Here is a 57,671-nt window from a genome sequence, read left to right as displayed (position 1 = left end):
CTGGAGCGCGCCCGCGTGCAGGAGGAGGCGCAGATCGAGATCGCCGAGTCGCTGGAGGCCTTCCCCTCGACGCTGCCGACCCGCCGCGAGTCCGCGTACGCCGCCTGGGTCTCGATCTCGGTCGGCTGCAACAACACCTGCACCTTCTGCATCGTGCCCGCCCTGCGCGGCAAAGAGGAGGACCGCCGCCCCGGCGACATCCTCGCCGAGATCGAGGCTCTGGTCGCCGAGGGCGTCTCCGAGATCACCCTGCTCGGCCAGAACGTGAACGCCTACGGCTCCGACCTCGGCGACCGCGAGGCCTTCTCCAAGCTGCTGCGCGCCTGCGGACAGATCGAGGGCCTGGAGCGGGTCCGCTTCACCTCGCCGCACCCGCGCGACTTCACCGACGACGTCATCGCCGCGATGGCCGAGACGCCGAACGTCATGCCGCAGCTGCACATGCCGATGCAGTCCGGCTCGGACGCGATCCTCCGGGCGATGCGCCGCTCGTACCGGCAGGAGCGTTTCCTCGGAATCATCGAGAAGGTCCGCGCGGCGATCCCGCACGCCGCCATCTCCACCGACATCATCGTGGGCTTCCCCGGCGAGACCGAGGAGGACTTCGAGCAGACGATGCACGCCGTCCGCGAGGCCCGCTTCGCGAACGCCTTCACCTTCCAGTACTCCAAGCGCCCCGGGACCCCGGCCGCCGACATGGAGGGCCAGATCCCCAAGGAGGTCGTGCAGGAGCGCTACATGCGGCTCGTCGCCCTCCAGGAGGAGATCTCCTGGGAGGAGAACAAGAAGCAGGTCGGCCGCACCCTGGAGGTCATGGTCGCCGAGGGCGAGGGCCGCAAGGACGGCGCCACGGACCGCCTCTCGGGCCGCGCCCCCGACAACCGGCTCGTCCACTTCACCAAGCCCGACGAGGACGTCCGCCCCGGTGACGTCGTGACCGTCGAGATCACCTACGCCGCCCCGCACCACCTGCTCGCCGAGGGACCCGTCACGGCGGTGCGCCGCACCCGCGCCGGCGACGCCTGGGAGAAGCGCAGCACCGCGGCGGCCGCGAAGCCGGCGGGCGTCCTGCTGGGCCTCCCGAAGATCGGCGTCCCGGCCCCCCTCCCGGCAGCCGAGGCCCCGGCCTGCGGGAGCCACTGACACGACGAGACGCGGCCGGGGCCCCTCCGCGGCACGGGCCCGAGCACCCGCCGGCCCGTCTGCTGGGGCGCGGCAGGGCGTCCGGCGTAGGCCTGCGGCCGGACATCCGCCGTGTAGGGGTCCGGGAGTGCGGCGTGCAGCGGTTCGGGTGTCCGGCGTGCGGGCGGCCGGGCGTGCGCCGTGTAGCGGTTCGGGCGTCCGGCGTGCGGGCGGCCCGGGCCCCCGCCGTGAGCCCGCCGCCGGGCGTCCGCCGCGGGCCGCCCGCGTGAGCGCTCTACGGCCACCGGGCCGGACCTCCGACTCCGGCCCGGCCCGGTCCGGTGCCGGCCCGGTCCGGCGGCTCCACGGGGCCTGCCCGGCAAGCAGCCCATGTCCCGCTCCCTGTCCGCCCCCGTCGGTCGTCTGCGGAGCGCCAGACCGTCCGGGGCCCGCGGCCGGGCGTGCGCGGTGGGCCCGTCCGCGTGAGCGGTCCACGGAGTCGGGTCGGGCCTCCGACTCGGGCCTCGGTCCAGTGCCGGCCCGGGCCGCGGGCTCGGCTCTTCGGCGTCTGGCCCGGCCTCTGCCCGGCAAGCCGCCCGGTGTCCCGCCCCCGGTCCTGCCCGTCCGTCGTGGGCGGCGCGTCAGGCCGTGCGGGGGCCCGGCCTCGCCGGGCGGGCGCAGTAGGCTGCCGATCATGCTTGTCGCCGCCGCCGTCTGCCCCTGCCCGCCGCTCCTCGTCCCCGAGGTCGCGACCGGCGCCGCCCCCGAGCTGGACGCCGCACGGGCGGCCTGTACGGACGCGGTCGGGCTGCTCGCCGCGGCGCGCCCCGACCGGCTGTACGTGATCGGACCGGCAGAGGAGGGCGCCCACGGCGTCTTCCCGGCGGGCTCGACCGGCTCCTTCGCGGGCTTCGGCGTCGACCTCTCCGTACGGCTCGGCGACGCCCCGCCGGCCGGGGGAGCCGCCGACGGCGCCGACCGGCCCCTGCCCGGCTCCCTCGCCGTCGGCGCCTGGCTCCTCGGCCGGACCGCCTGGGCCGACGCGCCGGTCGAGGGCCTGGGCGTCGAGCCGGGGGCGACCCCGGACGTCTGCGCCGGCATCGGCCGCGGCCTCGCCGACTCGGCCGACCGGGTCGCCCTCCTGGTGCTCGGCGACGGGAGCGCCTGCCGGACCGTGAAGGCCCCCGGCTATCTCGACGAGCGTGCCGAGGGCTTCGACGCGGAGGCCGCCCGCGCCCTGGGCGCCGCCGACGCCGCCGCGCTGCTGGCGCTGGAGCCGGAGCTCGCGTACGAGCTGAAGGCGGCCGGCCGCGCTCCCTGGCAGGTCCTCGCGGGAGCCGCCGAGAACGCGGGCCTGGACGGCCGACTGCTCTTCGAGGACGCGCCGTACGGCGTGGGGTACTTCGTCGCCGCCTGGTCCTGAGGTCCCGCCACCGGGGCGCACGGAAACGGCGGACGGCCGCGGAGCGAGGTGCTCCGCGGCCGTCCGCCGTGGGGGAGGGGCCGTCAGGCGGCCGGCGGGGGCGTCGGGCCGCCGCTGCCGGGCGGGGGCGTCGGGCCGCCGCTGCCGGGCGCGGGCGGCGTCGTGCCGTCGCCGGGGGCGCCGCCGTCCTTGTGACCGATCCGGTCCAGCGCGTCCTTGGCCTTGTCCGTACCGGAATGGATCTTGTCGCTGTACTTGCCCTTGGTCTTCTCGTCCACCAGCTTCGCGGCCTTGTCGATGCCGTGGTCGATCTTGCCGCCGTGCTGCTGCGCGAGATCGGCGACCTTGTCCTTGGCCGGGCCGAGCTTTGCCTTCAGCGAATCCAGGAGACCCATGGGGCACCTTCCCTCCGTGGACCCCCGAGGAGTCCTCGTTCCGATTCCTGCCTGCGTGTCCTGCCTACGCGCGGGCGCCTTCGCCGGCCCCGTTGTCCGCGGCGGCCTCGACCGACTGCTGCTTCGGGATCTCCACGACGTCCGCGGCGGTCGCGCCGTCCTCCACGCCGCCGTCCGCATCGGCGGTCCCGTCCGCCGGGACGGCGTCCAGCTCCGCCTTCGCGGTGGCCTCCGCCGCCGCGACCCCGGACTCCGCCCCGGAGGCGGCCTCCGTGCCGTCGCCGTCGCCGTCCGCGGTCGGAGCGACGACCCCGGTCTCCGTCTCCTCCGACGGGACCGCGGCCGGATCCTTCTTCTTGCGGCGAAACATCGAAAAAACGCCCATATTCACTCCATAGCGTACTCGGATGGGAGGGATTCCGTGATGATCGACAGCCGGAACCTCGCAACAGGCAACGAAGGCGACCGGGGGCCGTCACGTAGCTCGTTCGGGGACGGGCCGTGAGGTTTGCGAGACTGGTGCGGTGAGAAGCGCAGCTCCCGCCCCGCGGGTCATCGCCGTCGTCGGCCCCACGGCAGCCGGAAAGTCCGATCTGGGTGTATTCCTGGCCCAGGAGCTCGGGGGCGAGGTCGTCAACGCGGACTCCATGCAGCTCTACCGCGGGATGGACATCGGGACCGCCAAGCTGACGCCGGAGGAGCGCGGCGGCGTCCCCCACCACCTCCTCGACATCTGGGACGTGACCGAGGCCGCCAGCGTCGCCGAGTACCAGCGGCTCGCCCGTGCCGAGATCGACCGCCTGCTCGCCGCCGGCCGCACCCCCGTCCTCGTCGGCGGCTCGGGCCTGTACGTACGGGGCGCCGTCGACGCCCTCGAGTTCCCCGGCACCGACCCCGCCGTCCGGGCCCGGCTGGAGGCCGAACTGGAGGAGCGCGGCTCCGGCGTCCTGCACGCCCGGCTCGCCGAGGCCGACCCCGAGGCGGCCCGCGCGATCCTGCCCAGCAACGGCCGCCGGATCGTCCGCGCCCTCGAGGTGATCGAGATCACCGGCAAGCCCTTCACCGCCAACCTGCCGGGACCCGACTCCGTCTACGACACCGTCCAGATCGGCGTCGACGTGGGCCGCCCCGAACTCGACGAGCGGATCACCACCCGGGTGGACCGGATGTGGGAGGCCGGCCTGGTCGACGAGGTGCGCGGCCTGGAGGCCGTCGGCCTGCGCGAGGGGCGCACCGCGGCCCGCGCCCTGGGCTACCAGCAGGTGCTCGCCGCGCTCGCGGGGGAGTGCACCGAGGACGAGGCGCGCACCGAGACCGTGCGCGCCACCAAGCGCTTCGCCCGCCGCCAGGACTCGTGGTTCCGCCGGGACCCCCGGGTCCACTGGCTCAGCGGAGCCGCCGAGCACCGGGGGGAACTCCCGGGGCAGGCGCTCTCGTTGGTCGAACGAGCGGTTACAGCCTGATCACGTGATGGCATCGGGACGCCCTGCCCGTCATTCCGGCGGTCAGGAGCGTGCCATCATCGAGCATCGATCGACCAAGTGAAGTCCGAGTGGGGAGGGCGCGTGGCGATGGAGGCCGGCCCTCGCGACAGAGAACAGCACGAATCGGCGCTCGGCGACCCGACGGGTGACATCCCGGGCCGTCCGACCGGCGACCTGCCCGTCGGTGCCCCCGGGCTGACCCCGGACGGCCCCGACGACGCCGTCGGCACCTCCGTCGAGGTGGACGCCGACGAGGTCGAGGTCGAGCTGCGGCCGCAGCGCCGGCTGCGCATCTGGCAGCTCGCCCCGATCGTGGGCCTGGCCGCCGTCGGCTCCCTGATGTTCGCGTTCCCGCTCGCCTTCGGCTCGGGCGACGGCGGCGCCGTCCTCGCCATGCTCGGTCTCCTCATCAGCTTCTGCGCGGCCGGCTGGGGCATGATGGCCGCCCGCAAGGTCGGCTACACCTGGCCGGGCCTGCCGCCGCGCGGCTCGGGCGAGCGGCCCGACTGGCGATACCTCGCGCTCTACGTGACAACGATCGCAGCCCTGATCGCCCTCGCGGTCTGGCGCGTCGCCCGCCTGCGCTGACCGCCGGGCGACCAGGCGGTCCGTCAGAGCGACCCCGTACAGTTGATCTCGTGACCAGCACGCAGACCGCACCGCGCCCGCCCCTCCGGTTCCTCAAGGGCCACGGCACCGAGAACGACTTCGTGATCGTCCCCGACGCGGAGAACGCCGTGGACCTTCCCCCGGCCCTCGTCGCGCGCCTCTGCGACCGTCGGGCCGGCATCGGCGCCGACGGAGTGCTGCACGTCGTGCGGAGCGCCGCCCACCCCGAGGCGCGGCACATGGCCGACGAGGCCGAGTGGTTCATGGACTACCGGAACGCCGACGGCTCGGTCGCCGAGATGTGCGGCAACGGAGTCCGGGTCTTCGCCCGCTACCTGGAGCACGCCGGGCACGTCACCGCCGGCGAGGTCGCCGTCGCCACCCGCGGCGGGGTCAAGCGCGTCCACCTCGACAAGGACGGATCCGTGACCGTCGCCATGGGGCGCGCGCTGCTCCCCAAGGCCGGCGTCACCGTGACCGTCGACGGCCGCAGCTGGCCCGCGCGCAACGTGAACATGGGCAACCCGCACGCGGTCGCCTTCGTCGACGACCTCGACCACGCGGGCACCCTCTACACGGAGCCGCCCTACGCGCCGGCCGCCGTCTACCCGGACGGCGTGAACATCGAGTTCGTCGCCGACCGCGGCCCCCGGCACGTCGCGATGCGGGTCCACGAGCGCGGCGCCTCGGAGACCCGCTCCTGCGGCACGGGCGCCTGCGCCGTCGCCGTCGCCACCGCCCGCCGCGACGGCGCGGACCCGGCGGTCAGCGGCACCCCCGTCACGTACACCGTCGACGTGCTCGGCGGCACGCTCCTCATCACCGAGCACCCCGACGGGCAGATCGACATGACGGGCCCCGCCGTGATCGTCGCCGAGGGCACCGTCGACCCCGCCTGGCTCGGCTGAGCCCGCGCGCCCCGGCGCGGGAATCGAAGGAAGCGGCGAAATCGAAACAGTCAACGACTGATCTGTCGCTCGAATGGGTGATCCGATTCACGCTGAGCGAGAGGGCGACTGCGCCACGTGGTGGGCTCGGTAGCATCAAGCACCGGCCCCCCGGGCACGCCTGGCCCGCCCACCGCCGGTCGACGTTGCCGGAGGTGCCCCATGAGCGCAGAGGCCACCAACCCTGTGAGCGCGGCGGACGCCGCCGTCACCGATGCGACCGCCCGCAGACGCGGACGCTCCCGAATCGACCTGCGCCGGATCGGCCGCGCCGCCCTGCTCGGCGCCACGGCCGGACCGGCCCCCCGCGACCGGCTGCCCGACGCGATCAGTCACGTCGCCGAGGCGCACCGGGCCCACCACCCCGAGGCCGACCTCACGGTGCTGCGCCGGGCGTACGTCCTCGCGGAGTCCTCGCACCGCGGCCAGTTCCGCAAGAGCGGCGAGCCGTACATCACCCATCCGCTCGCGGTCACCCTGATCCTCGCCGAGCTCGGCGCCGAGACCACCACCCTGACCGCCTCGCTCCTCCACGACACCGTGGAGGACACCGATGTGACGCTCGATCAGGTGCGCCGGGAGTTCGGCGAGGAGGTCGCGTACCTCGTCGACGGCGTCACCAAGGTGGAGAAGATCGACTACGGGGCCGCCGCCGAACCCGAGACCTTCCGCAAGATGCTCGTCGCCACCGGCAACGACGTACGGGTCATGTCGATCAAGCTCGCCGACCGGCTCCACAACATGCGCACGCTCGGGGTGATGCGGCCCGAGAAACAGGCCAGGATCGCCAAGGTCACCCGGGACGTCCTCATCCCGCTGGCCGAACGGCTCGGGGTCCAGGCCCTCAAGACCGAGCTGGAGGACCTGGTCTTCGCGATCCTCCACCCCGAGGAGTACGAGGCCACCCGCGCGCTCATCGCCGACAACCCGCACGCCGGCGACGCCCTCGACGCCGTCGCCGCGCAGGTCTCGGCGGTCCTGCGCGAGGCGGACATCGGCGCCGAAGTCCTCGTCCGGCCGCGGCACTTCGTCTCCGTCCACCGCGTCCGCCTCAAGCGCGGCGAGCTCCGCGGCTGCGACTTCGGCCGGCTCCTCGTCCTGGTCGCCGAGGACGCCGACTGCTACGCGGTCCTCGGCGAGCTCCACACCTGCTTCACGCCGGTGATCTCCGAGTTCAAGGACTTCATCGCGGCCCCGAAGTTCAACCTGTACCAGTCCCTCCACACCGCCGTCGCGGCCCCGGACGGCGCCGTCGCCGAGGTCCTGATCCGCACCCACCGGATGCACACGGTCGCGGAGGCGGGCGTCGTCGCCCTCGGCAACCCGCACGTGGGCCAGGAGACCGCCGGACAGCCGGACGCCGCCCCGGACGGCGAGCCCTCCGCCGCCCCCACGGCGACCACCGGACGACCGGGCACCCCCACCGCGCGGGGCGCCGCCCCGCGGGACACGCGTACGCGGGACGCCGACGCCCAGGGCCCCGAGCCTCGGTCCGGAGCCGCCCCCGCGGGAGCATCCGCGGCCGCCTCGCCGGCCTCGCCCTCCGCTTCCACCTCCTCCGTCGCGCCCGAAGCTGCCGACGCGACGGCCGCCGAGGACGGCGAGCGCGTCGACCCCACCCGGCCCGGCTGGCTCTCCCGGCTCCTCGACTGGCAGCAGGCCGCCCCGGACCCCGACACCTTCTGGACCTCGCTCCGCGCCGACCTCGCCGAGGACGACGAGATCACCGTCTTCCGCGCCGACGGCAGCGGCCCCGGCACCATCAGCCTCCCCGCCGGCGCCAGCTGCGTCGACGCCGCGTACGCGCAGCACGGCGAAGCCGCCCACGCCTGTCACGGCGCGCGCGTCAACGGACGCCTCGCACCCCTCGGCACCGTCCTGCGCGACGGGGACACCGTCCAGCTGCTGCTCGCCCAGGACACCGTCTCCGGGCCGTCCCCCGAGTGGCTGGACCACGCCCGCACCCCCGCGGCCCGCATCGCGATCACCGGCTGGCTCCGCGCCCACCCGGAGACCACCGCACCGCCCGTCGCCGCGACCGGCCCCCGCCCGCCGTCCGGGGTCACCGCCGACCACCGCTCCGGCGCGGAGCTCCACGCCGACCTGGAGGGCGAGCCCCGCGCCTCCGCCCGCCCGGCCGGCTGCTGCACCCCCGTACCCCCGGACAAGATCACCGGATTCCGGGTCCGCGGCGGATCCGTCACCGTCCACCGGAGCGGCTGCGCCGCCGTCGACACCATGCGCCGGCTCGGCCGCGAACCCGTCGCCGTCCGCTGGGGCGACACCGCCCAGGGCCGGGTCACCCTCGTCGCGGAGTCCTTCGGACGGCCGGGTCTCCTCGCCGACCTCACCGAGGCCATCGCCGTCGCCGGGGCCGCCGTCGTCTCCGCGACCGTCGAACCGCCCAGCGAGCAGCGGGTCCGCCACACGTACACCCTCCACCTGCCCGACGTCGCCCGGCTCGCCGCCCTCATGCGGGCCATGCGGGACGTGCCCGGCGTCTACGACGTGAGCCGCGCCCGACACCGCTCCCCGGAACCGCGCCGGGCCTGACCGGGCGGGCGAGACGGCGGATCGGGGCCTGACCGGGACCGGGACCGGGCGCTGTCGCCGGACGGCTGGACGGCCGGTTGGAGAGTCGGTCGGCCGGTCAGAGGGTTGGGCGGCCACACGGTCGGAGGGCCTGACGGACGGAGGGCCTGACGGACGGAGGGTCGGCCGTCCGACGGCCGGCGGAAGAGGGCCCTCGGCGCCCCGCGGCCCGCACACTGTCCGGTCGATCGGCGGACGAGCGCCCCGACGGCCCGCACGCCGTACCCCTGCCGGGCCTCGTCGGCACGCCCCGCCCCGGGCGGGCGTCCGCCGGGGCCCGGCTCGCCGCAGGACGACGGCCTCCGGCCCGGTCCGCCACAGGACGACGGCGTCCGCCCCGGCCCGGCCCGCCACAGGCCGACGGCGTCCGCCCCGGTCCGGCCAGCAACATGACGGCGGTGTCCGCCAAGGTGCGTCCCGCCCTGACCCCGACGGCGTCCGCCCTCGCCCGGCCCGCCACATGACGGCGGCGTCCGCGCCCGGCCCGCCACAGGCCGACGGCGTCCGCCGGGGGACGCCCGTGCCCCCTTCGAGTGGCGGGCGAGCGCGTCGCCCCGGGGAGCGGGCGCGGCCCTGGTAGCCGTAGGGCAGTCCTCCGGAAAGGCCTGGCCCATGCCGCTCGTCCGAACGCCCCTGCCCCGCGCGCGATGGCTCCGCTCCGCCGTCCTGGTCGCCGCCTCGGCCGGTCTCGTCGCCGCCGCGCTGCCCGCCCCGGAGCCGCTCGGCATCGGGGACCCGCTCTTCCCCCACCTCGGCAATCCCGGCTACGACGTCCTCGCGTACACCGTCGACCTCACCTACCCCGGGGTCAACACCGCGCCGCTGGCCGCCGTGACCCGGATCGACGCCCTCGCCACCGACGACCTGGACCGGCTCAACCTCGACTTCACCCACGGCACCGTCTCCGCCGTCACCGTCGACGGACTCGCCGCCACCTACGCCGCCGCCGGCGAGGACCTCGTCGTCACCCCCGCCGTCCCGATCGACGAGGGCGAGTCGGTCACGATCACCGTGACGCACACCAGCGACCCCGGCGGCCCCGCCGACACCGGCGGCTGGGTCCGGACGAGCGACGGCCTCGCCATGGCCAACCAGGCCGACGCCGCCCACCGGGTCTTCCCGTCCAACGACCACCCCTCGGACAAGGCGTACTTCACCTTCCGCGTCACCGCCCCCAGCGGCCTCACCGCCGTCGCCAACGGCCTGCCCGCCGGCCGCGTCACCCGCGGGGACACCACGACCTGGACGTACCGCACCGCCCACCCGATGGCCACCGAGCTCGCCCAGGTGTCCATCGGCCGCTCCACGGTCGTGCACCGGGCGGGCCCGCACGGCCTGCCCGTCCGGGACGTGGTGCGCACCGCCGACCGGGAGCTCCTGGAGCCCTGGCTCCGCAGGACCCCCGGCCACCTGGAGTGGATGGAGCGGCAGGTCGGCCCGTACCCCTTCGAGACGTACGGGGTGCTCGTCGCCGACGCCACCACGGGCTTCGAGCTGGAGACCCAGACCCTGTCGCTCTTCGAGCGCCGCCTCTTCACCGAGCCCGGTTACCCCGAGTGGTACGTCGACTCCGTGATGGTGCACGAGCTGGCCCACCAGTGGTTCGGCGACAGCGTCTCGCCGCGCACCTGGTCCGACCTCTGGCTCAACGAGGGGCACGCCAGCTGGTACGAGGCGCTGTACGCGGAGGAGACCGCGGGCAGGTCCCTGGAGCGGCGCATGAAGGCCGCCTACGCCGCCTCCGACGGCTGGCGGGCCGCCAGCGGGCCCCCGGCCGCCCCCGAACCCCCCTCGCCCGGCCACAAGATCAGCCTCTTCCGGCCCGTCGTCTACGACGGCAGCGCCCTCGTCCTCTACGCGCTCCGCCAGGAGATCGGCACCGAGGCCTTCCGGCGCGTGGAGCGGCGCTGGGTCGCCGACCACCGCGACGGCACCGCCACCACGGCCGACTTCGTCGCCCTGGCCGGCGAGATCGCCGGACGCGACCTCACCGCCTTCTTCCGGGGCTGGCTGTACGAGGCGAAGACCCCGGCCATGCCCGGCCACCCGGACTGGCGCAGCCGCCCCGCCGGGACCGCGCGGACCGCCCCGAAACCCGGATGACGGGCCGCGCCGGGGCGTGTCACCATCGTCAGGTCGGCGACGCGGCCGACGGCCCGGGAATCATCCCGTGCCCTCACGCGTTGTGACGGCATAAGACTCATCGCTCCACGGCTCCGCCGACCCCGGCGCCGGCCGTGCGGGCACTCGACGTAAGGATCCAATGACCTCCTCTTCTTCCCCTTCCCAGGACGAGCAGAGCTTCGCGGAGACGAGCCGTACCGAGAGCCTTCGGGCCGATGCCCTGATGGAAGAGGACGTCGCCTGGAGCCACGAGATCGACGGAGAGCGGGACGGCGACCAGTTCGACCGCTCCGAGCGCGCGGCCCTGCGCCGTGTCGTGGGACTCTCCACCGAGCTCGAGGACGTCACCGAGGTCGAGTACCGCCAGCTGCGCCTCGAGCGCGTCGTGCTGGTCGGTGTCTGGACCTCCGGGACCGTCCAGGACGCGGAGAACTCCCTCGCGGAACTCGCGGCCCTCGCCGAGACGGCGGGCGCCCTCGTACTCGACGGCGTGATCCAGCGCCGCGACAAGCCCGACCCGGCCACCTTCATCGGCTCCGGCAAGGCGCGCGAACTGCGCGACATCGTGGTCGAGACCGGCGCCGACACCGTCGTCTGCGACGGCGAGCTCAGCCCCGGCCAGCTCATCGCCCTCGAAGACGTCGTCAAGGTCAAGGTGGTCGACCGGACCGCCCTGATCCTCGACATCTTCGCCCAGCACGCCAAGTCCCGAGAGGGCAAGGCGCAGGTCGCGCTCGCGCAGATGCAGTACATGCTGCCGCGCCTGCGCGGCTGGGGTCAGTCGCTCTCCCGTCAGATGGGCGGCGGCGGCGGTGGCGGCATGGCCACCCGCGGTCCCGGTGAGACCAAGATCGAGACCGACCGGCGCCGCATCCGCGAGAAGATGGCGAAGATGCGCCGGGAGATCGCGGAGATGAAGACCGGCCGCGACATCAAGCGGCAGGAGCGGCGCCGGAACAAGGTGCCGTCGGTCGCCATCGCCGGGTACACCAACGCCGGCAAGTCGTCCCTGCTCAACCGCCTCACCGGCGCGGGCGTGCTCGTGGAGAACGCACTGTTCGCCACCCTCGACCCGACGGTCCGCCGGGCCGAGACGCCCACCGGCCGGGTCTACACCCTGGCCGACACGGTCGGCTTCGTCCGGCACCTGCCGCACCACCTCGTCGAGGCGTTCCGCTCCACCATGGAGGAGGTCGGCGACTCCGACCTCATCCTGCACGTGGTGGACGGCTCGCACCCGGCGCCGGAGGAGCAGCTGGCCGCCGTGCGCGAGGTCTTCCGTGACGTCGGCGCGGTGAAGGTGCCGGAGATCGTCGTCATCAACAAGGCGGACGCCGCGGACCCGCTGGTGCTCCAGCGCCTGCTGCGGACGGAGAAGCACTCCATCGTGGTCTCGGCCCGCTCGGGTCAGGGCATGCAGGAGCTGCTCGCCCTGATCGACTCCGAGCTGCCCCGCCCGCAGGTCGAGCTCGAAGCCCTCGTGCCGTACACGCAGGGCGGTCTCGTCTCGCGGGTGCACGCCGAGGGCGAGGTCGAGTCCGAGGAGCACACCCCGGAGGGGACCCTGCTCAAGGCCCGGGTGCACGAGGAACTGGCGGCGATGCTCGCGCCGTACGTCCCGGCGGCGCACTGACCGAGTGACGCCGAAGGCGCCGGCCTCCTCCCGAGAGGGAGGGGACCGGCGCCTTCTGCTTTCGCCTTCTGTCTTCTCTGTTCAGCCTTCGGCCGTCCGGCCGTTCCGCCGCGCTGTCAGCGACCGGCGGGACGACGCGGGGCGCCGGTGGGACGGGTCAGCGGGCGTACTTCTTGCTGACCATGTCGTGCGCCGCCTTGGCGCCCCGGCCCAGCTGCGGGCCCGCGAGCCAGCCGTTGCGGCCGGCCGGGCCGATCGAGGTGTTCGACACGAGCGCGGTCTTGCCGTTCGGCATGACGCGGAACCAGCCGCCGCCCGACGACCCCGCGGTCATCGTGCAGCCGATCCGGTACATGACCGGGGTGGCGGGCGCCGTCGTCATGCGGGTCGCGCGGTCCACGCACTTGTGCATGATCACGCCGTTGTACGGGGCGGCCTGCGGGTAGCCCCAGGCGCCGATCGTGCCGGCCTGGGCGGGCGCGGGAGCGGAGAAGTCGACCGGCAGCGCGGCCCCGACGGTCTCCTCCAGGGACTTGCTGCCTCGCTGCGGCTTCACGTGCAGGACGGCGTAGTCGTACGGCCAGGCCTGGTTGGTCCCGCCGGAGTTGATCCACTCGCCCGAGGTGACCGCCCAGTCGGCCCAGTACTGGCCGTACGGGTAGACCTCGTGCGGCTGCGCGTTGTTGAGCGCGGTGGGGGACTTGCCCAGGTCGTTGAAGGCCGGGACGAAGGTGATGTTGCGGTACCAGCCGCCCTTCTTGCCCGCGTGGACGCAGTGGCCCGCCGTCCAGACCAGGTTGGACCTACCGGGCCGCCGCGGGTCCTTCACGATGGTGCCTGAGCAGACCATGTGGCCCTGCGGCGAGTCGAAGAAGATCTTCCCGACCGGGGCCGCGTTGCGGTGGTACGGGGTCTTCTCGCGCTGGGCCCGGACGGGCCGGGGCGTCGGGTCGGTGCCGCCGCCCGCGGCCTGCGCGGTGATCGTGGGGTCCGGGCTCTTCGCGGACTGCATCCGCGCCGGGTCCCAGAGCCCGTCGATGACCGGGTTGACGAAGTCCTCGGCCTCACGCAGCCAGGTGTTCGTGTCCCAGTTCTTCCATTCGCCGTCCTTCCACTTCTCCAGGTCGACGCCGCGCTTCTTCAGCTTGTCGGCGAGGTCCTTGGTGAGGCCGGCGTCACCGTCCCCGGTGCCCGCGTCGGTGGCCGGCGCGGAACTGCTCGCTCCGGCGGCGGGCTTGTCGGCCGCCGGTGTCTCGGTCGGGCCGCAGGCCGTGGCGGTCAGCGCGAGCGCGGTGACCAGGCCGAGGGCGGCGGGCAGGAGTCGTACGGAACGCATGTGGTGAATTCCCCCTGAGATGATTCCCGCGTCCGGGGAACGGCCTCGATGCGGGCGCGCTCCCGTCCTGGCATTGCCATGGACGCGTCACTTGCGGTGCACAGTATGCCGGTCGGGCCCACGGCCGGACGAAGGCCCGGCGAAGGGCCGGACCGAAGCCCGGCGAAGGGCAGGCCGGAGACTCGGCGGAGAGCCCGGCCGAAGCCCGGCAGCGGTTCCCGTGCGCGCGGCACGGAGACGGTTCCCGTACGCGGCAAGACGACCGGTCCGGTACGCGGTACGGCGACCGGGTCCGGTACGCGGTACGGCGACCGGGTCCGGTACGCGGTACGGCGACCGGTCCCGCGTTCAGTCGAGCGACGAGTAGTCCCCCTTGCTCGGACCGGCGACGGGTCTCCCGTGCTCACCCGGGTGCGGGCGATGTGGGCGGCGCGGGCGATGTGGGCGGTCATGGGGGAGGCGGAGCCCAGGCCCCGCCCCCTCCCGTCGGGCGCCTACTGCCCGGCGTACTTCTTACTGACGTCCTCGAAGATGCTCTTGGCCTCGGCGCCCAGACGCGGACCCGCGAGCCAACCGGCCGACGACGGGCCGATCGAGGTGTTCGACACCAGCGCCGGCTTGCCGTCGGCACCCTTGGCGACCCAGCCGCCACCGGACGAACCACCGGTCATCGAGCAGCCGATGCGGTACATCGTCGGCTGCTCCGCCTTCAGGGACAGCCGGCCCGGCTTGTCCGCGCACTGGAACATCCGCTGGCCGTCGTACGGCGCCGCCGCCGGGTAGCCGGTCGCCGTCATGCTCGCGATCTTCGGCACCGCGGGCGCGTTGAACTCGACCGGAAGCGCCGAACCGACGGTCTCCTCGAGCGACTTGCCCGTGCCGCCCTTCTCCGGGGTCACCTTGATGACCGCGAAGTCGTACGGAGCCCCCGCGCCACCGGTGGACGCGCCCTCGGCGATCCACTCGTCGGAGGTCTTGACCCAGTCCGCCCACCACACGCCGTACGGCGCGATCTGCTCCCGCGTCGCCTGCTCGAGAGCGGAGGTCGACAGCGCCGAGTCGTTGTACGAGGGGACGAAGGCGATGTTGCGGTACCAGCCGCCCTTCTTGCCCTTGTGCACGCAGTGGCCGGCCGTCCACACCATGTTGGACTTGCCGGGGTGCGCCGGGTCCTGCACGACCGTGGCCGAGCAGACCATCGAGCCCTCGGGGCCGTCGAAGAAGACCTTGCCGGACTCCGGCGCGTTGGCGTGGTACTTCGCGTCCACGGCCCTCGCCCGCACGACGGCCGGCGTCGGGTCCGTCACGCCCTCGTCGCCCGAGATGTCCTCCTCCTCGACCGGCTTGTCGGGGCGCTCGGCGTCCCGCATGCGGTCCGGGTCCCAGAGGCCCTCGATGATCGGGTTGACGAAGTCCTTGGCCTCACGCAGCCACTTGTCGCGGTCCCAGTTCTTCCACTCGCCGTCCCGCCACCTGTCGACGTCGATCCCGTGCTCCTTCAGGCGCTCCTTCAGGTCCGCCGGAATCTTGATCTTGTCGGCCGGGCTCTGGGCGGTCGCGGGCGCACTGGGCTTGTCTCCCGCGTTGTCCTCGCTCGGTCCGCAGGCCGTAACGGTGAGCGTCAGCGCCGCGACGGCGGATGCCGCCGTCAGCAGCGGACGAATCGATCGCATCTCGTGATCCCCCTGGGACTACGTCAACTGGTGCATGGACAGCGGCCCTGCCCGTACGGGCGACGGCCGACGGCCCCCACTATGCCGGTGCCGGAGGGGACGGTACGCGGCCGGTCGCCGGTTCCGGTCGTCGTTCCGTCGTTGTCGTCCCGTGATCCGGGACACGCCAAGTTCTTGCCTCGGGCCCGTGATCCCGGGCAGTTCCCGTCGTTGGTACGTACGGGGGACACAACGGTGGCGTTCGGGGCAGCCCTTGCGGCGGCTCCGCGACGTCCCGATGTGCAACGCAACTGTTACAGCGGGAGGACAGCGAGCCGTGGCCGTGACCGAATCAGCTCCGGCCGTCCCACCGGCCGGGGGGACGCAGAACCGGACGTCCGACGGGCCGGTCCCCGGCGCGCCCGACGAGGCCGCCCCGAGGACGTGCGTCCCGACGGGGCGCACCCCCCGGGCCCCGGGCCCGGCCGACCGGAAGCCCCCCGCCCGGGGCGCCTCGGAACCCGGCGGTGCCGGCTACGAGGGCATCCTGCGCCGCCAGTCCCTGCGGGAGTCGTCGGCCCGTACGTACGCGCGCTCCCTCCCCATCGTCCCCGTACGGGCCAGGGGACTGACCATCGAGGGCGCCGACGGCCGCCGCTACCTGGACTGCCTGTCGGGCGCCGGGACGCTCGCCCTCGGCCACAACCACCCCGTGGTCCTGGAGGCCGTCAAGAAGGTCCTCGACTCCGGGGCCCCGCTCCACGTCCTCGACCTCGCCACCCCCGTCAAGGACGCCTTCACCTCCGAACTGTTCGCCACCCTGCCGGGCGAACTCGCCGACAACGCCCGCATCCAGTTCTGCGGACCGGCCGGAACGGACGCCGTGGAGGCGGCCCTCAAACTGGTCCGCACCGCCACCGGCCGCAGCGGACTCCTCGCCTTCACCGGCGCCTACCACGGCATGACCTCCGGCGCCCTCGACGCCTCCGGCGGCGCGACCGACATCCGCGTCACGAGGCTGCCCTACCCGCACTCCTACCGCTGCCCCTACGGCGTCGGCGGCGCCCGAGGCGCCCAACTCGCCGCCCGCTGGACCGAGAACCTCCTCGACGACCCCAAGAGCGGAGTCACCACCCCCGCCGGAATGATCCTCGAAGCCGTCCAGGGCGAGGGCGGCGTCATCCCGGCGCCCGACGACTGGATGCGCCGCATGCGCCGCATCACCGCCGACCGGTCCATCCCCCTCGTCGTCGACGAGGTCCAGACCGGCGTGGGCCGCACCGGCGCCTTCTGGGCCGTCGAACACAGCGGCGTCGTGCCCGACGTGATGGTCCTCTCCAAGGCCATCGGCGGCTCCCTCCCCCTCGCCGTCATCGTCTACCGCTCCGAACTCGACGCCTGGGAGCCCGGCGCCCACGCGGGCACCTTCCGCGGCAACCAGCTCGCCATGGCCGCGGGCACCGCCACCCTGGCGTACGTCCGCGAGAACAAGCTCGCGGAGCGCGCCGGCGTCCTCGGCGCCCGGATCCTCGGGCAGCTCCGCGGCCTCGCCGCCGACCACCCCTGCATCGGCGACGTCCGCGGCCGGGGCCTCATGATCGGCGTCGAACTCGTCGACCCCGACGCCGCGGGACCCGAGGACACCGTCCCGCCCGCCGCCCCCGCCCTGGCCCTCGCCGTCCAGCAGGAGTGCCTCGCCCGGGGCCTCATCGTCGAACTCGGCGGCCGCCACTCCGCCGTGGTCCGGCTCCTGCCGCCGCTCACCCTCACCGACGAGCAGGCCACCGCCGTCCTGGACCGCTTCGCCGACGCCCTGGCCGCCGCCGAACGGGCCCACACCCCCCAGCCGCCCGCCGCTCGCCGGCCTCCGGCTCCCCGTACCGCCCCCGGGCCCTCCCACTGACCGGGCCGTCCCAGCCCCCGCCCCCCAAGGAAGCCCCGTGAACGCCACACCCCCCTCCCCAGCGCCCGAGACCGCTGTCCCCCTCGCCGTCGACCGCCTCACCTCCCAGATCCTCACCTCCACGGCACCCCACCCCCCGGCCCTACCCACGGAGTCCCCCACCGCCACGACGGAACCCGGTAGCGCGATCCCCGGCGCCGCTACGGACGCCGGCACGGCGGCCCCCAGCACCTCGGCCCCCGGCGCAGCGGCCCTCGGTGCCTCGGCCCCCGGCGCAGCGGCCCCCGTCACGGCGGGTCCGGGCGCCGCGGGTACGGGTGCAGCGGGCTCGGGTGCCGCGGGACCCGACGGCTTCCCCGGTACCGGGCTGCCGGTCACCGCGGCCCCCGGCACCAGCCCCGCAGCCGGCCTCCCGGGCACCGCGGATCTGAGTGCCGGTCTCCCCGGCACCGCGGGTTCGAGCAGCGGCCTCTCCCGCACGCCGACCTCTGGCATCGCGGGTTCGCGCGACGACCTCCCTGGCGCCGCAGGTCCGCGCGCCGGTGGCCTGCCCGGTACGCCGGCCCCCGGCACCGCGGCCCACGCCCATGGCCACCCGGGTGATGCCGCGTCCGCACCCGCCACTGTCCGCCCCGGCGACCCCACGGTCCCGCGCCAGCACGTCGGCCCGTACGACCCCCGTCCGCACCGAACCTCCGCGGGTCCCGATCCGCTGAACGCCGCGGACACCCAACCGCACCGCTCGGCCGTCGCCGTGGACCCGGAGCCCGCTCCGGCCCCGGGCCGCCACCACCCGGCCGGCGCCGACCTCCTGGACGACCCGGACCCGCAACGCGCCGCCGACGCGGCCGCCGTCGAGAACCTCCTCCGCTGCTGGGTCCGTGAGAAGAACCTCCCGGCCCCCGGATCCACCACCCTCCGCATCCCGCTCGACGCCAGCGGCACCGCCCTCCTCGTCCCCGTCCGCTACTGGTCGCCCACCGGCTGGCACCGCTTCGGCGCTCCCGCCCTCGAAGGCCTCCCCGCCACGGCACCCACCGTGGACGCCGTGACCGTGGCCGCCCTGCTCAGCCGCGAGACCGGCCGCCCCGAGGGCACCGAACTCGTCGGCAGGGTCGCCGACTCGGCCCGCCGCACCGCCGACTTCCTCGCCGAGCGCCGCCGCTCGCCGCAGCCGCACCCGGACGCCGACCTCTTCCTCGCCGCCGAACAGGCCCTGCTCCTCGGCCACCCCCTCCACCCCACGCCCAAGAGCCGCGAAGGCCTCTCCGACGCAGAGGCCCGGCTCTACTCACCCGAACTGCACGGCTCCTTCCCCCTCCACTGGCTCGCCGTCGACTCCTCCCTCCTCGCCTCCGACTCCGGCTGGACCGAGCAAGGCCGCCCCGTCACCGCCGAGCAGCTCGCCATCGGCCTCGCCGAAGGACTCCCGCTCCCCGCCGGGACCGCGCCCCTGCCCGTACACCCCTGGCAGGCCCGGGAACTCCTGCACCGCCCCGACATCCGCGCCCTCGTCGACGCCGGACTCCTCCACGACCTCGGTCTCCACGGCAGCCCGTGGCACCCCACCTCCTCCGTCCGCACCGTGCACCGCCCCGGCGCCCGCGCCATGCTCAAGCTCTCCCTCGGCCTCCGCATCACCAACTCGCGCCGCGAGAACCTCCGCAAGGAACTCCACCGCGGCGTCGAGGTCCACCGACTGCTCCGCACCGGCCTGGTCGACGAATGGCAGGCCGCCCATCCGGGCTTCGACATCGTCCGCGACCCCGCGTGGCTCGCCGTCGACACCCCGGACGGCGCCCCCGTCCCGGGCCTCGACCTGATGATCCGGCACAACCCCTTCGGCCCCGGCGACGACGCCGTCTGCATCGCCTCCCTCACCGCCCCCCGGCCCTGGCCGGGCACCGGCGCCATGCGCTCCCGGCTCGCCGACGTCATCAGCCGCCTCGTCACCCGCACCGGCCGCCCCACCACGGCCGTCGCCACCGAATGGTTCCTCCGCTACCTCGACCAGGTCATCCGCCCCGTCCTCTGGCTCGACGGCCACGCCGGCATCGCCCTGGAGGCCCACCAGCAGAACACCCTGGTGATCCTCGACCCCGAAGGCTGGCCGGTCGGCGGCCGCTACCGCGACAACCAGGGCTACTACTTCCGCGAGTCCCACCGCGGCGAGCTGGAGAGCCGCCTCCCCGGCATCGGAGCCGAGAGCGACACCTTCGTCTCCGACCAGGTCACCGACGAGCGCTTCGCCTACTACCTCGGCATCAACAACGTCCTGGGTCTGATCGGCGCTTTCGGCGCCCAGCACCTCGCCGACGAGCGCGTGCTCCTCGCCGCCTTCCGCAGCTTCCTCACCTCCGCGACCAGCCTCGGCTCCCCCCTGCCGCACCGCCTCCTTGAGGCTGCCACCCTCCGCAGCAAGGCCAACCTCCTCACCCGCCTCCACGGACTCGACGAACTCGTCGGACCCGTCGACACCCAGTCCGTCTACGTCACCGTCACCAACCCCCTCCGTCCCTAGCCCGTCGCCCTCCGTTCCCGCCGACCCGCGCCGCCCGACACCGCACCTCGCCGCGCCGTCGGGGCCACGAGTACCTCCCGTACCCGAGAGCCCCTCCGCCCCGCGACGCACGGCACCGGACGACGCGGGCCGTCACCGGCGGGCCCGGAAGGAGTCGCCCCGGCCCACCCACGGCCAGCACACGCCCGACCGCCCACCGCCGAGAGGAGCGCGACACCGTGTCACCCACCCGCCCACCGGCCGACCCACCAGGTGACGACACCCTCGACCTGAGGCTCGACGAACTCGTCACCCTCCTCGAAGGCGGCCACATGGACGCCGAGATCCTCGACGGCGACCTGCTGGACTCCGTCGCCTCATGGAACCCCGCCCCCACGTCCGCCGGCGTCTTCCAACTCGTCCCCGTACTGCTCGCACGCGACCTGCCGCTCATCACCCGGTGGATGAACGACCCGGCCGTCTCCGCCTTCTGGGAACTCGCCGGACCCGAGGGCGTGACCGCCGAGCACATTCGCGCCCAACTCGAAGGCGACGGCCGCAGCGTCCCCTGCCTCGGAGTGCTCGACGCCACGCCCATGAGCTACTTCGAGATCTACCGGGCGGACCTCGACCCGCTCGCAAGGCACTACCCGGCGCGTCCCCACGACACGGGTATCCATCTGCTGGTCGGAGGCGTCGGCGACCGCGGCCGCGGCGTCGGCAGCACCCTGCTGCGCGCCGTCGCCGATCTCGTCCTCGACCACCGTCCCCGCTGCACCCGCGTCGTCGCCGAACCCGACATCCGCAACACCCCCTCCGTCTCCGCGTTCCTCACCGGCGGCTTCCGCTTCGCGGCGGAAGTCGACCTCCCCGACAAACGAGCGGCGCTCATGATCCGTGACCGCGCCCTCCGTCACGTTCTGTGAACAACCCTCTGCCTTCTATACACCGCCCGACCCACAGCGGTTCCCACTCCGAGGAGTCCTCGTGTCGACGTCCCCTGCACCCCACGACTCCGCACAACCCCGCCCCTCCGCACCGCCCAACCCTTCCGGGGCCGTTCCCGCCCCTTCCGCACCGCCCAGCCCCTCCGAGGCCGTCCCCGGCACTTCCCGCGCCGTTCCCCACCCCTCCGCCCCACCCGCGCCGCCGACGGACCTGCGCGCACTTCCCGCGCCCCCGGACCTGCTCGCCCCGCCCGAGCTGACCGCCGCCGCCTGGACCCGGGCCTCCTCCCGGCTCCTCGCCAAGGCCCTCGCCGAGTTCGCCTACGAGGAGATCGTCGAACCCGTACCGGTGGCGGACGACCCGGGCCTGCACACCCTGCGGCTCGACGACGGCACCACCCTCGCCTTCCGCGCCCGCCGAGGCGCCTACGGCAGCTGGTACGTCGCCGCCGACTCGATCACCCACGACGGCCGGCCCATGACCGACGCCCTCGACTTCCTGGTGCGCGCCCGCCACCTCCTCCAGCTCGACGGCGCCACCCTCGGGCACCTCATCCGCGAACTCTCCGCGACCCTCGCCGCCGACGCCCGCCTCGACCACACCGCCCTGCCCGCCGCCCGGCTCGCCGACCTCTCGTACGCGGAGCTCGAAGGGCACCAGACCGGTCACCCCTGGCTCGTCCTCAACAAGGGCCGCATCGGCTTCTCCGCCACCGACGCCGCCCGCTGGACCCCCGAGGCCCGCAGTGCCACCCGGCTCCCGTGGATCGCCGTCAGCAACCGCCTCGCCGCCTACCGGGGCGTGGCCGGACTCGGCACCCCCGACCGCCTCTACGCCCAGGAACTCGACCCCGAGGTCCACGCCGCCTTCCGCGCCGAACTGACCGCCCGCGGACACGAACCCGACGGCTACCTCCTGCTCCCCGTCCACCCCTGGCAGTGGGACGAGATCCTGCTCCCCCTCTACGCCCCCGCCGTCGCCGCCGGAACCGTCGTCCCGCTGTCCGCGGACGCCGACCTCCGCCTGCCGCAGCAGTCGGTGCGCACCTTCCTCAACATCAGCCGTCCCGAGCGGCACACCGTCAAACTCCCGCTGTCCGTGCTCAACACCCTGGTCTGGCGGGGCCTGCCGACCGAGCGCACGCTCGCCGCCCCGGCCGTCACCGCCTGGGTCCACGGCCTCCGCGACGCCGATCCGTACCTCCGGGACGAGTGCGGGGTGGTCCTCCTCGGCGAGGTCGCCTCCGTCACCGTCGAGCACCCGCTGTACGACCGGCTGCCCGAAGTCCCGTACCAGTACAAGGAACTCCTCGGCGCGATCTGGCGCGAGCCGCTGCGCCTGCCGCCGGGCGAGCGGGCCCGCACCCTCGCCTCCCTGCTGCACACGGACCCCGACGGGCGGGCCTTCGCCGCCGAACTCGTCGAGCGCTCCGGACTCGCGCCGGCCGTCTGGCTCCAGCGCCTCCTCGCCGCGCTGCTCCCCCCGCTGCTGCACTTCCTCTACCGCTACGGCACCGTCTTCTCCCCACACGGCGAGAACGCCATCGTGGTCTACGACGGGGAGGACGTCCCGGTACGTCTGGCGATCAAGGACTTCGTCGACGACGTGAACATCAGCGCCCACCCGCTCCCCGAGCACGACACCCTGCCCGACGACGTGCGCGCCGTCCTCCTCACCGAGGAGCCCGACTTCCTCGTCCAGTTCATCCATTCGGGGCTCTTCGTCGGCGTCTTCCGCTACCTCGCGCCGCTCTGCGAGGAGCAACTCGACGTCCCGGAGGAGGAATTCTGGGCCCTGGTCCGCGCCGAGATCCTCCGCCACCAGGCGCGCTTCCCTGAGCTGAAGGAACGGTTCGAGCTCTTCGACCTCCTCACGCCCCGAATCGAGCGACTCTGCCTCAACCGCAACCGTCTGCACCTGGACGGCTACCGCGACCGCCCGGAGCGGCCCCACGCGGCCGTCCACGGGACCGTTCCCAACCCGCTCGCGTGACGCGCGCGCGTGCCCGGGCTGTCAGTGGTGCCCCGTAGGGTGGAGGGGCTATGACGAAGCCATCCCTCCCCGAGCTCCTCCACGCCGCCGTGACCGCCGTCGGCGGCACGGAGCGGCCCGGCCAGGTCACCATGGCCGAGGCCGTGGCCGAGGCCATCGACGACAATTCCCACCTCCTCGTCCAGGCCGGTACCGGCACCGGAAAGTCGCTCGGCTACCTGGTGCCGGCACTGGCCCAGGGCGAGCGGGTGGTGGTGGCCACGGCCACCCTGGCGCTCCAGCGCCAGCTCGTCGAGCGCGACCTTCCGCGCACGGTCGACGCGCTCCATCCGCAGCTGCGCCGCCGCCCCCAGTTCGCCATGCTCAAGGGCCGGTCGAACTACCTCTGCCTGCACCGGCTCCACGAAGGAGTCCCGCAGGACGAGGAGGACGGGCTCTTCGACCCGTTCGAGGCGGCCGCGCCCACCAGCAAGCTGGGCCAGGACCTGATGCGCCTCCGGGACTGGTCGGACGAGACGGAGACCGGCGACCGGGACGACCTGACGCCCGGCGTCTCCGACAAGGCCTGGGCGCAGGTCTCGGTCTCCTCCCGGGAATGCCTCGGGGCCACCAAGTGCGCGTACGGCCCGGAGTGCTTCGCCGAGTCGGCCCGCGAGCGGGCCAAGCTCGCCGACGTGGTCGTCACCAACCACGCCCTCCTCGCGATCGACGCCATCGAGGGCGCCCCGGTGCTCCCGCAGCACGAGGTGCTGATCGTCGACGAGGCCCACGAGCTCGTCTCCCGGGTCACCGGGGTCGCCACCGGCGAGCTCACCCCGGGGCAGGTCAACCGTGCGGTGCGCCGGTCCGCGAAGCTGGTCGACGAGAAGATCGCCGACCAGCTGCAGACCGCCGCCGAGGGCTTCGAGCGGGTCATGGAGCTGGCCCTGCCGGGGCGCCTGGAGGAGATCCCGGAGGACCTCGCGTACGCCCTGATGGCGCTCCGGGACGCAGCCCGCGCGGTGATCACCGCCCTGGGTTCCACCCGGGACCGGTCGGTCCAGGACGAGGACGCCGTGCGCCGGCAGGCCATGGCCTCGGTGGAGACCGTCCACGGTGTGGCGGAGCGCATCACGCACGGCTCGGAGTACGACGTCGTCTGGTACGAGCGCCACGACCGCTTCGGCGCGTCGGTGCGGGTCGCGCCGCTCACCGTGTCGGGCCTTCTGAGGGAGAAGCTGTTCACGGAGCGGTCGGTGGTCCTGGCCTCTGCGACGCTCAAACTGGGTGGCGACTTCAACGGCGTGGGCGCGTCCCTGGGTCTCGCCCCGGAGGGCACCACGGGCGACGACCTGCCCGTCTGGAAGGGCATCGACGTCGGCTCCCCGTTCGACTATCCCCGGCAGGGCATCCTCTACGTCGCCAAGCACCTGTCCCGCCCCGCGCGGGATGGCGACCGGGGCGACATGCTGGACGAGCTGACCGAGCTGATGCAGTCGGCCGGCGGGCGCACCCTCGGCCTGTTCTCCTCGATGCGGGCGGCCCAGCAGGCGGCGGAGGAGCTGCGGGTCCGCGTCCCCGAGCTGCCGATCCTGCTCCAGGGAGAGGACACCCTGGGCGAGTTGATCAAGAACTTCGCCGCCGATCCGAAGACCTGTCTGTTCGGCACGCTGTCGCTCTGGCAGGGCGTGGACGTCCCGGGGGCCAGCTGTCAGCTGGTCGTCATGGACAAGATCCCGTTCCCGCGCCCGGACGACCCGCTGATGAGCGCCCGGCAGAAGGCCGTGGAGGAGGCCGGGGGCAACGGTTTCATGGCGGTCGCGGCGACCCACGCCGCCCTGCTCATGGCGCAGGGCGCCGGCCGTCTCGTCCGGGCGACGGGGGACCGGGGTGTCGTGGCGGTTCTCGATCCGCGGCTGGCCACGGCCCGGTACGGCAGCTATCTGAAGGCCTCGCTGCCCGACTTCTGGTACACGACCGACCGCAACCAGGTGCGGAAGTCGCTGGCGGCCATCGACGCCGCGTCGAAGGCGGCGGAGGCCTGAGGCCCACCCTGTCCGAGCCCCGGCGCACCGGGGCTCGGACAGGACACGGCAGGGCCCCGGGACCGGCGCAGTGGGTCCCGGGGCCCGGTCAGAGCCGGCGAGGTCGTCAGACCCGCCGGAGCACCGCCACCACCTTGCCGAGGATGGTCGCCTCGTCGCCGGGGATCGGCTGGTACGCCGCGTTGTGCGGGAGCAGCCAGACGTGGCCGTCCTCGCGCTTGAATCGCTTGACCGTGGCCTCGCCGTCCAGCATGGCCGCGACGATGTCGCCGTTCTCCGCGACCGGCTGGCGGCGGACGGTGACCCAGTCCCCGTCACAGATGGCGGCCTCGATCATGGAGTCGCCGACGACCTTGAGGACGAAGAGCTCGCCGTCACCGACGAGCTGCCGGGGGAGGGGGAAGACGTCCTCGACCGACTCCTCGGCCAGGATCGGGCCACCGGCCGCGATCCGGCCGACCAGCGGCACGTAGGACGCGGCGGGCTTGCCCGTGGTGTCCGTCGGCTGGGTGCTCGGCTGGTCGGAGCCGCGTACCTCGTACGCGCGGGGACGGTGCGGGTCCCGGCGGAGGAAGCCCTTGCGCTCGAGCGCCATGAGCTGGTGCGCCACGGAGGACGTGCTGGACAGGCCGACGGCCTGGCCGATCTCGCGCATCGACGGCGGGTAGCCGCGCCGCTGGACCGAGTCGCGGATGACTTCGATGACCCTGCGCTGCCGGTCCGTGAGGCCGGAGCTGTCGGCCCGGATGCCTGGAGGTCGCCCGGGGAGGGCGCGGGCGGGGCGCCCGGGGTCCTCGCCGTTCATGCTTGCGTCGTTCATGGCGTGCACCGGCTCGAGTCGGCCCTGGGAGCGGTCCTGGGCGGTGATGGTGGCACTGTCTGCGGTGGTGGTCACGTCGTCGGCCCCTCTCGAATGGTCTCCCTGGCTGGCACAACGGTAGTGGCTTTCGAAAGGTTGCGCCAAACACACGTTCGAGTGAAAATTCGCAGATTGCCTTACGCGTGTACGCATGCGGGTGTATGGGCACTCATGCGCGACCGTCCCGGAGCGGCGTTGCGGTAGCGTTCGCGGCTGTCGCCGCGCGCGGTGCGCCCTTTCAGTGTCGCACCCGGAGGGGCCGAATCGCGGGAGCGGGCGCCCCGCGACACGCGGAAGGCCCCGAATCGCCTACAACCCAAGATCTAGTGGTTGGATGGCACCGGCCACCCAGGGGTAGTGGTCCCCCGTCTGCCGGGGGTGCCCGCATCGCCTATGCTGGTGGTCGCTTCGAACGGCCTTGACAGCCGTGCGGGGTTCACCAGTCGTGCCGTGAGGGAGGGTCGGAACCATGCACTGCCCCTTCTGCAGGCACCCCGACAGCCGAGTCGTCGACAGTCGCACCACCGACGACGGGACGTCGATCCGGCGTCGTCGCCAGTGCCCCGACTGCTCCCGTCGTTTCACGACGGTGGAGACGTGCTCGCTCATGGTGGTGAAGCGGTCCGGTGTCACCGAGCCCTTCAGTCGTACCAAGGTCATCTCCGGCGTGCGCAAGGCGTGCCAGGGGCGACCGGTCACCGAGGACGCCCTCGCCAAGCTCGGCCAGCGGGTCGAGGAGGCGGTGCGCGCCACCGGGAGCGCCGAGCTGACCACCCACGACGTGGGTCTGGCCATCCTCGGCCCGTTGCAGGAGCTCGACCTCGTCGCCTACCTGCGCTTCGCGTCCGTGTACAAGGCTTTCGACAGCCTCGAAGACTTCGAGGCCGCCATCGCGGAACTCCGCGTGCGGCCCTCCGTCGAGAACAGCGGGACCGGTGCGACCCCCGAGGTCCCCGTTCCCGCCACCGCCGCCGACTGACCGGCGGTCCGGGCCCCGTGCCCGGCGACCGGCCGCGTCGAGCGGCCCCGCAGACGTGCCCCGAGCGACCCCGTGACGCTCGTGGCAGCAGTACAGAACGACGTACAGAAGACGGTGCCCTGGGATTATCTGGGCGCCAAAGTGTGTTTTGCCCGTATATGGGAGGCGGCATGACAGAGACGGCGAGCGGTCCGGCACGTGGTTCTCGTTCCAAGGGGACGAAGGCCACGAGCAAGGGACTGCGCATCGAGCGCATCCACACCACCCCCGGCGTGCACCCGTACGACGAGGTGGCGTGGGAGCGTCGTGACGTCGTCATGACCAACTGGCGCGACGGCTCGATCAACTTCGAGCAGCGTGGCGTCGAGTTCCCCGACTTCTGGTCGGTGAACGCGGTCAACATCGTCACCAGCAAGTACTTCCGCGGGGCCGTCGGCACCCCGCAGCGCGAGACCGGTCTCAAGCAGCTCATCGACCGGATCGTGAAGACGTACACGAAGGCCGGCGAGGACTACGGCTACTTCTCCTCGCCCGCCGACGCCGAGATCTTCGAGCACGAGCTGGCCTACGCCCTCCTGCACCAGATCTTCAGCTTCAACTCGCCGGTCTGGTTCAACGTCGGCACGCCCCAGCCCCAGCAGGTCTCCGCCTGCTTCATCCTCGCCGTCGACGACTCCATGGAGTCCATCCTCGACTGGTACAAGGAAGAGGGCATGATCTTCAAGGGCGGCTCCGGCGCCGGCCTGAACCTCTCCCGCATCCGCTCCTCCAAGGAGCTGCTCTCCTCCGGCGGCAACGCCTCCGGCCCGGTCTCGTTCATGCGCGGCGCCGACGCCTCCGCCGGAACGATCAAGTCGGGCGGCGCGACCCGCCGCGCGGCCAAGATGGTCATCCTCGACGTCGACCACCCCGACATCGAGGACTTCATCGAGACCAAGGTCAAGGAGGAGGAGAAGATCCGCGCGCTGCGCGACGCGGGCTTCGACATGGACCTGGGCGGCGACGACATCACGTCCGTCCAGTACCAGAACGCCAACAACTCCGTCCGCGTGAACGACACGTTCATGAAGGCCGTCGAGTCCGGCGGGAAGTTCGGCCTCACCTCCCGGATGACCGGCGAGGTCATCGAGGAGGTCGACGCCAAGTCGCTCTTCCGCAAGATGGCCGAGGCCGCGTGGGCCTGCGCCGACCCGGGCATCCAGTACGACGACACGATCAACCACTGGCACACCTGCCCCGAGTCCGGCCGCATCAACGGCTCGAACCCGTGCAGCGAGTACATGCACCTGGACAACACGTCCTGCAACCTCGCCTCGCTGAACCTGATGAAGTTCCTCAAGGACGACGACAAGGGCAACCAGTCCTTCGAGGTCGAGCGCTTCGCCAAGGTCGTCGAGCTCGTCATCACCGCGATGGACATCTCCATCTGCTTCGCCGACTTCCCCACCGAGAAGATCGGCGAGAACACCCGCGCCTACCGCCAGCTCGGCATCGGCTACGCCAACCTCGGCGCCCTGCTGATGGCGACCGGTCACGCCTACGACTCCGACGGCGGCCGCGCCCTCGCCGGTGCCATCACCTCCCTGATGACCGGCACCTCGTACAAGCGCTCCGCCGAGCTCGCCGCGGTCGTCGGCGCGTACGACGGCTACGCCCTCAACGCCGAGCCGCACCAGCGCGTCATGCAGCAGCACGCCGACGAGAACACCAAGGCCGTCCGCATGGACGACCTGGACTCGCCGATCTGGGCCGCGGCCACGGAGGCCTGGCAGGACGTGATCCGCCTCGGCGCCAAGAACGGCTTCCGCAACGCCCAGGCGTCGGTCATCGCCCCGACCGGCACCATCGGTCTCGCGATGTCCTGCGACACCACCGGCCTCGAGCCCGACCTCGCCCTGGTCAAGTTCAAGAAGCTCGTCGGCGGCGGCTCGATGCAGATCGTCAACGGCACCGTCCCGCAGGCCCTGCGCCGCCTGGGCTACCAGGAGGAGCAGATCGAGGCGATCGTCGCCCACATCGCCGAGCACGGCAACGTGATCGACGCCCCCGGCCTCAAGACCGAGCACTACGAGGTCTTCGACTGCGCCATGGGCGAGCGCTCCATCTCCGCGATGGGCCACGTCCGCATGATGGCCGCCATCCAGCCGTGGATCTCGGGCGCCCTCTCCAAGACCGTGAACCTGCCGGAGACGGCCACGGTCGAGGACGTCGAGGAGGTCTACTTCGAGGCCTGGAAGATGGGCGTCAAGGCGCTCGCCATCTACCGCGACAACTGCAAGGTCGGCCAGCCCCTCTCCGCCAAGAAGAAGGAGGAGGAGAAGGAAGAGGTCACCGCGAAGACCGAGGCGACGATCCGCGAGGCCGTCGAGAAGGTCGTCGAGTACCGTCCAGTCCGCAAGCGTCTGCCCAAGGGCCGCCCGGGGATCACCACCTCCTTCACCGTCGGTGGCGCCGAGGGCTACATGACCGCCAACTCCTACCCGGACGACGGTCTCGGCGAGGTCTTCCTCAAGATGTCCAAGCAGGGCTCGACGCTCGCGGGCATGATGGACGCCTTCTCCATCGCCGTCTCCGTCGGCCTCCAGTACGGCGTTCCGCTGGAGACCTACGTCTCGAAGTTCACCAACATGCGCTTCGAGCCGGCCGGCATGACGGACGACCCGGACGTGCGGATGGCGCAGTCGATCGTCGACTACATCTTCCGCCGCCTGGCGCTCGACTTCCTGCCCTTCGAGACCCGCTCCGCCCTCGGCATCCACTCCGCCGAGGAGCGTCAGCGCCACCTCGACACCGGCTCGTACGAGCAGGCCGAGGACGTCGACGTCGAGGCCCTGGCCCAGTCGGCCCCCCGCGCCCAGGAGCTGAAGGCCGTCGCGGCCCCGGCCCCGAAGATCGAGGTCCCGGCCCCGAAGCAGGCGCACACCTCGGCCGAGCTCGTCGAGATGCAACTCGGCATCAGCGCCGACGCCCCGCTCTGCTTCTCCTGCGGGACGAAGATGCAGCGCGCCGGCTCCTGCTACATCTGCGAGGGCTGCGGCTCGACCAGCGGCTGCAGCTGACATCGTCCAGCTGACCAGTGAAGGGGACCGGTCTCGTGCCGGTCCCCTTCGCCGTACCCGGACCGGGGAGGTTCCGACCGGGGAGGTCCCGACCTCAGGGGCGTGCGGAGCCGAGGACCGCGCCGAACGCCTGGGGATCGGCGTCGAAGCCGTGGCTGATCGGGCGGTACGTCCAGCCGTCGGGGCCCTCTCTGGTGAACTCCACGACCGTCGCCGAGAGGGCGTCCGGTACGTCCGCGAAGTCATGGAGCAGCAGGTCCGTGTAGCCCTCGCGGACCCGTACGCCCGTGTTCGCCACGTCGCCGAAGGACCGCCGCCCGCCGCCCTGCTGTATCGCCACGCCCACCACCACGCGCGTGTACCGCGGTGCCAGCCGGTCGAGTTCCAGGGTCATGGCCTCGTCGTAGCCGAATCCCTGACCCGTGCGGCTGTCCCGGTGGAGGGTGATCGTGCCGTCGGGGGAGCGGCTCCCGAAGTGCACCAGCTGCACCGGCGTCCCGTGGGTGTCCTCCGCGTCGAAGACACCGGCGACGATGTCCAGGTCGTGGGCCGGTGCGCCGCTCGGGGCAGGGTCCCACTTGAGCGTCACCTCGACGCGGCCCACCCCTTTGTTGAGTCCGCTCATGGTGCTTCCCCTCTCCGCGCACGCCCCCGCGCACGCCTCGCGTCGTCCCGCCGACCCCTTCATCTGCCCGTGGTCGCCGACGGGTTGCTCATGGTGTCACGGTGCTCCGACAGAGAGCCCGGGGGTCGAGGAGGCGAATGGTTCGTGCAGCGATGTGGAGCCGGATCTCGATGCATCAATGGCTCGATTCAAACGTGCGGGCGAGCGGGGCAGGAGGACGCGCGCCGATCGGCGGCGAGTGCGCCCCGTGGGAGGCTGACGAGGCCTGCCGGGGCGGTCGTCCGCGCCGTACGATGGCGCGGTGCTGGTCAAGTGGATTCGCTGCACCGTCACGGACCGTCGAGGGTTCGAGCGGGGGCAGCGGAAATGGGCGGGGCTGCTCGGTGAGCCGGGGTTCCGGGGGCAGGGCGGCGGTTGGAGCCGATCTCGGCCGGACGTCGCCCATGTCTTCGGGTTCTGGGAGAGCCGCGCCTTCTACGACTCCTTCATGGCGCGCTCGCACGATCGCCTGGCGGCGACGCAGGCGGGCACCTTCAAGGACAGCCAGGTCAAGCTGTTCGACCACCGCTTCGACGTGAAGACCGGGTTCGAGCCGCGGTTCGCCGACGCGGACGTGGCCAGGGTCGCGCACTGCCGGGTCCACGAGGACCGCGCCGAGCACTTCGCGCTGATGCAGGAGAAGGTGTGGAACCCGGCGATGGCGGGGTCTCCCGGGATGCTGCGGGGGCTGTTCGGCGAGGCGCCCGGCAGCGAGTTCCTGGTGTTGTCGATGTGGCAGTCCGCCGCGGAGCACGGGAAGTACCGGGTGGAGCGGATCGAGCGGCTCGGGCTCCGGGCGAGGACCGACGCCGATGTGGCGGCGCTGGCCGGGGACGTGGTGCAGCTCGAACCGGCCTGGACGGTCTGAACGGGACCGGGCTCTGCGCGAGCCCGGCTCGCACGGCCCCGCGCTTGTCCGCCCCTGTCGTCGTGGGGCCGTGCTGGGCACCTTTCCACGGGCGCGGCCGGGTGACCGCGGGGTGCCGGAAGCACGGGGGAACAGGGGTTACGCGGGCGCGTAGGCGCCGGCTTCGACGCCGGCCAGAACCGTGCGCGCCGCCTGGTCCGCGAGCGCGCCGTCGATCGGTTCGCGGGTGACGAAGAGCCGCAGGAACAGGGGCGCGGAGACCGCCCGGACGACGGCGCCCGCGTCGGTCTCGCGAGGTGCCTCGCCGCGGTCGACGGCCCGGCCGACGACGACCTCGCAGCGGCGGAACCGCTCGGTGTAGAAGGCGTGCAGGGCCTGCGCCGCCCGCGGGGACTGGAACGCGGCCCCGACGAACGCCGTGGGGGCCGCCGCGACGTCCGGATCGCCGAACGCGTCGACGACCTCGTGCGCGAGTGCGTGCAGATCCCCGGCGAGGGTGCCGGTGTCCGGCGGTGTCCAGGAGTCCTCGTTCGCCAGCTCCAGCGCGTCCGCCAGGAGGCCCTCGACGCTGCCCCAGCGTCGGTAGAGCGTCGTCTTGTGGACTCCCGAGTGCTCCGCCACGTACTCCACGGTCAGTGCGGGGTAGCCGTGCTCGGACAGGCCGGTCAGGACGGCGTCGCGGACGGCCGCCCGGGTGCGGGCCGTACGGCCGCCGGGGCGCATGCTGCCCGGCGCCGGGGTCGGGCGGTCCTCGATCGAGTCGTTCAATTGCTACTCCCGTTGCGTTAGGTGATCGAGTGTGCCACACTCGCCTTAATGCGATCCAGGTTGCATTTGACTCTCGACCGTAGGAGGCGCCGTTGCCCACTCAGATCTCCCTGCACGACGTCGTCGTCTCCCGTGGCGACCGACTGCTCCTCGACCAGGTCTCGCTCTCTGTGCGCCCCGGGGAGCGGATCGGGATCGTCGGGGAGAACGGCGCGGGGAAGTCGACCCTTCTCCGGCTCCTCGCCGGGGTGGACCAGCCGGACGAGGGCGGCGTCGTCACCGTCGCCGACGGCGGTCTGCGCATGCTGGCCCAGACCCCCGAGCTGCCGGCCGGCTCCACCGTCGGCGACGCCATCGACGCCGCCCTCGCCGAGCTCCGCGCCGTGGAGCGGCGGCTGCGGGAACTCGAAAGCCGGCTCGACGCGGCTGACGCGACCGAGCTCGACGCGTACGGCGAGCTCCTCACCGCCTACGAAGTGAGAGGCGGCTACGAGGCGGACGCCCGGGTCGACAAGGCGCTGTACGGACTCGGCCTCGCGGGGACCGGCCGTGAGCGGACTCTCGGCAGCCTCTCCGGCGGCGAGCTGGCCCGGCTCGGCATCGCCTGCGCGGTCGCCGCGGGGCCGGAGGTGCTCCTGCTCGACGAACCCACCAACCACCTCGACGCGCACGGGCTCGTCTGGCTGGAACAGGCCCTCGTGGCGCACCGCGGGACGGTCGTGGCCGTCTCCCACGACCGGACCTTCCTGGAGCGGGTCACCACCGCGATCGTCGAGGTCGACGCCGACCGGCGTGCGCTCGCACGGTACGGGGACGGATACGCCGGCTACCGCACGGCGCGGGCTGCCGCGCGGCGGCGGTGGGAGCAGGACTACGAGGAATGGTGCGAGGAGACGGCGCGGCTGGAGGCGTACGCCACGACCACGGCCCACGGAGTCGCACCGGGGAGGGAGATGAGGGACAACAACAAGATGGCCTTCGACCGGGCGGCGGGAAGAGTCCAGGCCTCCGTCTCGGGCCGGGTCCGCAACGCCCGGGAGAGGCTGAGACGCCTCCGCGAGGAGCCCGTTCCCCCGCCGCCCGCACCGCTCTCCTTCTCCGCGCGCCCCCGGACGGACGGAGCGGAGGGAGCACTCGTCACCCTGACCGGAGTGCGGGTCGCGGACCGCCTCCGCGTGGACGCCCTCACCGTCCGTGCCGGGCAGCGGCTGCTGGTCCACGGCGACAACGGCGCGGGCAAGTCGACACTGCTGCGGGTCATGGCGGGGGCGGACGACCCCGACGCGGGAGTCGTCCACCGCGCCGGACGCGTCGGATACCTGGCCCAGGAGATCGCCGTCCGCCGTCCGGACGAGCGGCTGCTGACCTGCTTCGGCCGAGGCCTCGCCCTCGCCGAGGACGAGCGGGCGGAACTGCTCCTCTCGTACGGACTGTTCCGGGCGGGCGACCTCGACGTACCGGTCGGCGCCCTCTCCGCCGGCCAGCTCCGCCGGCTGGCCCTCGCCCGACTCCTGGCACGGCCCGCCGACCTGCTCCTGCTCGACGAGCCGGCCAACCACCTGGCCCCCGGGCTCGTGGAGGAGCTGGAGCAGGCCCTGGAGCAGTGGACGGGAGCCCTGGTCGTCGTCTCGCACGACCGCGCGCTGCGCCACCGCTTCACCGGGCACATACGCCGGATGGACTCCGGACGCCTCCTCGGTTGAGCCTGCCCGGGAGCGGCGATCTAGGGTCGGGGTATGGCACGACCGCGGCGCATCGTCCTCGTACGGCACGGAGAGTCCGAGGGCAATGTCGATGACACGGTGTACGAACGGGAGCCCGATCACGCCCTGCGGCTCACGGAGACCGGATGGCGACAGGCGGAGGAGACGGGGGAGCGGCTGCGGGAACTCTTCGGGGACGAGGCGGTCAGCGTCTACGTCTCGCCCTACCGGCGCACCCACGAGACGCTCCGGGCCTTCCGGCTGCCCCCGGAGCAGGTCCGGGTCCGGGAGGAGCCCCGGCTCCGGGAGCAGGACTGGGGCAACTGGCAGGAGCGGGAGGACGTACGTCTGCAGAAGGCCTACCGGGACGCGTACGGGCACTTCTTCTACCGCTTCGCCCAGGGCGAGTCGGGGGCGGACGTCTACGACCGGGTCGGCGCCTTCCTGGAGAGCCTCTACCGCAGCTTCGAGGCGCCCGACCACCCGCCGAACGTCCTGATCGTCACCCACGGGCTGACCATGCGGCTGTTCTGCATGCGCTGGTTCCACTGGACCGTCGCGGACTTCGAGTCGCTGTCGAACCCCGGCAACGCCGAGACCCGCATCCTCACGCTCGACGCGGACGGGCGATACCGTCTGGACAGGCCGTTCGAACGCTGGCGCACCCCGGAACCGTACGGCCCCACCGGATAGAGTGGCAGACCGATGACCGCTGACTCCTCATTCGACCGGCGCTTCGACCGCGCCCTGGCCAGCCTGCGCGGGCTGTCCGTGGGAGACGCCCTGGGCTCCCAGTTCTTCGTACCCGCCAACTATCCCCTGCTGAAGCGGCGCGAGCTGCCCGACGGCCCCTGGCAGTGGACCGACGACACCGAGATGGCCTGCTCCGTCCTGGCCGTCCTCGCCCGCCACGAACGGATCGACCAGGACGCCCTGGCCATGTCGTTCGCCCGGCACCACGACTTCGACCGGGGCTACGGACCCGCGGTCAACCGCATGCTCCGGCTGATCCGGGAGGGCGGCGACTGGCGGGAGCTGGCCGCCGCGCTCTTCCAGGGGCAGGGCTCCTGGGGCAACGGCGCAGCAATGCGGATCGCGCCCCTCGGCGCCTGGTACGCGGACGACCCGGAGCAGGCGACGCATCAGGCCGAGATCTCCGCCTACACGACCCACCAGCACCGTGAGGCCGTGGTGGGCGCCATGGCCGTCGCCGCGGCGGCAGCCCTGGCCGCGGACCCGGCCGGACCGCCCACACCGGAGGCGCTGCTCGACGGGGTCGTCGCCCTGGTGCCCCGCAGCGCCGTCGGCGCGGGCCTGCGCCGGGCGCGCGACATGCTCGACTACGGCGACGCCGGAACGGTCGCCGCCGTCCTGGGCAGCGGCCGGCGCACCAGCGCGCACGACACGGTTCCCTTCGCGCTCTGGTCGGCCGCCCGCGGTCTCGGTGACTTCGAGCGGGTGTTCTGGACGACCGCCCAGGTCGGTGGCGACGTCGACACGACCTGCGCCATCGCCGGCGGCGTGGTGGCCGCGGCGACCACCGGCGCGCCGCCGGCGGAGTGGCTGCGCCAGACCGAGGACCTGCCGGAGTGGGCTTCGGTCCACACGGCCTGAGCTGAGACGGCACGACGGCCCTGGAACCTCGCGCGCGAGGTTCCAGGGCCGTCGGTGCGTCGTCAGCTCACCGGTCGCGTCGTCACGCCACCGGACCCGCGGCCTCCGCCCGGCCGCTGAGCGCCTCCAGGTCGCTCTTGCGGACCCTGATCACCAGCACGGCCGTCACCAGCGCGATCAGCACCATGACGACGGCGGCGGTGAAGGCCGAGGAGATGCCGGAGGTCAGCACCTCGTGGCCCCAGGGCGCGGGCAGCTCCTTCGTCTTCATCGCCTCGGCCTGCTGCTCGGGCGTCGCCTTCGCGAGGAAGTCCGGCAGCTGCCTCTCGCCCTCCTCGCGGCTCGCCGTTCCGAAGATCGTGACGAGGATGGAGAGGCCCAGCGAACCGCCGACCTGCTGGGTGGCGTTGAGCAGGCCAGACGCGGCCCCCGCCTCGTGCTGCGCCACTCCGGAGACGGCCGTGAGGGTGAGCGTCACGAAGTTGAGGCCCATGCCGAAGCCGAAGAGGATCATCGGCCCGAGGACGCCGCTCGCGTAACTGCTCTCCGAGGTGATGAAGGTCAGCCAGAACAGACCCGTTCCGGTGATCGCCGCACCGCTCACCATGAACGGCTTGGGGCCGATCACCGGCAGCAACCGCTGGGCGAGGCCCGCACCGGCGCCGATCGCGAAGGTCACGGGAAGGAAGGCGAGTCCGGACTGGATCGGGCTGTACCCCAGGACGTTCTGCACCCACAGCACGATGAAGAAGAACATGCCGAACATGGCGGCCGCCAGGCTCAGCATGATGACGTACGTGCCCGAGCGGTTGCGGTCCGCGAACATGCGGAGCGGGGTGATCGGTTCCTTCGCGCGGGACTCCACCACCGCGAAGGAGACGAGCAGGACGACCGCCGACACGAAGGACCCGATGGTGAGCGAGTCCTTCCACCCCTCCTCGGACGCCCGGATGAAGCCGTAGACCAGCGCCGCCATGCCGAGAGTCGAGGTCGCGGCGCCCGCGATGTCGAACCGGCCGGGGTGCCGCTCGGACTCGGCGATGTAGCGCGGGGCCAGGAAGGCGATCAGGAGGCCGATCGGCACGTTCACGAAGAGGACCCAGCGCCAGTCCAGCCACTCCGTGAGCAGGCCGCCGGCCAGCAGGCCGATTGCGCCGCCACCGGCGGAGACGGCGGCGAACACGCCGAACGCCCGGTTGCGTTCCGGCCCTTCGGGGAAGGTCGTGGTGATCAGCGCGAGCGAGGTGGGCGAGGCGATGGCACCGCCGACGCCCTGCAGCGCCCGCGCGGCGAGCAGGTGCCAGGGCTCCTGGGCGAAGCCGCCGAGCAGCGAGGCGAAGGTGAAGAGCAGGATGCCGGCCATGAACACCCGGCGGCGTCCCAGGATGTCTCCGGCCCGTCCCCCGAGGAGGAGCAGACCGCCGAAGGTGAGCGTGTAGGCGCTGAGCACCCACGACAGGTCGGTGGTCGAGAAGGACAGCGCGTCCTGGATGTGCGGCAGGGCGATGTTCACGATGGTGGCGTCGAGCACGACCATCAGCTGGCAGGCGGCGATGACCGTCAAGGCGATACCCGGCCGTCCTCCGGCGCGAGCTGGTCCGTCCTTGGTCTGTGTGTCGACCGGAGAAGTTGTCACTATGGATCCCCCACGGAAGAATTAGTGAACGCACCCGTTCACTGTTCATCACGGTAGTGAGTCCCCCCGAGTGAACGCAACCGTTCACTCGGCACCGCCGACGACATGACACCGTCTCAACGGAGAGATCCTGATGGTTACTTCGCGCTCCGCGGCCGCCACTCGGCCGGAGAGGGTGACACTGCGACGTCGCGGCCCCGTACTCGAGCGGGCCATTCTGGAAGCCGCGCTGGAGCAGCTGGGCAGCGTCGGCTGGAACGGCCTGACGATGGAGGGTGTCGCGGTCGGCGCTCAGACGGGCAAAGCCGCGGTGTACCGCCGGTGGCCCTCGAAGGAAGACCTCGTCGCGGACGCGCTCCAGGCCGGTCTTCCCGCCCTCGACGAAGCGCCGGATCTCGGCGACGTGCGCGAGGAGCTGTACGAGCTGTGCCGCCGTGTCCGCGACGTCATGTACTCCAAGCCCGGCTTCGCGCTGCGAGCAGTTCTTCACGAATGCGATGCGGAGGCCGCCGAACGGTTCCACGGCCTGATCGTGACGGGGGTCGTCGAGCCCTCCGCCCGGCTCTTCCGTGAGGTACTACGCCGCGGAATCGCCAGGGGTGAGGTGCGAGCGGACGCGAACAACGACCTCGTCGTCGATGTCGTCCCCGCGATGATGATGTACCGATCGAAAGTGTGCGCGAGCGAATGGACGGATGTCGAGATCGCCGATCTGATCGACCGGATCATGGTGCCGCTCCTGCGCGCCTGACCCGGACGGGCGGCCTCCGAGGGGCGGACGGCACGGGCCCGCGGCAGCTCGGAGCCGGCCCCTCGGGCGCCAGACGGGAATCCGGGTATCGCACTCGGCGCCGGGCGGCGTAACCTGTCAGGCGCCATGCCGTATGAACCACCCACCCACACCGTCGAGCGATCGCTCCGAGCCACCACCGGAGCCAAGATCGTTGCCGGAGTCGACGAGGTCGGACGCGGGGCGTGGGCCGGCCCCGTCACCGTGTGCGCCGCCGTCACCGGACTGCGCCGGGCGCCCGAAGGGCTCACCGACTCCAAACTGCTCACCCCCAAGCGCCGCACCGTGCTCGCCGCGGAGCTGGAGCGCTGGGTCACGGCGTACGCCCTGGGCGACGCCTCTCCGCAGGAGATAGACGAGCTCGGGATGACCGCCGCCCTGCGCCTCGCGGCCGTCCGGGCCCTGGAAGGTCTGCCCGTCCGGCCCGACGCGGTGATCCTCGACGGCAAGCACGACTACCTCGGCAGCCCCTGGCAGGTCCGCACGGTGATCAAGGGCGACCAGTCCTGCATCGCCGTGGCCGCCGCCTCCGTCATCGCCAAGGTCCGGCGCGACACCGTCATGGCGCAGATGTGCGTGGACGCCGAGGAGTACGCGGCATACGCCTTCGACGCCAACGCGGGCTACCCTTCCCCGGTCCACAAAGCAGCGCTCGAAGAGCTGGGGCCCACCCCGCACCACCGTCTCTCCTGGTCGTACCTGGACGCCATGCCCAGGTGGCGCCACCTCAAAAAGGTCCGCCTCTCCGCTGAGGCGGTCGCGCTGGAGAGCGGGGGCCAACTCGGCTTCGACTTCTGAACTTCCGGTCACGGAACCGCGGCCCCGTCCCAGGGGCCGGGTCCTCCGCGCGGCCGGGGTGCACATGTGTGCCCACCCGCCGGTGCCCCGCGCAGCGGCGTTTGATAGACATCCACCCATGCCTCTCATCCCCGAGGAGCCTCAGATTCACGAGAGCGCCCAGGGTCCCCGCGCCACCGCGGCCGCCGGCCGCCCCGCGTCGACCCCCCGTCCCGTACCCGGCCCGCGTACCGCGGCCTCACCGCGTCCCGGACGCCCCGTTCCCGGCCCCGCCAGGCCCGCGGCGCCGGCACCTCGCCCGCACCCCGGTGCCGGGCCCTCTCCGGCGAACACCGCGGAGAATCGTTCCGATCAGCGATCCACCCCCCAGCTCCAGCTGATCCCGGCCCCCGCCGACGGCGCGCTCGACGCCGCCGAGGAGGCACTGGACCTGCTCCTGGAGAGCGGGCGGGCGCCGGGCGAGGTCCTGGTGCTCACCACCGGCGACCCGCACCCGTGGGCCGCGCACGAGATGACCTTCGGCGAGGCCGCCTACTGGGCCCAGCAGGACAGTGGTGACGACGTGTTCTTCGCGCCCGCCGCCGCCGTGGAGCGGGCGACCTCCCGCCCCGTGGTGATCGTCGCCATGAACGGCGGGGACGACCGGACGGCCGCCGAGGCGCTGCCGTCCGCCATGGCCCGCGCCGGAGTCCTGCTCGTCGTCTGCGGCGACCCGCAGCGCGTCACGACGCTCCTCGGAGCGGGCGCCGGAGTCTGATCGACCGCCCCTCCGCCGGACCGAACCGGGTCCGGCGGGGGTCGACGTCCTCCGGGGGCCCTCAGCGCGCGGCGGCCCGGCGCAGGGGCTCGGTCGCCCCGCTCGCTGTTCTCGGCGTCAGCCGGCCGAGCTCGGCCGACCCCTCCCCGAGCGGCAGGGGGAGCGAGTCGGAACTCGGACGGCGCCCTCCGCGCCCCTCGCCGAGCACCTGCCAGCCTGCCCGGGTCAGCGTGATGTACGCACCGCAGCGGAGGCCGTGCAGGGTGCAGGCGTCCCTGAGCCCCCACATCCACGCGCCGTCCTCCTCGGTCCAGCGCTCGTCACCGTCGCGGCAGTACAGCAGCACCGCCGTGCGCACCGGAGTGCGTCTGCGGAGGTCATGCGGGATGACCCGCCGCAGATGCGCGAGCAGCGCGTTGCGGAACTCCCAGCCGTCCGCCGGAGTCGGGCGACGGACGAACGAGGCGCTGGCGGCGATCCGTTCCTCGTGGTCGAGGATCGCGAGGACCGCCGTCGAAGGCGTGGGCGCGTGGCGCGAGTGCAGTCCGCCGACGACCTCGCGCGGACTGCGCAGCAGCGGGATCCCCGCCGCGGCCCACTCGGCCGGTTCGAGTACCCGAGCGAGGCGGTTGGCGGACTCGGACGACGATCTGAGCGAGGCGGCTGTGGGCGGAGCGAATCCGAGGGTCACGGTCCTCCCTTCGGATACGCGCCCGCAAGGCGGGCAAGGTCGGGTGAGGGCGCACCACAGCACAGCCCGTCCAGACCGCTGGCGGGGCGTGCGAGGCGGTTTCCCAATTCTTGCGGGCCCTGGGGCGAGCGGCAATGAGCAATTGAGGCCGCTGACGGGATTGCGTCGGTATGCCTTTCATATCCCTGCCCAGTTGCCCATTGTTCACTCCCCGTTTCCCCTCCCGTTTCACCCCTGGACTGCGAGCACCAGCGGAAACACTCCTTCCGCTCCGGCCCTGCGCAGCAGCCGGGCCGCCACCGCCAAGGTCCAGCCGCTGTCGGACAGGTCGTCGACGAGGAGCACCGGCCCTCCGGCCGCGGCCAGCCGCTCACCCAACTCGGTGGAGACCGTCAGCGTGCGCTGCAACCCCACCACCCGCTGGGCGCTGTTGGTCCGGGACAGCCGCACGTCCTCCGCCTCGGGCGCGTACTCCACCGCCCCGAGCAGAGGCATCCTGCCGATCTCCGCGATCCGCTGCCCGAGCGAACCCACCAGCCGGGGCCTGCGGTGGGAGGCCACCGTGACCACACCGGCCGGCCGCGCGGGCGCGTCGGACGCCCCAGAGGCCCAACCGCCGGGCCCCTTCGCCCAGTCGGCGAGCACGTGCACCACCGCCTGCACGACATCGTCAGGAACCGGACCGTCGGCTGCGGTGTCGGCCAGAAGGGGACGCAGCCGGTTCCCCCAACCGATGTCCGAGAGACGGCCCAGGGCCCGGCCGCCGAAAGCCTGTTCCCCCGCCGGGATACGGCCCTTCAGATCGACCCCGACGGCCGCCAGGCCGGTCGGCCACATCTTCCGCGGCTCGACCTCCACGCCCGGACGCCCGAGCTCGCCCTTGGCCGCGTCCAGCGCCGCGTCGGTGACCTTCGGGTCGAACCGGCTCCCCGCGCAGTTGTCGCAGCGGCCGCACGGCGCGGCCTCCTCGTCGTCCAACTGGCGCCGCAGGAACTCCATCCGGCATCCCGAGGACGCCGCGTAGTCGCGCATCGCCTGCTGCTCCGCCGCCCGCTGCCGCGCCACCCAGGCGTACCGCTCGGTGTCGTACACCCACGGACGGCCCGTGCTCTCCCACCCGCCCTTCACCCGCCGCACCGCGCCGTCCACGTCGAGGACCTTGAGCATCGTCTCCAGACGGGTCCTGCGCAGCTCGACCAGAGGCTCCAGGGCGGGCAGGGACAAGGGCCGGCCCGCCTGGGCGAGTACGTCGATGGTCCGGCGCACCTGCTCCTCGGGAGGGAAGGCCACCGAGGCGAAGTACCGCCAGATCGCCTCGTCCTCCTGCCCCGGCAGCAGCAGCACCTCGGCGTGCTCCACACCACGACCGGCGCGGCCGACCTGCTGGTAGTACGCGATCGGGGACGACGGCGACCCGAGATGCACCACGAAGCCGAGGTCGGGCTTGTCGAAGCCCATGCCGAGGGCCGAGGTCGCCACGAGCGCCTTGACCCGGTTCGCCTGGAGGTCGTCCTCCGCCTGCTGCCGGTCGGCGTTCTCCGTGCGGCCCGTGTACGAGGAGACGGTGTGTCCGCACTGGCGCAGATAGGCCGTGACCTCGTCCGCCGCGGCGACCGTCAGCGTGTAGATGATGCCGGATCCGGGCAGTTCGCCGAGGTGGTCGGCCAGCCACGCCAAGCGGTGGGCCGCGTCCGGCAGCCGGACCACGCCCAGGCTCAGGCTCTCCCGGTCCAGCGGGCCGCGCAGCACCAGGGCGTCCGTGCCGGCGCCGGTGCCGAGCTGCTCGGCCACGTCGGCCGTCACCCGGGCGTTCGCCGTCGCCGTGGTCGCGAGCACCGGAACCCCGGACGGCAGGTCCGCCAGCATCGTGCGCAGCCGGCGGTAGTCGGGACGGAAGTCGTGCCCCCAGTCCGAGATGCAGTGCGCCTCGTCCACCACCAGCAGGCCGGTCGCGGCGGCGAGCCGGGGGAGTACCTGGTCACGGAAATCGGGATTGTTGAGCCGCTCGGGGCTCACCAGGAGGACGTCCACCTCGCCGGCGGCCACCTCCTGCTGGACCGTGTCCCACTCCTCCGTGTTCGACGAGTTGATCGTCCGGGCACGGATGCCCGCCCGCGCCGCCGCCTCCACCTGGTTGCGCATCAGCGCGAGCAGGGGGGAGACGATCACGGTCGGTCCGCTGCCGCGCTCGCGGAGCAGCGAGGTCGCCACGAAGTACACGGCCGACTTGCCCCAGCCCGTCCGCTGCACCACCAGGGCACGGCGCCGGTCCGCGACCAGCGCCTCGATGGCCCGCCACTGGTCCTCGCGCAGTCTCGCCGTGCCGGTCGGGTCCGAGACGAGACGGGCGAGCACGGCGTCGGCGGCGGTCCGGAGCGCCGCACGGTCTTCCAGGGGGTCTGCGTGGGTCATGCCCCCATGCAACCCGATGCCTCGGACATCCGGCGAATGAGCGCCGGATCTGTGGATAACCCGAACGGGTCGACGAAAGCCCCGTTCCCGGAGTTATCCACAGGGGTTTCGGATTTCGGGAGATCACGAGACCGTCCTGACCATGAACGCGAACCACCACGAAACCAGCGGACCCACCCGTACCCAGATCACCCTGCGCGGCCCGGCCGAACTGGCCGACGCCCTGCCGTTCGTCCTGGGCTTCCACCCCACCGACTCCGTCGTCCTCGTCGCCCTCCACGGCGAGCACGGCCGCTTCGGCGGGCGGGTCAGGCTCGGCATTCCCCGTTCGCCCCGCGAATGGGCGACCACCGCCGACCACCTCGCCGAATGCCTCGTGGAGGGGGGTGCACGGAGCGGCGCCCGTCCCGACGGCATCGTCGTCTTCCTCTGCCAGGACCCTGCGGCGGGCGAGACGGGACGCAGGGTCATGGAGCGCCTTCGCCCCTTCGCCCAGCGGCTGCGCACGGCCTGCGGCGCCCTCGACATCCCGGTCTACGAGGCCCTCTGCATCTCCGACGGCCTCTACTTCTCCTACTGCTGCCCCGACGCCCGCTGCTGCCCGCCCGACGGAACCCCTCTCGCCCTCAGCGGGACGACGGTGATGGCGGCGACCGCGGCCTACGCCGGCGTCCAGGTCCGGGGGACCCTGCGGGACATGCAGCGGCGGTTCCGGCCCACCGGCGGGCCTCGCGAGGAGGAGCAGCGCTCGGCGCTCGACACCAGCGCCGCCGCGATCGTCCCCCGGATCGTCGAGGGAGCCCAGGACGAGGGGCGGGAGGAGGTGCGCGAGGCGACTCTGAACCTCGCCCGCGCGGTGCTCCGCCGTTTCGCCAATCCGGTGAAGGCGGCCGCGCCGACCGGCTCCGCAGGGACTCCGGGGGACCCGAGGACCGCCCCGAGCGACGCCGCCGGATGGGCGGCGGGGGACGAGGCCGACGACGCCCTGGTCGGGACGGACGAGGCGGCCACCCTGATCCTCGGCCTCCAGGACCGGGCCACCCGGGACCGCGCCGCCGAATGGATGGAGGGCTGGGAGGGCGCCGCGGCGCTGCGCCTCTGGCGGGTCCTGGCGCGACGCTGTGTCGCCCCCTACCAGGAGCACTCCGCCGCACCGCTCACCCTCGCGGGCTGGGCCGCATGGTCCACCGGCGACGAGCCGACCGCCCGGGTCGCCCTCGGACTCGCGCTGGAGGTGGACGCCGAGTACGTCTTCGCCCGGCTGCTGCACCAGGCGTGCAACGAGGGGCTCGATCCCGAGTCGCTCCGCTCCTGCCTGCGGGCCGAACGGGACGACCGACTCGCCGCGGACGCGGCGGCCGCCCGCGTGTCCGCGCAGGTCCGGACCCGCGTCGCGCGCTCGCGGAGCAGCAGGCGGACCGTACGGAAGGCCGGTCGCGGGCTCGGTGGAGCGGAACGGCGCCCCGCGGCCGGCGTTCGGCCCGGCGGGCCCGCCGCGGGGAGTCCGGGAAGCCGGTCGCCGAGGCAGGGTGGGCAGCGCGGCACCAGGAGCGGCCGATGAGGACCGTGACCCGGCCCCCCGTCGGCGCGTTCAGCTCTCTGGCGGAGTCGTCCGAACCGTCCCGCCGACACCGCGCCGGCCGCCCGGTCCGCACAGAGAGCACCCCGTACCCGCCATGGCCCTCAGCCCTGTCCCGGCCCCCGGCCGCCCCACCGGACCCCCCGTCGGCCACCCGCCCGGCCGCCCCACCGGGCATCGGCCCGGCGCCGCAGCCGGCGCTCCGCCGCCGCGCGCGGTCCGGCCGGTGGAACTTCCCTCGGTGCACGACGCGCTCCTCTGCGTCGCACTGCCCGCCCTCGCCGTCAGCGCCGGGCACGGCCAGCTCACCGGAGAGGGGCCCGAGGGCGTGTACGCGGCGGGCCGACGGATCCTCTCCCGGTGCGTCCTCCGCGTGGCGGGGCGCGAACCGCTCGCCCTCCAGGGCCGGATGGCCGGCGCGGACCGGGCCGTGTTCCTCGGAGCCCTCCGAGCACCTGGAGACCTGGGCCCCGATCCCGGACTCACCGTCGAGCGCACCCGGAGCGCCGACGGCAGTGAGCGGATCACGCTGCGCAGTGCCGCCCCCCGCCCGCTGCGCCTCCCCGTGGAAATCGCTCTGGGGTCGGATCTCGCGGACCTGGGGGCGGTGGCGTCCGGCCGACCCGGACCCGAGCTCACGGCGAGCGTCCACGGCACCGGCCTGCGCTGGACCGGCGAGGGCGGCCGATCCGTCACCGTCACGGCGGATCCGCCGCCCATGGACGCCTTGGCCGCGGCGGGCGTCCTGCGCTGGGAGGCCGAGCTGGCGCCCGGGGGCACCTTCACGGTCCGGCTCCGGGTACGCGACGGCGCACCCGGCCGTCCCGCCGGCTCCCAGGGCGGCGCCGGGCGCCCAGGCGGTCACGTCCTCGCCGAAGCCCTCGCCGAGGGCGACGACCCCCGCCCGGGGCAGCTGCTGCGCACCTCGGTCGAGGACCTGCGGGCCCTGCTCCAGCGCGACCCGGCCCATCCGACCGGCGTCCATCTGGCGGCGGGCGTCCCCTGGCGCTGCGGACCCGTCACCGCCGAGGCGCTCTGGGCGGCCAGGATGGCCCTGCCCCTCGGCACCCGGCTCGCCGCCACGACCCTGCGCGCCCTCGGACGGTCTCAACTGCCCGGCGGCTCCGAGGCCGGTCGCATCACGGGCCCGCTCCGGGACGCAGGACCCCATCTGCCGCCCCACTGCACCGGCATCGAGGCCACCCTCGCCTTCCCCGTCGTGCTCGCCGAGGCCCGCCGCTGGGGGCTGCCGACGGCGGACCTGGAAGAGCTGCTGCCCACGGCGGAGCGCTGCCTGGAGTGGCTGCGCCGCACGGCCGGCACGAGCGGGCTCGTCCCGGACCCGGGCGCCGCCGGGCCCCGGCGCGCCGAGACGCAGGCGCACGCACATCGTGCGGCGCTGCTCGGAGCGGACCTGCTCGGCGCCTGCGGGAGGCCCGGGGGTGAAGCACTGCTGGAGGCCGCGGGCGCGATGCGCGAGCAGTTCCGGCGGGAGTTCTGGCTCGACGACCCGGCCGGCGGACGGCCCGCCGCCGCCCTCGGACCGGACGGCCGGACCTGGCCCCAGCTCGGTGGCTGGGCGGCCCATCTCCTCGACACCGGACTGCTCGGCGGCGGCCGCCTCGCCCAGGGACTGCTGGACAGGGCGGAGGCCGAGCAGGTGGCGCGGCTGCTCGGCACCCCCGCGCTGGACTCCGGCTGGGGCCTGCGCAGCCTGGGAGCCAAGGAGCCCGGGTACAACCCCTTCGGCCATCGGGCGGGCGCCGTGCGGGTGCACGAGACGGCGGTCGCGGTGGCGGGGCTCGCCGCCCTCGGCCACGAGAAGGAGGCCGCCTCCCTGCTCCGCGGGCTGCTCGACGCGGCGGAGAGCTTCGCGTACCGGCTGCCCGAGATGTACGCGGGGGAGCAGCGCACGGCGGGCGGGCGACCGGTTCCCCACCCCGCCGCGTGCCGCCCGGCGGCCGTCGCCGCCGCCGGAGCCGTCCACGCGCTGCTGGCCCTCGCCGGCCTCCGGCCCGACGCCCCGGGCCGTTCCGTGTCCACGCACCCCCTGCGGTCGGCGCCGCTCGGGGCGATCAGGTTCTCGGGGCTCGTGGTCGCGGGCGAGCCCTTCGCCGTACGAGTCGGCAGGCTCGGTCTCGGTATGGTCGAGGAGGCCGCAGAGGGCCTTCAACTGGGGGTGTGACGGGATGCCGGGCACAGACACGACGGAAGCCTCGCGCGAGGGTGCGGGAGTCGCCGCCGATGCTTTCGAGGGGCGTGCTTATCGTCAGGAAGACGACTATGATCGCGGCATGCCTCCCTACGACCCGTCGGCCTTTCCGCCGTTCGCCGTGACCGTCGATCTGGTCGTACTCACCGTGCGCCGCCACGCGCTCTGCACCCTGGTCGTGCGGAGGGGGGAAGCACCGTACAAGGGGCGTTGGGCGCTGCCCGGCGGCTTCGTGCGCGAGGACGAGGACCTCGGCGGCGCCGCCGCGCGCGAGCTGGTCGAGGAGACCGGCCTCTGCGCCCACGACCCGGCCGCCCCGCCACCGGTGCCGAGCAACGGCGCGCACCTGGAGCAACTGGCGACCTACGGGGCGCCTGATCGGGACCCGCGCATGCGGGTGGTCAGCGTCGCGCATCTGGCGCTCGCCCCCGACCTTCCCGCCCCGCGGGCCGGCGGCGACGCGAACAGCGCCCGCTGGGCCCCCGTCGAGGAACTGCTCGGCGAGGAACTGCTCGCCGGGACGGCGGACGCGTCCACGGCGCTCCGGAGTGCCGTGGACGAAGATTTCAGGGATGCCGGAGGCGACGAGAAGGAAGGCGGCCCGGTCGCGCTCGCCTTCGACCACGCCCGGATCCTCGCCGACGGGGTCGAGCGGGCCCGGTCCAAGATCGAGTACTCGTCCCTGGCCACGGCCTTCTGCCCGCCCGAGTTCACCGTGGGAGAGCTGCGACGGGTCTACGAGGCCGTCTGGGGCGTCGCGCTGGACCCGCGCAACTTCCACCGGAAGGTGACCGGCACGCCCGGCTTCCTCGTTCCGGCCGGTGGCACCACGACCCGTCAGGGCGGGCGCCCGGCCCAGCTCTTCAGGGCAGGTGGGGCCACTCTCCTCAACCCGCCGATGCTGCGTCCCGAGGTCTGACGGACCGGTGTCCCGGCGTCCTGGGCGCCAACCCTGCGTGGAAAGTCCGAAATGTAGCGTTATCTTGCTGCGGTAGCGCCGCCCTGCCGCGGAGCGGTGTCACCTACCGCGAGAGAAGCGATGCTCCAGGCCATCGGACTGACCAGCACTCCCCGCCAAGATCGCCCGCCCGCGGTGGACGATCTGACCTTCGAGGCCCGGCCGGGTGCCGTGACCGCTCTTCTCGGCTCCGCGGGCTCGGGCAAGACCACCGCGCTCCGGCTCATGCTCGAACTCGAGCCGGGTCGCGGGACCACCTACTTCCGTGGGCGGCCGCTCCACCGCATCGCCCAGCCGCAACGTGAGGTCGGCGTCCTGCTCGGCGACATCCCCGGCCACCCCTCCCGCACCCTCCGGAGCCAGTTGCGCATGCTCTGCGCCGCCACGGGGGTTCCCGCCTCGCGGGCCGAGGAGCTCACCCGAGCCGTCGGCCTCGACGGACTGGAGCGGCGCCGGATCGGCACGCTCCCGATCGGCGCCGATCGCCGACTCGGCCTGGCCTCGGCCCTGTTGGGCGACCCGCACACGCTGCTGCTCGACGAGCCCGACTCCGGCCTCTCCGCGGCCGAGAGCGGCCGGCTGCACGAGTTCCTGCGGGCGCACGCGGACGGAGGCGGAACCGTGCTCTACACCACGGCGGACCCCAAGGACGCCGTCCGCAACGCCGACCGCGTCGTCACGCTGCACGCCGGGCGGCTCGTCGGCGACCAGGACGTGACCGAGTTCGCCCGTACCCGGCTGCGTCCCCGGGTCTCCGTCCGCACCCCGCAGGCCGCCCGGCTCGCCGCGGTGGTGACCCAGGAGGCCCGGGCAGCCCGGCGCCCGGTCGAGGTCGTTGCGGAGGACGGGAACCGGCTGTCCGTCTACGGGAGCGACTGCGCGGCCGTCGGCGACACGGCGTTCCGGCACGGCGTACCGATCCACCGGCTCGCGGCCGAGACCGGCGACTCCGGCGCCCCTGCCGGCAGCGGTCGGGCCGCACCGCGCACCGCGGCGGGAGACGGTCGTCCGGAGTCCGGCGGCGCGGTCCGCCGGGCCGGGACCGCCGGCCCCGCACCGGCAGACGCGTCGCCCCGCAGTTCCGTTTCCCGCGACGAATCCCGCGACATCGGGGCGGGGAAGTCAGGCGTGGCCCGCCGGCCCGCCCGCTCGCCCCTGCGGCCACTGCGGTACGAGATCCACCGGCTGCTGGGCGTGCCGTCCACCCCGCTCGTCCTGACCGCCGTACTGCTCGTCTCGGTGACGCTCGCCCTGCTCCTCGGGCGAGGCGGACGGGCCGCGCTGCCCGCCGTGCTGGCCGGCTGGCCCGCCCTCTCGCCGCTGCCACCGGCTGCTCTCGGGGCCGGACTGCTCGGGGCCTTCTCCTTCGGCGAGGAGTACCGCTACCCGGCGCTCACCACAGGCCGGGGAGCCGTCCCGCGCAGGCCCGGTCTGCTGCTGGCGAAACTGACCGTGGCGGCGGTCGTGGCGCTGCTGCTCGGCGCGGCCGTCGTCGTGGTGGATCTGACGGTCCTGCGGTTCGTCTACGGCGGCGAGTTGATCGCCGTACCCGGAAACTGGCCGACTCTTTCCGCGAGTTGGCTGGGTCTCATGGTCGGCTGCGCCTGGGCGGGCGTGCTGGGCGCCGGGGTGTTCCGGGCGGCGGCGGCCGGGGTCGCGGCGGTCCTCGCGGTGCCGGTCGCGTTCGTCCCGCTGATGCAGCAGGTGCTGACGGGACCGTCGGTGCGGTCGGCTGCCGGACTTCCCGCGCGACTGCGTGAGTTCGCGGGACCGCAGTGGTCCCCCGCGGTGGATCGCTGGCTGGCGGGAGGGCTGAGGGTGCTCGGGCAGCCCTCGGGGGTGGCCCTCTCCCTGACGTTGACAGGGTTGCTCTGCGCCTATGTGTTCACCGGCCTTCGCCGGAAGGCGCGTTGGTGATCACTTGCGGACCGAAAGATTCCGGATCTCGGTCAACTCCCCCGGAAACTGACCAATATGTCTGATTCATCGTCAATTGTGTAGAGGTCGCCGATCACCCTTTCGTGTGCTTTTCACCAAAGACCTCAAGGGCCACGGAGGCAACGCCGACAAAGGATGCGTGAGTACCCTTGCGCACACCATGATGACCGCCGCCCGCTCCGTCGACTCCGGCCTCGGCGCCCCGGGCGATCTCGACCGCTACCCCTATGCGGAGGCGCCCGGCGCCAGCCGCGTGGGCCCGCCCTCCTGGGAGGGGGTGGACACCGACCTGGGGCGGGTCGGCCGCAGGAGCGCCGGCAACCGGGGCCGAGGCCTGCACGGGCAGCTCGTCCAGCAGCTCGGCCAGATGATCGTCTCCGGCGACCTCGGTGCCGACCGTCCGCTGGTCCCCGAGGAGATCGGCCAGCGGTTCGAGGTCTCGCGCACCGTGGTCCGCGAGTCGCTGCGCGTGCTCGAGGCCAAGGGGCTCGTGAGTGCCCGCCCGAACGTCGGTACCCGCGTCAGGCCCGTCAGCGACTGGAACCTCCTCGACCCCGACATCATCGAGTGGCGTGCCTTCGGCCCCCAGCGGGACGACCAGCGCCGCGAGCTCAACGAGCTGCGCTGGACGATCGAGCCCCTGGCCGCCCGCCTCGCCGCGGGGCACGGCCGTGAGGACGTCCAGCAGCGCCTCTCCGACATGGTCGAGATCATGGGCCACGCGTTCGCCCAGGGTGACGGCATCACGTTCTCGCGCGCCGACACCGAGTTCCACTCGCTCCTCATCCAGCTCGCCGGAAACCGCATGCTGGAGCACCTCTCCGGCATCGTCGGCGCGGCGCTCCAGGTGTCCGGGGGCCCCGCCACGGGCTGTGACCGCCCGAGCGAGGCCTGCCTCGCGCACCACGCCCGGATCGTGGACGCGCTGGCCGCGGGTGACGCCCTCGCCGCGGAGACGGCCATGCGGGCGCTGCTCACGGTCCACCCCGAGGTGGAGCGAGTCGTCCCCGCCCCCCGCGAACACTGACCCGCGGACCGTGGCCGGGAGCGCGCAGGCGCGCACATCGCGTGCCGCCGGGTCCGAGCGGCGTCCGGGGAGCCCGGCAGGGTCTCCCCGGGCGGTGCCAGGATTCCGGCGGTGTGAATGTACGCTGATATACCCCTCTGCGTTGATGTGTCGCACATGAGGTGTGACTCGGGCCACGAAGATTGGGCGTAACACTCCTCCGAGCCGTGCGATGACCTAAGAGGTGACAGCCGAGGAAGGAATACAGCAGCCGATGGAGGCGCTGTGCAGTTCCCCGGTCCAGCCCGCGCCGTCGGCACATTCCCCGTCGACGGTCGTCGGCTCCAGCCCGATCCCGGGCGGGGCCGGAAGCCGTTTTCCATCGTTCCGAGAGGTTGTTCGTGTCGGCCAGCACATCCCGTACGCTCCCGCCGGAGATCGCCGAGTCCGAGTCTGTGATGGCGCTCATCGAGCGGGGAAAGGCTGATGGGCAGATCGCCGGCGATGACGTGCGTCGGGCCTTCGAGGCTGACCAGATTCCGCCAACCCAGTGGAAGAATGTTCTGCGCAGCCTCAATCAGATCCTCGAGGAAGAGGGTGTGACGCTGATGGTCAGTGCAGCGGAGTCGCCGAAGCGCGCCCGCAAGAGCGTCGCCGCGAAGAGCCCGGCCAAGCGCACCGCCACCAAGACCGTCACCGCCAGGACGACCGTCACGAAGACGACCGTCACGGCCGCCGCGGCGGCCTCGGCGGCGGAGGGCGCCGACCCGGCCGACGAGGCCGGATCCGCTCCCAAGGCGGCCGCGAAGAAGACCGTCGCCAAGAAGGCGGTGGCCAAGAAGACCGTCGCCAAGAAGGCCACGGCCAAGAAGACCGCGTCCAAGAAGGACGCCGACGAAGCCGTCGAGGGCGAAGAGCTGCTCGAGGACGTCGCGGCCGGCAAGGGCGAGGAAGAGGAGCCGGAGGGCGAGAGCAAGGGCTTCGTCCTGTCCGACGAGGACGAGGACGACGCTCCGGCGCAGCAGGTCGCCGTCGCCGGTGCCACCGCCGACCCGGTCAAGGACTACCTGAAGCAGATCGGCAAGGTCCCGCTCCTCAACGCCGAGCAGGAGGTCGAGCTCGCGAAGCGGATCGAGGCCGGCCTGTTCGCCGAGGACAAGCTCGCGAACTCGGACAAGCTCGCGCCGAAGCTCAAGCGCGAGCTGGAGATCATCGCCGAGGACGGCCGCCGGGCCAAGAACCACCTCCTGGAGGCCAACCTCCGTCTGGTGGTCTCGCTGGCCAAGCGCTACACCGGCCGCGGCATGCTCTTCCTGGACCTGATCCAGGAGGGCAACCTGGGTCTCATCCGCGCGGTCGAGAAGTTCGACTACACCAAGGGCTACAAGTTCTCCACGTACGCCACCTGGTGGATCCGTCAGGCGATCACCCGCGCCATGGCCGACCAGGCCCGCACCATCCGTATCCCGGTGCACATGGTCGAGGTCATCAACAAGCTCGCGCGCGTGCAGCGCCAGATGCTCCAGGACCTGGGCCGTGAGCCCACCCCGGAGGAGCTGGCCAAGGAGCTCGACATGACCCCCGAGAAGGTCATCGAGGTCCAGAAGTACGGCCGCGAGCCGATCTCCCTCCACACCCCGCTGGGTGAGGACGGCGACAGCGAGTTCGGCGACCTGATCGAAGACTCCGAGGCGGTCGTCCCGGCCGACGCGGTGAGCTTCACGCTCCTCCAGGAGCAGCTGCACTCGGTGCTCGACACGCTCTCCGAGCGTGAGGCGGGCGTCGTCTCGATGCGCTTCGGTCTCACCGACGGCCAGCCGAAGACGCTGGACGAGATCGGCAAGGTCTACGGCGTGACCCGCGAGCGGATCCGCCAGATCGAGTCCAAGACCATGTCGAAGCTGCGCCACCCGTCGCGCTCGCAGGTGCTGCGCGACTACCTCGACTGATCCGTACCTCGGCAGGTCCGTGAGGGTGACGGACACGAGGCAGGAGCGGTACGCGGAAGGGCCCGGTTCCCCCAGGGGAGCCGGGCCCTCCGGCTGTCCGCGGGGTGCACGGCGGCGCCGCGTGCTGGACGCTGGGTGAACGAACATCACCGGAGAGTCAGGAGGCTCCATGCGTGGTTCTCTCAGCCGAGCAGTGACGGGTGCTGTGGGCCTGATCGCGGCCGTGGCGGGGCAACTGGGCACCGCCGTCCCCGCGGCCGCCGACAGCGTCGTGGTGGGCGGTCAGCCGGCCCAGATCACGGACGCGCCGTGGGTGGTGGCGCTGTCCAGCCGTGACCGGTTCGGAGGTACGCGCGCGGGGCAGTTCTGCGGCGGCGTGCTCGTGGCCCCGACCAAGGTGCTCACCGCGGCCCACTGCCTGGGGCGCGAGGTCCTGGGCGGCGAGCCGTGGGAGGTGCGCGACTTCGTGGTCATCGCGGGGCGTGCCTCGCTGCGCGGCCAGGGCGGGCAGGAGGTGCGGATCTCGGACACCTGGGTCAACCCCGACTACGACCCGACGACGAACTCGGGCGATCTCGCGGTGCTGACGCTCGTGAGCCCGCTGCCGCAGTCGTACGTGATCGGCGTCGCCCGGGCGGGGGACGCGGCGTACGCGCCCGGCACGGAGGCGGACGTCTACGGCTGGGGCGACACGACGGGCAGCGGGACCTACGCCTCCGCGCTGCGCACGGCGCGGGTGCAGGTGCTCCCGGACAGCTCGTGCGAGCGGGCCTACCCGGGCGGCTTCGGCGTCTCCTACCGGAGCGACACGATGCTGTGCGCGGGCGATCCGCAGGGCGGCAAGGACGCGTGCCAGGGGGACAGCGGCGGTCCCCTCGTGGCGAAGGGGGTGCTCGTCGGCCTCGTGTCCTGGGGCAGCGGCTGCGGGCAGGCGGAGAACCCCGGGGTCTACACCCGGGTCTCGGCGGTCCTGCCGGAGAGCTTCTGATCCACAGCGGACCGTGGCGGTACGAGAACGGGCGGCCACCCCCCTCGACTTACGGGGGTGGCCGCCCGCTGTCCGGTCAGTGGCCGGATCTGGGCTCGTCGTGGATGCGAGGCGTCAGTGGTCGTCGCCCTGGGTGCGGGCCGGCACGTCCGTCAGGCGGTCCGTCTCATCCTGTATCTCAACGGCGATCTTCTTGAGTTCCGGCTCGAACTTGCGGCCGTGGTGGGCGCAGAAGAGCAAGTCACCTCCGCTGGTCAGGACGACACGCAGGTAGGCCTGGGCGCCGCAGCGGTCGCAACGGTCAGCGGCCGTCAGGGGGCTCGCGGGGGTCAGAACAGTAGTCACGTCGCCTCTTCTCTAGCTCGACGAGCTGTCGTACCAGGGTCAACATCCAACCAGGCCGAAAACGTTCCCGCTCGCGGCTTTTCCTTCAAACTTCTTCGCAGGTGGCTGTCTGCTGCCGGTTGGCGGCGAATGAGCCGTATTGCGTCGCTCTACGGATTTCGCGTTGCTTGTGTAGGTCAGTCCTCCCGGCGTGGTTGCCGGTTGTTGATGAGGACGTGCCCGGAGCCTAAATGGTTCATGCCTGGAAGGGAACGTGATGTTCGCGTCACCCCTTCGAGGGATCGAACATCCATGCGAGGCTGGACTAGCATGAGGAATCGGGGAGGGTGGCGTTACAACGGCTCTACCAGGCATCGGTACCCTCTGACCGGTGACCGACGCCGGGCCTTACCCCACCGGGCCAGATTTCAAATTCAGCGAGGAGCGAACCGCGTGACCGCCGAAACGTCCGTGCCGTCCAGTGCGCTGCTGACCGCAGACCGTGACGCTTCCAACTACACCGCGCGGCACCTGCTCGTACTGGAAGGGCTCGAAGCGGTCCGCAAGCGCCCCGGTATGTACATCGGGTCCACCGACAGCCGCGGCCTGATGCACTGCATCTGGGAGATCATCGACAACTCCGTCGACGAGGCCCTCGGGGGCTACTGCGACCACATCGAGGTGATCCTCCACGAGGACGGCTCCGTCGAGGTCCAGGACAACGGCCGGGGCATCCCGGTCGACGTCGAGCCGAAGACCGGACTCTCCGGGGTCGAGGTCGTCATGACCAAGCTGCACGCCGGCGGAAAGTTCGGCGGCGGCTCCTACGCCGCCTCCGGCGGTCTGCACGGCGTCGGCGCCTCCGTGGTCAACGCCCTGTCGGCCCGCCTCGACGTCGAGGTCGACCGGAACAGCGCCACGCACGCGATCAGCTTCCGCCGGGGCGTCCCCGGCATCTTCACGGAGCAGGGCCCCGACAGCCCCTTCGACCCGGGCAACGGCCTGCGCAAGGGCAAGCGCGTCCCCAAGACCCGCACCGGCACGCGCGTGCGCTACTGGGCCGACCGGCAGATCTTCCTCAAGGACGCCAAGCTCTCCCTGGAGACGCTGCACCAGCGCGCCCGGCAGACCGCCTTCCTCGTGCCCGGCCTCACCATCGTCGTCCGCGACGAGCGGGACCTGGCGGGGGTCGGCAAGAGCGAGGAGACGTTCCGCTTCGACGGCGGGATCAGCGAGTTCTGCGAGTACCTCGCCCAGGACAAGGCCGTCTGCGACATCCAGCGGCTCACCGGACAGGGCACCTTCAAGGAGACCGTCCCGGTCCTCGACGAGCGCGGGCACATGACCCCCACCGAGGTCACCCGCGAGCTCGCCGTGGACGTCGCCCTCCGCTGGGGCACCGGCTACGACAGCACGGTCAAGTCCTTCGTCAACATCATCGCCACGCCCAAGGGCGGCACCCACGTCTCCGGCTTCGAGCAGGCCGTCACCAAGACGGTGAACGAGGTGCTGCGCTCGGCGAAGATGCTGCGGGTCGCCGAGGACGACATCGTCAAGGACGACGCCCTGGAGGGCCTGACGGCCGTCGTGACGGTCCGGCTCGCCGAGCCGCAGTTCGAGGGCCAGACCAAGGAGATCCTCGGTACGTCCGCGGCGCGGCGGATCGTGGCGAACGTGGTCGCCAAGGAGCTCAAGGCCTTCCTGACCTCGACCAAGCGGGACGCCAAGGCGCAGGCCCGTGCCGTCCTCGACAAGGCCGTCGCGGCCGCCCGCACGCGCATCGCCGCCCGTCAGCACAAGGAGGCGCAGCGCCGGAAGACCGCGCTGGAGTCCTCCTCGCTGCCGGCCAAGCTGGCCGACTGCCGCAGTGACGACGTGGAGCGCAGCGAGCTCTTCATCGTCGAGGGCGACTCGGCCCTCGGTACGGCCAAGCTCGCCCGGAACAGCGAGTTCCAGGCCCTGCTGCCGATCCGCGGCAAGATCCTCAACGTCCAGAAGTCGTCCGTCTCGGACATGCTGAAGAACGCCGAGTGCGGAGCGATCATCCAGGTCATAGGAGCGGGCTCCGGCCGCACCTTCGACATCGACGCCGCCCGCTACGGGAAGATCGTGCTCCTGGTCGACGCCGACGTCGACGGCGCCCACATCCGCTGCCTGCTGCTGACCCTCTTCCAGCGCTACATGCGGCCGATGGTGGAGGCCGGGCGGGTCTTCGCCGCCGTGCCGCCGCTGCACCGGATCGAGCTCGTCCAGCCCAAGAAGGGCCAGGACAAGTACGTCTACACGTACTCGGACAACGAGCTGCGCCAGACCCTGCTGGAGTACCAGCGCAAGGGGGTCCGCTACAAGGACTCCATCCAGCGCTACAAGGGTCTGGGCGAGATGGACGCCGACCAGCTCGCGGAGACCACGATGGACCCGCGCCACCGCACCCTCCGCCGGATCAACATCGGCGACCTGGACGCGGCGGAGCAGGTCTTCGACCTCCTCATGGGCAACGACGTGGCGCCCCGCAAGGAGTTCATCACCGGCTCGGCGGCCACCCTCGACCGCTCGCGCATCGACGCCTGAGGCGCTCCACCCGTGGGTGGAGCCGCACGCTCCACCCACGGGCCGATCACATCCCGCCCGACTCTCCGTAGCATCGATGTGACGGAGGGGGACAGGCATGGACGACAAGCGCGAACGGGCGGGCAGCGGGGTCGGCGCGGTCGACGAGGGCACATGGCGCTCCTGGCCCTCGCGGGAGGCGCTCACCCGCCTCGGAGTTCCCCGGGGCCGGATCGTCCTGGACTACAGCATGGTCGCCGCCCTGAGCGTCTGGGTGCTCACGGGGTGCTACACGTCGGGAGCGTTCGAGGGCTGGTTCGCGCCCCTGCCTCCGGTCGGCTTCGGGCTCTGCGTGGCGGCCGCGCTCGGCTACCACCACACGACCCTCGACCATCGGACCGCGGCATCGCTGGGGCTGCTCGGAGTGATCGCCCTGTGCGGCCTCGGGTCCTACGCGGTGGGGGCGCCGACGCCCGCGACCGTGATGTGGATAGTCGTCTCGATCATGGCGATGGAGCGGCTGCCGCTGCCCATCGCCCTGGCCACCGTCGCGGTACTCGTCCCCGGCTTCGTGGAGGCGGACGAGACCGGGTTCCTCGGTGCGGGGCTCACGACCGGAGCCGTGCTGCTCGCCGGCTATTCGCTCCGGCTGGACGCCCACGCCCGCGGCGCCGGGTTCCAGCTGCTGGCGCAGGAGCGGCTCGCCCGGGAGGCCGAGGCGGCCTCGGCCGCCCTGGCCGAGCGGGCCAGGATCGCCCGCGAGATACATGACGTGCTCGCCCACAGCCTCTCCGCCCAGATGGTGCACCTGGAGGTCGCACGGCTCCAGATCGAGGCGGGTGCGGACCGGGGGGAGATCCTCAGACTCGTCACCTCGGCCCGGTCCATGGCCAGGGAGGGGCTCGCGGAGACCCGGCACGCGCTGTCGGCACTCCGCGGGGACATGGTGCCCGTGGAGGAGTACCTGCGCGAACTGGCCCGGGAGGACCGCGCCGAGGTCGATGTGAGCGGGGAGCGCCGGAACCTGCCGGCCGAGGCCTCCCAGGCGGTGCGACGGGTCGCACAGGAGGCTCTGACGAACGTGCGGAAGCACGCCCCGGGGGCTCGCACCCGCATCCGGCTCGTCTACGAGGCGGGCGGGGTCTCCCTGGAGATACGAGACTCCGGGCCGCCCTCCGACGCCGAGGAGGGGCGGGAGGGGCTCGGGCTCGGCGCTTCCGGCTCCGGGTACGGGCTGCTGGGGATGCGGGAGCGGGCGGAGCTGCTGGGCGGGAGCCTGGACGCGGGGCCGGACGGGCCGGGATTCGCCGTGCTGCTGCGGGTGCCCGCATGAGCGCGGAGGAGCGGGCGGAAGGATTGTCCTGGAGGGAGGACGTCGCATCCGTGGAGGGGGCGAGGGTGGTGCGGGTGGTGGTCGCCGACGATCAGGCCGTGGTGCGCGAAGGGATCGTGATGCTGCTGGGGCTGCTTCCCGGGGTCGAGGTCGTGGGGTCCGCCCGGGACGGCGACGAGGCCGTCGCCCTGACCGCCGAACTCGCGCCCGACGTGGTCCTGATGGACCTGCGCATGCCGCGCTGCGACGGCGTCGAGGCCACCCGCCGGATCCGTGAGCGGCACTCCGGGACGGAGGTCGTGGTGCTCACCACCTACGCCGACGACGCCTCGCTGTTCCCGGCGCTGCGGGCCGGGGCCCGGGGGTATCTGACCAAGGACGCGGGCGGGGAGGAGATCGTACGGGCCCTGAGGGACGTGACCGACGGGCGCGCGGGGTTCTCGCCCACGGTGCAGCGGCGGCTGTTGGAGCAGCTGTTGGAGCGGGGAGACGGGCCCGAGCGGGCCGGTGTGGTGGCCGGCGCAAGGGTGTCGTCCGGGGGCGGAACGGTGC

General features: G+C 72.9%; 43 protein-coding genes (2 of these 43 only partly in view). 32 read left to right on the top strand and 11 right to left on the bottom strand.

Annotated features, from left to right (window positions below; all coding sequences use genetic code 11):
• Both miaB and ACY0MR_RS10190 read left to right on the top strand, forming a co-directional pair.
• Positions 1-1,143 carry the 3' portion of a tRNA (N6-isopentenyl adenosine(37)-C2)-methylthiotransferase MiaB gene (miaB, locus tag ACY0MR_RS10195; protein WP_361861386.1) on the top strand. Its footprint begins 387 nt before the window's first position, so 1,143 of the gene's 1,530 nt are visible here — the last part of the coding sequence; its start codon lies beyond the left edge, outside the window; it ends in the stop codon at positions 1,141-1,143.
• Between the two features lie 673 nt (positions 1,144-1,816).
• Positions 1,817-2,545, top strand: coding sequence for a class III extradiol dioxygenase subunit B-like domain-containing protein (locus ACY0MR_RS10190; protein ID WP_473560403.1), 729 nt, complete (start codon positions 1,817-1,819; stop codon positions 2,543-2,545).
• Positions 2,546-2,628: 83 nt separating this feature from the next.
• Here ACY0MR_RS10190 and ACY0MR_RS10185 read toward each other — a convergent pair whose 3' ends face one another.
• Positions 2,629-2,940, bottom strand: coding sequence for an antitoxin (locus ACY0MR_RS10185; RefSeq protein WP_388806873.1), 312 nt, complete (start codon positions 2,938-2,940; stop codon positions 2,629-2,631).
• A gap of 64 nt (positions 2,941-3,004) precedes the next feature.
• Entirely contained in the window at positions 3,005-3,310 is a 306-nt protein-coding gene (locus ACY0MR_RS10180) for a hypothetical protein (RefSeq protein ID WP_473560400.1), read from the bottom strand.
• A gap of 154 nt (positions 3,311-3,464) precedes the next feature.
• On the opposite strand from ACY0MR_RS10180, the gene miaA reads away from it, so the two are divergent.
• The 6 genes from miaA (at position 3,465) to hflX (ending at position 12,329) form a co-directional block, all read left to right on the top strand.
• Positions 3,465-4,403, top strand: coding sequence for a tRNA (adenosine(37)-N6)-dimethylallyltransferase MiaA (gene miaA / locus ACY0MR_RS10175; RefSeq protein ID WP_473560399.1), 939 nt, complete (start codon positions 3,465-3,467; stop codon positions 4,401-4,403).
• A 108-nt stretch (positions 4,404-4,511) separates the two neighbouring features.
• Positions 4,512-5,012 (top strand): hypothetical protein, encoded by a 501-nt coding sequence (locus tag ACY0MR_RS10170; protein ID WP_392209477.1) that lies wholly within the window; start codon positions 4,512-4,514, stop codon positions 5,010-5,012.
• A 50-nt stretch (positions 5,013-5,062) separates the two neighbouring features.
• Positions 5,063-5,941 (top strand): diaminopimelate epimerase, encoded by an 879-nt coding sequence (gene dapF, locus ACY0MR_RS10165; protein ID WP_473560397.1) that lies wholly within the window; start codon positions 5,063-5,065, stop codon positions 5,939-5,941.
• A gap of 201 nt (positions 5,942-6,142) precedes the next feature.
• Positions 6,143-8,533: a RelA/SpoT family protein gene (locus ACY0MR_RS10160; protein WP_392865116.1), complete on the top strand. Its 2,391-nt coding sequence runs from the start codon at positions 6,143-6,145 to the stop codon at positions 8,531-8,533.
• A gap of 651 nt (positions 8,534-9,184) precedes the next feature.
• Positions 9,185-10,675, top strand: coding sequence for a M1 family metallopeptidase (locus ACY0MR_RS10155; RefSeq protein ID WP_473560394.1), 1,491 nt, complete (start codon positions 9,185-9,187; stop codon positions 10,673-10,675).
• A gap of 160 nt (positions 10,676-10,835) precedes the next feature.
• Positions 10,836-12,329: a GTPase HflX gene (hflX, locus tag ACY0MR_RS10150; RefSeq protein WP_361846457.1), complete on the top strand. Its 1,494-nt coding sequence runs from the start codon at positions 10,836-10,838 to the stop codon at positions 12,327-12,329.
• 157 nt (positions 12,330-12,486) lie between these two features.
• Here the strand turns inward: hflX and ACY0MR_RS10145 are convergent, their stop codons facing one another.
• Together ACY0MR_RS10145 and ACY0MR_RS10140 are read right to left on the bottom strand one after the other, a co-directional pair.
• On the bottom strand, positions 12,487-13,665 hold the full coding sequence (locus tag ACY0MR_RS10145; protein ID WP_473560392.1) for a trypsin-like serine peptidase: 1,179 nt from the start codon (positions 13,663-13,665) through the stop codon (positions 12,487-12,489).
• 494 nt (positions 13,666-14,159) lie between these two features.
• On the bottom strand, positions 14,160-15,338 hold the full coding sequence (locus ACY0MR_RS10140) for a trypsin-like serine peptidase (protein ID WP_361846454.1): 1,179 nt from the start codon (positions 15,336-15,338) through the stop codon (positions 14,160-14,162).
• A gap of 316 nt (positions 15,339-15,654) precedes the next feature.
• Here ACY0MR_RS10140 and ACY0MR_RS10135 point away from each other — a divergent pair, with 316 nt between their 5' ends.
• The 5 genes from ACY0MR_RS10135 (at position 15,655) to ACY0MR_RS10115 (ending at position 24,684) form a co-directional block, all read left to right on the top strand.
• Positions 15,655-17,220, top strand: a complete 1,566-nt coding sequence (locus tag ACY0MR_RS10135) for a diaminobutyrate--2-oxoglutarate transaminase family protein (RefSeq protein WP_473560390.1) — start codon at positions 15,655-15,657, stop codon at positions 17,218-17,220.
• Between the two features lie 547 nt (positions 17,221-17,767).
• A complete protein-coding gene (locus ACY0MR_RS10130) occupies positions 17,768-19,741 on the top strand; it encodes an IucA/IucC family protein (RefSeq protein ID WP_473561758.1) in 1,974 nt (657 codons plus the stop codon).
• A 218-nt stretch (positions 19,742-19,959) separates the two neighbouring features.
• Complete coding sequence (locus ACY0MR_RS10125) at positions 19,960-20,646, top strand: GNAT family N-acetyltransferase (RefSeq protein WP_388806856.1); 687 nt, start codon at positions 19,960-19,962, stop codon at positions 20,644-20,646.
• A gap of 232 nt (positions 20,647-20,878) precedes the next feature.
• Positions 20,879-22,660 carry an IucA/IucC family protein gene (locus ACY0MR_RS10120; protein WP_473561756.1) on the top strand — a complete coding sequence of 594 codons (1,782 nt, stop codon included), beginning with the start codon at positions 20,879-20,881 and terminating at the stop codon, positions 22,658-22,660.
• Between the two features lie 50 nt (positions 22,661-22,710).
• Positions 22,711-24,684, top strand: coding sequence for an ATP-dependent DNA helicase (locus ACY0MR_RS10115; protein WP_388806854.1), 1,974 nt, complete (start codon positions 22,711-22,713; stop codon positions 24,682-24,684).
• Positions 24,685-24,790: 106 nt separating this feature from the next.
• On the opposite strand, the gene lexA is transcribed toward ACY0MR_RS10115, so the two are convergent.
• Positions 24,791-25,579 (bottom strand): transcriptional repressor LexA, encoded by a 789-nt coding sequence (gene lexA, locus ACY0MR_RS10110; protein WP_361846449.1) that lies wholly within the window; start codon positions 25,577-25,579, stop codon positions 24,791-24,793.
• Positions 25,580-26,012: 433 nt separating this feature from the next.
• Between lexA and nrdR the strand changes: the two genes are divergently transcribed.
• Together nrdR and ACY0MR_RS10100 are read left to right on the top strand one after the other, a co-directional pair.
• Positions 26,013-26,522 (top strand): transcriptional regulator NrdR, encoded by a 510-nt coding sequence (gene nrdR / locus ACY0MR_RS10105; protein ID WP_473560387.1) that lies wholly within the window; start codon positions 26,013-26,015, stop codon positions 26,520-26,522.
• Positions 26,523-26,692: 170 nt separating this feature from the next.
• The gene (locus tag ACY0MR_RS10100) at positions 26,693-29,581 is read left to right on the top strand and encodes a vitamin B12-dependent ribonucleotide reductase (protein WP_473560385.1); all 2,889 of its coding nucleotides are present in this window, start codon (positions 26,693-26,695) and stop codon (positions 29,579-29,581) included.
• A 94-nt stretch (positions 29,582-29,675) separates the two neighbouring features.
• Here ACY0MR_RS10100 and ACY0MR_RS10095 read toward each other — a convergent pair whose 3' ends face one another.
• Entirely contained in the window at positions 29,676-30,206 is a 531-nt protein-coding gene (locus ACY0MR_RS10095) for a TerD family protein (protein ID WP_388806850.1), read from the bottom strand.
• Positions 30,207-30,507: 301 nt separating this feature from the next.
• On the opposite strand from ACY0MR_RS10095, the gene ACY0MR_RS10090 reads away from it, so the two are divergent.
• On the top strand, positions 30,508-31,113 hold the full coding sequence (locus ACY0MR_RS10090) for a YdbC family protein (RefSeq protein ID WP_361846441.1): 606 nt from the start codon (positions 30,508-30,510) through the stop codon (positions 31,111-31,113).
• Between the two features lie 138 nt (positions 31,114-31,251).
• Here the strand turns inward: ACY0MR_RS10090 and ACY0MR_RS10085 are convergent, their stop codons facing one another.
• Positions 31,252-31,836, bottom strand: a complete 585-nt coding sequence (locus ACY0MR_RS10085) for a TetR/AcrR family transcriptional regulator (RefSeq protein ID WP_473561754.1) — start codon at positions 31,834-31,836, stop codon at positions 31,252-31,254.
• 137 nt (positions 31,837-31,973) lie between these two features.
• On the opposite strand from ACY0MR_RS10085, the gene ACY0MR_RS10080 reads away from it, so the two are divergent.
• Genes ACY0MR_RS10080 through ACY0MR_RS10070 form a run of 3 tightly spaced genes read left to right on the top strand, consistent with a single transcriptional unit; the run spans position 31,974 to position 35,198 of the window.
• Positions 31,974-33,584 carry an ABC-F family ATP-binding cassette domain-containing protein gene (locus tag ACY0MR_RS10080; protein ID WP_473560382.1) on the top strand — a complete coding sequence of 537 codons (1,611 nt, stop codon included), beginning with the start codon at positions 31,974-31,976 and terminating at the stop codon, positions 33,582-33,584.
• Positions 33,585-33,617: 33 nt separating this feature from the next.
• The gene (locus ACY0MR_RS10075) at positions 33,618-34,277 is read left to right on the top strand and encodes a histidine phosphatase family protein (protein ID WP_473560380.1); all 660 of its coding nucleotides are present in this window, start codon (positions 33,618-33,620) and stop codon (positions 34,275-34,277) included.
• A gap of 12 nt (positions 34,278-34,289) precedes the next feature.
• The gene (locus tag ACY0MR_RS10070; RefSeq protein ID WP_388806847.1) at positions 34,290-35,198 is read left to right on the top strand and encodes an ADP-ribosylglycohydrolase family protein; all 909 of its coding nucleotides are present in this window, start codon (positions 34,290-34,292) and stop codon (positions 35,196-35,198) included.
• A gap of 82 nt (positions 35,199-35,280) precedes the next feature.
• Here the strand turns inward: ACY0MR_RS10070 and ACY0MR_RS10065 are convergent, their stop codons facing one another.
• Positions 35,281-36,834, bottom strand: a complete 1,554-nt coding sequence (locus ACY0MR_RS10065) for an MFS transporter (protein ID WP_473560378.1) — start codon at positions 36,832-36,834, stop codon at positions 35,281-35,283.
• Between the two features lie 133 nt (positions 36,835-36,967).
• Between ACY0MR_RS10065 and ACY0MR_RS10060 the strand changes: the two genes are divergently transcribed.
• The 3 genes from ACY0MR_RS10060 to ACY0MR_RS10050 all read left to right on the top strand — a co-directional run bounded on the left by ACY0MR_RS10060 (position 36,968) and on the right by ACY0MR_RS10050 (position 39,179).
• Positions 36,968-37,585 (top strand): TetR/AcrR family transcriptional regulator, encoded by a 618-nt coding sequence (locus ACY0MR_RS10060; protein WP_473560376.1) that lies wholly within the window; start codon positions 36,968-36,970, stop codon positions 37,583-37,585.
• 126 nt (positions 37,586-37,711) lie between these two features.
• Positions 37,712-38,422, top strand: coding sequence for a ribonuclease HII (locus tag ACY0MR_RS10055; protein WP_392865094.1), 711 nt, complete (start codon positions 37,712-37,714; stop codon positions 38,420-38,422).
• A gap of 118 nt (positions 38,423-38,540) precedes the next feature.
• Complete coding sequence (locus ACY0MR_RS10050) at positions 38,541-39,179, top strand: hypothetical protein (RefSeq protein ID WP_388806839.1); 639 nt, start codon at positions 38,541-38,543, stop codon at positions 39,177-39,179.
• A gap of 61 nt (positions 39,180-39,240) precedes the next feature.
• Here the strand turns inward: ACY0MR_RS10050 and ACY0MR_RS10045 are convergent, their stop codons facing one another.
• Together ACY0MR_RS10045 and ACY0MR_RS10040 are read right to left on the bottom strand one after the other, a co-directional pair.
• Positions 39,241-39,870: a hypothetical protein gene (locus ACY0MR_RS10045; RefSeq protein WP_473560373.1), complete on the bottom strand. Its 630-nt coding sequence runs from the start codon at positions 39,868-39,870 to the stop codon at positions 39,241-39,243.
• A 228-nt stretch (positions 39,871-40,098) separates the two neighbouring features.
• Entirely contained in the window at positions 40,099-42,282 is a 2,184-nt protein-coding gene (locus ACY0MR_RS10040) for a RecQ family ATP-dependent DNA helicase (RefSeq protein WP_473560371.1), read from the bottom strand.
• Between the two features lie 142 nt (positions 42,283-42,424).
• Between ACY0MR_RS10040 and ACY0MR_RS10035 the strand changes: the two genes are divergently transcribed.
• The 7 genes from ACY0MR_RS10035 to ACY0MR_RS10005 all read left to right on the top strand — a co-directional run bounded on the left by ACY0MR_RS10035 (position 42,425) and on the right by ACY0MR_RS10005 (position 52,912).
• Entirely contained in the window at positions 42,425-43,843 is a 1,419-nt protein-coding gene (locus ACY0MR_RS10035; RefSeq protein ID WP_473560369.1) for a DUF4192 domain-containing protein, read from the top strand.
• A gap of 115 nt (positions 43,844-43,958) precedes the next feature.
• Positions 43,959-46,046, top strand: a complete 2,088-nt coding sequence (locus ACY0MR_RS10030) for an amylo-alpha-1,6-glucosidase (RefSeq protein ID WP_473560367.1) — start codon at positions 43,959-43,961, stop codon at positions 46,044-46,046.
• A 109-nt stretch (positions 46,047-46,155) separates the two neighbouring features.
• Positions 46,156-46,992, top strand: a complete 837-nt coding sequence (locus ACY0MR_RS10025; protein ID WP_404081719.1) for an NUDIX hydrolase — start codon at positions 46,156-46,158, stop codon at positions 46,990-46,992.
• A 120-nt stretch (positions 46,993-47,112) separates the two neighbouring features.
• Positions 47,113-48,948, top strand: a complete 1,836-nt coding sequence (locus ACY0MR_RS10020) for an ATP-binding cassette domain-containing protein (RefSeq protein ID WP_473560365.1) — start codon at positions 47,113-47,115, stop codon at positions 48,946-48,948.
• A 160-nt stretch (positions 48,949-49,108) separates the two neighbouring features.
• Positions 49,109-49,996 (top strand): FadR/GntR family transcriptional regulator, encoded by an 888-nt coding sequence (locus ACY0MR_RS10015; protein WP_473560363.1) that lies wholly within the window; start codon positions 49,109-49,111, stop codon positions 49,994-49,996.
• A 380-nt stretch (positions 49,997-50,376) separates the two neighbouring features.
• Positions 50,377-51,924 (top strand): RNA polymerase sigma factor, encoded by a 1,548-nt coding sequence (locus ACY0MR_RS10010; protein ID WP_388806828.1) that lies wholly within the window; start codon positions 50,377-50,379, stop codon positions 51,922-51,924.
• Between the two features lie 169 nt (positions 51,925-52,093).
• Positions 52,094-52,912 (top strand): S1 family serine peptidase, encoded by an 819-nt coding sequence (locus ACY0MR_RS10005; protein ID WP_392865077.1) that lies wholly within the window; start codon positions 52,094-52,096, stop codon positions 52,910-52,912.
• A 114-nt stretch (positions 52,913-53,026) separates the two neighbouring features.
• On the opposite strand, the gene ACY0MR_RS10000 is transcribed toward ACY0MR_RS10005, so the two are convergent.
• On the bottom strand, positions 53,027-53,257 hold the full coding sequence (locus ACY0MR_RS10000) for a DUF7455 domain-containing protein (protein ID WP_015036683.1): 231 nt from the start codon (positions 53,255-53,257) through the stop codon (positions 53,027-53,029).
• A 432-nt stretch (positions 53,258-53,689) separates the two neighbouring features.
• Here ACY0MR_RS10000 and ACY0MR_RS09995 point away from each other — a divergent pair, with 432 nt between their 5' ends.
• From ACY0MR_RS09995 to ACY0MR_RS09985, 3 genes are all read left to right on the top strand, one after another.
• Entirely contained in the window at positions 53,690-55,807 is a 2,118-nt protein-coding gene (locus ACY0MR_RS09995) for a DNA gyrase/topoisomerase IV subunit B (RefSeq protein WP_361846409.1), read from the top strand.
• 97 nt (positions 55,808-55,904) lie between these two features.
• Positions 55,905-57,119: a sensor histidine kinase gene (locus ACY0MR_RS09990; RefSeq protein ID WP_473560360.1), complete on the top strand. Its 1,215-nt coding sequence runs from the start codon at positions 55,905-55,907 to the stop codon at positions 57,117-57,119.
• Positions 57,116-57,671, top strand: the 5' portion of a protein-coding gene (locus tag ACY0MR_RS09985) for a response regulator (protein WP_473560358.1). 260 nt of this gene lie beyond the right edge of the window; the window shows 556 of its 816 coding nt (coding positions 1-556); it begins with the start codon at positions 57,116-57,118; its stop codon lies beyond the right edge, outside the window. The genes ACY0MR_RS09990 and ACY0MR_RS09985 overlap by 4 nt, the downstream gene beginning before the upstream one ends.

The sequence above is a fragment of the Streptomyces sp. JN8 genome, from assembly GCF_055808075.1.
This window is presented reverse-complemented; position numbering and strand designations above follow the sequence as displayed.

Excerpts from the sequence above, each read along its gene's own strand:
- ACY0MR_RS10190 (WP_473560403.1), top strand. The coding sequence starts at position 1,817 with ATGCTTGTCGCCGCCGCCGTCTGCCCCTGCCCGCCGCTCCTCGTCCCC.
- ACY0MR_RS10085 (WP_473561754.1), bottom strand. The coding sequence starts at position 31,836 with ATGCGCCCCGGCGGCCGTACGGCCCGCACCCGGGCGGCCGTCCGCGAC.
- ACY0MR_RS10050 (WP_388806839.1), top strand. The coding sequence starts at position 38,541 with ATGCCTCTCATCCCCGAGGAGCCTCAGATTCACGAGAGCGCCCAGGGT.
- ACY0MR_RS10095 (WP_388806850.1), bottom strand. The coding sequence starts at position 30,206 with ATGAGCGGACTCAACAAAGGGGTGGGCCGCGTCGAGGTGACGCTCAAG.
- ACY0MR_RS09990 (WP_473560360.1), top strand. The coding sequence starts at position 55,905 with ATGGACGACAAGCGCGAACGGGCGGGCAGCGGGGTCGGCGCGGTCGAC.
- ACY0MR_RS10155 (WP_473560394.1), top strand. The coding sequence starts at position 9,185 with ATGCCGCTCGTCCGAACGCCCCTGCCCCGCGCGCGATGGCTCCGCTCC.
- ACY0MR_RS10035 (WP_473560369.1), top strand. The coding sequence starts at position 42,425 with ATGAACGCGAACCACCACGAAACCAGCGGACCCACCCGTACCCAGATC.
- ACY0MR_RS10140 (WP_361846454.1), bottom strand. The coding sequence starts at position 15,338 with ATGCGATCGATTCGTCCGCTGCTGACGGCGGCATCCGCCGTCGCGGCG.
- ACY0MR_RS10160 (WP_392865116.1), top strand. The coding sequence starts at position 6,143 with ATGAGCGCAGAGGCCACCAACCCTGTGAGCGCGGCGGACGCCGCCGTC.
- ACY0MR_RS10075 (WP_473560380.1), top strand. The coding sequence starts at position 33,618 with ATGGCACGACCGCGGCGCATCGTCCTCGTACGGCACGGAGAGTCCGAG.
- ACY0MR_RS10030 (WP_473560367.1), top strand. The coding sequence starts at position 43,959 with ATGGCCCTCAGCCCTGTCCCGGCCCCCGGCCGCCCCACCGGACCCCCC.
- ACY0MR_RS10025 (WP_404081719.1), top strand. The coding sequence starts at position 46,156 with ATGCCTCCCTACGACCCGTCGGCCTTTCCGCCGTTCGCCGTGACCGTC.
- ACY0MR_RS10100 (WP_473560385.1), top strand. The coding sequence starts at position 26,693 with ATGACAGAGACGGCGAGCGGTCCGGCACGTGGTTCTCGTTCCAAGGGG.
- ACY0MR_RS10060 (WP_473560376.1), top strand. The coding sequence starts at position 36,968 with ATGGTTACTTCGCGCTCCGCGGCCGCCACTCGGCCGGAGAGGGTGACA.
- ACY0MR_RS10180 (WP_473560400.1), bottom strand. The coding sequence starts at position 3,310 with ATGTTTCGCCGCAAGAAGAAGGATCCGGCCGCGGTCCCGTCGGAGGAG.
- ACY0MR_RS10185 (WP_388806873.1), bottom strand. The coding sequence starts at position 2,940 with ATGGGTCTCCTGGATTCGCTGAAGGCAAAGCTCGGCCCGGCCAAGGAC.
- nrdR (WP_473560387.1), top strand. The coding sequence starts at position 26,013 with ATGCACTGCCCCTTCTGCAGGCACCCCGACAGCCGAGTCGTCGACAGT.
- ACY0MR_RS10055 (WP_392865094.1), top strand. The coding sequence starts at position 37,712 with ATGCCGTATGAACCACCCACCCACACCGTCGAGCGATCGCTCCGAGCC.
- ACY0MR_RS10070 (WP_388806847.1), top strand. The coding sequence starts at position 34,290 with ATGACCGCTGACTCCTCATTCGACCGGCGCTTCGACCGCGCCCTGGCC.
- ACY0MR_RS10145 (WP_473560392.1), bottom strand. The coding sequence starts at position 13,665 with ATGCGTTCCGTACGACTCCTGCCCGCCGCCCTCGGCCTGGTCACCGCG.
- ACY0MR_RS10170 (WP_392209477.1), top strand. The coding sequence starts at position 4,512 with ATGGAGGCCGGCCCTCGCGACAGAGAACAGCACGAATCGGCGCTCGGC.
- ACY0MR_RS10040 (WP_473560371.1), bottom strand. The coding sequence starts at position 42,282 with ATGACCCACGCAGACCCCCTGGAAGACCGTGCGGCGCTCCGGACCGCC.
- ACY0MR_RS10005 (WP_392865077.1), top strand. The coding sequence starts at position 52,094 with ATGCGTGGTTCTCTCAGCCGAGCAGTGACGGGTGCTGTGGGCCTGATC.
- ACY0MR_RS10020 (WP_473560365.1), top strand. The coding sequence starts at position 47,113 with ATGCTCCAGGCCATCGGACTGACCAGCACTCCCCGCCAAGATCGCCCG.
- hflX (WP_361846457.1), top strand. The coding sequence starts at position 10,836 with ATGACCTCCTCTTCTTCCCCTTCCCAGGACGAGCAGAGCTTCGCGGAG.
- ACY0MR_RS10115 (WP_388806854.1), top strand. The coding sequence starts at position 22,711 with ATGACGAAGCCATCCCTCCCCGAGCTCCTCCACGCCGCCGTGACCGCC.